At 33.1% G+C, this 57671-nt stretch carries 45 protein-coding genes (1 of these 45 running past the window's edge); 27 read left to right on the top strand and 18 right to left on the bottom strand.

Features of this window, described 5'->3' with window-relative positions:
• The 3 genes from AC2DZ0_RS10395 to AC2DZ0_RS10385 form a co-directional block, all read left to right on the top strand.
• Window positions 1–293, top strand: partial view of a T9SS type A sorting domain-containing protein gene (locus AC2DZ0_RS10395; protein WP_484641686.1) — the 3' end only. 1063 nt of this gene lie to the left of the window's left edge; the window shows 293 of its 1356 coding nt (coding positions 1064–1356); its start codon lies beyond the left edge, outside the window; it ends in the stop codon at window positions 291–293.
• 187 nt (window positions 294–480) lie between these two features.
• Entirely contained in the window at window positions 481–927 is a 447-nt protein-coding gene (locus AC2DZ0_RS10390; protein WP_484489990.1) for a DUF2846 domain-containing protein, read from the top strand.
• Between the two features lie 10 nt (window positions 928–937).
• Complete coding sequence (locus tag AC2DZ0_RS10385; RefSeq protein WP_484641685.1) at window positions 938–1447, top strand: hypothetical protein; 510 nt, start codon at window positions 938–940, stop codon at window positions 1445–1447.
• Between the two features lies 1 nt (window position 1448).
• Here the strand turns inward: AC2DZ0_RS10385 and AC2DZ0_RS10380 are convergent, their stop codons facing one another.
• The gene (locus AC2DZ0_RS10380) at window positions 1449–2081 is read right to left on the bottom strand and encodes a Crp/Fnr family transcriptional regulator (protein ID WP_484641684.1); all 633 of its coding nucleotides are present in this window, start codon (window positions 2079–2081) and stop codon (window positions 1449–1451) included.
• Window positions 2082–2188: 107 nt separating this feature from the next.
• On the opposite strand from AC2DZ0_RS10380, the gene AC2DZ0_RS10375 reads away from it, so the two are divergent.
• The 9 genes from AC2DZ0_RS10375 (at window position 2189) to AC2DZ0_RS10335 (ending at window position 11153) form a co-directional block, all read left to right on the top strand.
• A complete protein-coding gene (locus AC2DZ0_RS10375; protein ID WP_484489987.1) occupies window positions 2189–2647 on the top strand; it encodes an RrF2 family transcriptional regulator in 459 nt (152 codons plus the stop codon).
• Between the two features lie 144 nt (window positions 2648–2791).
• Window positions 2792–2968 carry a hypothetical protein gene (locus tag AC2DZ0_RS10370; protein WP_484489986.1) on the top strand — a complete coding sequence of 59 codons (177 nt, stop codon included), beginning with the start codon at window positions 2792–2794 and terminating at the stop codon, window positions 2966–2968.
• Between the two features lie 160 nt (window positions 2969–3128).
• Window positions 3129–3545, top strand: a complete 417-nt coding sequence (locus tag AC2DZ0_RS10365; protein ID WP_484641682.1) for a response regulator — start codon at window positions 3129–3131, stop codon at window positions 3543–3545.
• A gap of 1 nt (window position 3546) precedes the next feature.
• Window positions 3547–4086, top strand: coding sequence for a heme NO-binding domain-containing protein (locus AC2DZ0_RS10360; protein WP_484641681.1), 540 nt, complete (start codon window positions 3547–3549; stop codon window positions 4084–4086).
• A gap of 6 nt (window positions 4087–4092) precedes the next feature.
• A complete protein-coding gene (locus AC2DZ0_RS10355; protein WP_484641680.1) occupies window positions 4093–6081 on the top strand; it encodes a PAS domain-containing sensor histidine kinase in 1989 nt (662 codons plus the stop codon).
• Complete coding sequence (locus AC2DZ0_RS10350) at window positions 6078–7211, top strand: FIST signal transduction protein (protein WP_484641679.1); 1134 nt, start codon at window positions 6078–6080, stop codon at window positions 7209–7211. The genes AC2DZ0_RS10355 and AC2DZ0_RS10350 overlap by 4 nt, the downstream gene beginning before the upstream one ends.
• On the top strand, window positions 7211–8266 hold the full coding sequence (locus AC2DZ0_RS10345; protein ID WP_484641677.1) for a sensor histidine kinase: 1056 nt from the start codon (window positions 7211–7213) through the stop codon (window positions 8264–8266). The genes AC2DZ0_RS10350 and AC2DZ0_RS10345 overlap by 1 nt, the downstream gene beginning before the upstream one ends.
• A gap of 2 nt (window positions 8267–8268) precedes the next feature.
• Window positions 8269–8586 (top strand): Hpt domain-containing protein, encoded by a 318-nt coding sequence (locus AC2DZ0_RS10340; RefSeq protein WP_484641676.1) that lies wholly within the window; start codon window positions 8269–8271, stop codon window positions 8584–8586.
• A 125-nt stretch (window positions 8587–8711) separates the two neighbouring features.
• Window positions 8712–11153: a DUF4114 domain-containing protein gene (locus AC2DZ0_RS10335; RefSeq protein WP_484641675.1), complete on the top strand. Its 2442-nt coding sequence runs from the start codon at window positions 8712–8714 to the stop codon at window positions 11151–11153.
• 504 nt (window positions 11154–11657) lie between these two features.
• On the opposite strand, the gene AC2DZ0_RS10330 is transcribed toward AC2DZ0_RS10335, so the two are convergent.
• Complete coding sequence (locus AC2DZ0_RS10330; RefSeq protein ID WP_484641674.1) at window positions 11658–13721, bottom strand: tetratricopeptide repeat protein; 2064 nt, start codon at window positions 13719–13721, stop codon at window positions 11658–11660.
• A gap of 211 nt (window positions 13722–13932) precedes the next feature.
• On the opposite strand from AC2DZ0_RS10330, the gene AC2DZ0_RS10325 reads away from it, so the two are divergent.
• From AC2DZ0_RS10325 to AC2DZ0_RS10315, 3 genes are all read left to right on the top strand, one after another.
• Entirely contained in the window at window positions 13933–15069 is a 1137-nt protein-coding gene (locus AC2DZ0_RS10325; RefSeq protein ID WP_484641673.1) for a response regulator, read from the top strand.
• 36 nt (window positions 15070–15105) lie between these two features.
• Window positions 15106–16338, top strand: a complete 1233-nt coding sequence (locus AC2DZ0_RS10320) for an oligosaccharide flippase family protein (RefSeq protein ID WP_484641671.1) — start codon at window positions 15106–15108, stop codon at window positions 16336–16338.
• Between the two features lie 95 nt (window positions 16339–16433).
• Window positions 16434–17612: a glycosyltransferase gene (locus AC2DZ0_RS10315; RefSeq protein WP_484641670.1), complete on the top strand. Its 1179-nt coding sequence runs from the start codon at window positions 16434–16436 to the stop codon at window positions 17610–17612.
• 4 nt (window positions 17613–17616) lie between these two features.
• Here AC2DZ0_RS10315 and AC2DZ0_RS10310 read toward each other — a convergent pair whose 3' ends face one another.
• The 3 genes from AC2DZ0_RS10310 to AC2DZ0_RS10300 are packed head-to-tail and all read right to left on the bottom strand — an operon-like array spanning window position 17617 to window position 23431.
• Window positions 17617–19134 (bottom strand): glycoside hydrolase family 2 TIM barrel-domain containing protein, encoded by a 1518-nt coding sequence (locus AC2DZ0_RS10310; RefSeq protein ID WP_484641669.1) that lies wholly within the window; start codon window positions 19132–19134, stop codon window positions 17617–17619.
• Window positions 19128–20342: a hypothetical protein gene (locus tag AC2DZ0_RS10305; protein WP_484641668.1), complete on the bottom strand. Its 1215-nt coding sequence runs from the start codon at window positions 20340–20342 to the stop codon at window positions 19128–19130. The genes AC2DZ0_RS10310 and AC2DZ0_RS10305 overlap by 7 nt, the downstream gene beginning before the upstream one ends.
• Window positions 20342–23431: a hypothetical protein gene (locus AC2DZ0_RS10300; RefSeq protein ID WP_484641666.1), complete on the bottom strand. Its 3090-nt coding sequence runs from the start codon at window positions 23429–23431 to the stop codon at window positions 20342–20344. Before AC2DZ0_RS10300 ends, AC2DZ0_RS10305 begins: the two co-directional genes overlap by 1 nt.
• A 170-nt stretch (window positions 23432–23601) precedes the next feature.
• Here AC2DZ0_RS10300 and AC2DZ0_RS10295 point away from each other — a divergent pair, with 170 nt between their 5' ends.
• The gene (locus AC2DZ0_RS10295; protein ID WP_484641665.1) at window positions 23602–24003 is read left to right on the top strand and encodes a glycosyltransferase; all 402 of its coding nucleotides are present in this window, start codon (window positions 23602–23604) and stop codon (window positions 24001–24003) included.
• 74 nt (window positions 24004–24077) lie between these two features.
• Here AC2DZ0_RS10295 and AC2DZ0_RS10290 read toward each other — a convergent pair whose 3' ends face one another.
• On the bottom strand, window positions 24078–25385 hold the full coding sequence (locus AC2DZ0_RS10290) for a T9SS type A sorting domain-containing protein (RefSeq protein ID WP_484641664.1): 1308 nt from the start codon (window positions 25383–25385) through the stop codon (window positions 24078–24080).
• A gap of 208 nt (window positions 25386–25593) precedes the next feature.
• Here AC2DZ0_RS10290 and AC2DZ0_RS10285 point away from each other — a divergent pair, with 208 nt between their 5' ends.
• Window positions 25594–26298, top strand: coding sequence for a T9SS type A sorting domain-containing protein (locus AC2DZ0_RS10285; protein ID WP_484641662.1), 705 nt, complete (start codon window positions 25594–25596; stop codon window positions 26296–26298).
• Between the two features lie 184 nt (window positions 26299–26482).
• Entirely contained in the window at window positions 26483–27832 is a 1350-nt protein-coding gene (locus AC2DZ0_RS10280) for a T9SS type A sorting domain-containing protein (RefSeq protein ID WP_484641661.1), read from the top strand.
• A 64-nt stretch (window positions 27833–27896) separates the two neighbouring features.
• On the opposite strand, the gene nrdD is transcribed toward AC2DZ0_RS10280, so the two are convergent.
• Complete coding sequence (nrdD, locus tag AC2DZ0_RS10275) at window positions 27897–29687, bottom strand: anaerobic ribonucleoside-triphosphate reductase (protein ID WP_484641659.1); 1791 nt, start codon at window positions 29685–29687, stop codon at window positions 27897–27899.
• 3 nt (window positions 29688–29690) lie between these two features.
• Window positions 29691–30140: an anaerobic ribonucleoside-triphosphate reductase activating protein gene (nrdG, locus tag AC2DZ0_RS10270; protein ID WP_484641658.1), complete on the bottom strand. Its 450-nt coding sequence runs from the start codon at window positions 30138–30140 to the stop codon at window positions 29691–29693.
• A gap of 221 nt (window positions 30141–30361) precedes the next feature.
• On the opposite strand from nrdG, the gene AC2DZ0_RS10265 reads away from it, so the two are divergent.
• From AC2DZ0_RS10265 to AC2DZ0_RS10230, 8 genes are all read left to right on the top strand, one after another.
• A complete protein-coding gene (locus tag AC2DZ0_RS10265) occupies window positions 30362–30598 on the top strand; it encodes a hypothetical protein (RefSeq protein ID WP_484489965.1) in 237 nt (78 codons plus the stop codon).
• 6 nt (window positions 30599–30604) lie between these two features.
• Complete coding sequence (locus tag AC2DZ0_RS10260) at window positions 30605–32935, top strand: molybdopterin-dependent oxidoreductase (protein ID WP_484641657.1); 2331 nt, start codon at window positions 30605–30607, stop codon at window positions 32933–32935.
• 2 nt (window positions 32936–32937) lie between these two features.
• On the top strand, window positions 32938–33615 hold the full coding sequence (locus AC2DZ0_RS10255; protein WP_484641656.1) for a nitrate reductase cytochrome c-type subunit: 678 nt from the start codon (window positions 32938–32940) through the stop codon (window positions 33613–33615).
• A gap of 3 nt (window positions 33616–33618) precedes the next feature.
• Complete coding sequence (locus tag AC2DZ0_RS10250) at window positions 33619–34341, top strand: multiheme c-type cytochrome (RefSeq protein ID WP_484641655.1); 723 nt, start codon at window positions 33619–33621, stop codon at window positions 34339–34341.
• A gap of 33 nt (window positions 34342–34374) precedes the next feature.
• Window positions 34375–35457 carry a 4Fe-4S dicluster domain-containing protein gene (locus AC2DZ0_RS10245; protein ID WP_484641653.1) on the top strand — a complete coding sequence of 361 codons (1083 nt, stop codon included), beginning with the start codon at window positions 34375–34377 and terminating at the stop codon, window positions 35455–35457.
• 34 nt (window positions 35458–35491) lie between these two features.
• Window positions 35492–36712 (top strand): sulfate reduction electron transfer complex DsrMKJOP subunit DsrP, encoded by a 1221-nt coding sequence (gene dsrP, locus AC2DZ0_RS10240; RefSeq protein WP_484489960.1) that lies wholly within the window; start codon window positions 35492–35494, stop codon window positions 36710–36712.
• A 302-nt stretch (window positions 36713–37014) separates the two neighbouring features.
• On the top strand, window positions 37015–37296 hold the full coding sequence (gene ppnP, locus AC2DZ0_RS10235) for a pyrimidine/purine nucleoside phosphorylase (RefSeq protein WP_484489959.1): 282 nt from the start codon (window positions 37015–37017) through the stop codon (window positions 37294–37296).
• A 284-nt stretch (window positions 37297–37580) separates the two neighbouring features.
• Window positions 37581–38039 (top strand): Lrp/AsnC family transcriptional regulator, encoded by a 459-nt coding sequence (locus AC2DZ0_RS10230; RefSeq protein ID WP_484641651.1) that lies wholly within the window; start codon window positions 37581–37583, stop codon window positions 38037–38039.
• A 13-nt stretch (window positions 38040–38052) separates the two neighbouring features.
• Here AC2DZ0_RS10230 and AC2DZ0_RS10225 read toward each other — a convergent pair whose 3' ends face one another.
• The 7 genes from AC2DZ0_RS10225 to AC2DZ0_RS10195 form a co-directional block, all read right to left on the bottom strand.
• Window positions 38053–39630, bottom strand: a complete 1578-nt coding sequence (locus AC2DZ0_RS10225) for a sulfatase (RefSeq protein ID WP_484641650.1) — start codon at window positions 39628–39630, stop codon at window positions 38053–38055.
• A 92-nt stretch (window positions 39631–39722) separates the two neighbouring features.
• Window positions 39723–41849 (bottom strand): c-type cytochrome domain-containing protein, encoded by a 2127-nt coding sequence (locus tag AC2DZ0_RS10220; RefSeq protein ID WP_484641649.1) that lies wholly within the window; start codon window positions 41847–41849, stop codon window positions 39723–39725.
• A 23-nt stretch (window positions 41850–41872) separates the two neighbouring features.
• Window positions 41873–43327, bottom strand: coding sequence for a DUF1501 domain-containing protein (locus AC2DZ0_RS10215; RefSeq protein WP_484641648.1), 1455 nt, complete (start codon window positions 43325–43327; stop codon window positions 41873–41875).
• Window positions 43328–43332: 5 nt separating this feature from the next.
• A complete protein-coding gene (locus AC2DZ0_RS10210) occupies window positions 43333–45642 on the bottom strand; it encodes a PSD1 and planctomycete cytochrome C domain-containing protein (RefSeq protein WP_484641647.1) in 2310 nt (769 codons plus the stop codon).
• Entirely contained in the window at window positions 45642–46700 is a 1059-nt protein-coding gene (locus tag AC2DZ0_RS10205) for a twin-arginine translocation signal domain-containing protein (RefSeq protein ID WP_484641645.1), read from the bottom strand. The genes AC2DZ0_RS10210 and AC2DZ0_RS10205 overlap by 1 nt, the downstream gene beginning before the upstream one ends.
• A gap of 128 nt (window positions 46701–46828) precedes the next feature.
• Entirely contained in the window at window positions 46829–50752 is a 3924-nt protein-coding gene (locus AC2DZ0_RS10200) for a hybrid sensor histidine kinase/response regulator transcription factor (RefSeq protein WP_484641643.1), read from the bottom strand.
• Between the two features lie 76 nt (window positions 50753–50828).
• Window positions 50829–52943, bottom strand: a complete 2115-nt coding sequence (locus tag AC2DZ0_RS10195; RefSeq protein ID WP_484641641.1) for a Tex family protein — start codon at window positions 52941–52943, stop codon at window positions 50829–50831.
• A gap of 264 nt (window positions 52944–53207) precedes the next feature.
• Between AC2DZ0_RS10195 and AC2DZ0_RS10190 the strand changes: the two genes are divergently transcribed.
• Complete coding sequence (locus AC2DZ0_RS10190) at window positions 53208–54527, top strand: sugar MFS transporter (RefSeq protein WP_484641640.1); 1320 nt, start codon at window positions 53208–53210, stop codon at window positions 54525–54527.
• Window positions 54528–54584: 57 nt separating this feature from the next.
• Here the strand turns inward: AC2DZ0_RS10190 and AC2DZ0_RS10185 are convergent, their stop codons facing one another.
• The 3 genes from AC2DZ0_RS10185 to AC2DZ0_RS10175 all read right to left on the bottom strand — a co-directional run bounded on the left by AC2DZ0_RS10185 (window position 54585) and on the right by AC2DZ0_RS10175 (window position 57253).
• Window positions 54585–55676 carry an acyltransferase family protein gene (locus AC2DZ0_RS10185; RefSeq protein WP_484641638.1) on the bottom strand — a complete coding sequence of 364 codons (1092 nt, stop codon included), beginning with the start codon at window positions 55674–55676 and terminating at the stop codon, window positions 54585–54587.
• A 94-nt stretch (window positions 55677–55770) separates the two neighbouring features.
• Entirely contained in the window at window positions 55771–56484 is a 714-nt protein-coding gene (locus AC2DZ0_RS10180; protein WP_484489949.1) for a LytR/AlgR family response regulator transcription factor, read from the bottom strand.
• 13 nt (window positions 56485–56497) lie between these two features.
• Window positions 56498–57253 carry a sensor histidine kinase gene (locus tag AC2DZ0_RS10175; RefSeq protein ID WP_484489948.1) on the bottom strand — a complete coding sequence of 252 codons (756 nt, stop codon included), beginning with the start codon at window positions 57251–57253 and terminating at the stop codon, window positions 56498–56500.
• Between the last annotated feature and the right edge of the window lie 418 nt (window positions 57254–57671).

The following is a 57671-nucleotide window of genomic DNA, read 5'->3' as shown; positions in this document are numbered from 1 at the left end:
ATTCTTTAGAATTGGATTCACAGGGATATTTAGTTGTTGCTGCTACAGCTTCAAATTCTTCTGTTGAAAAGATAGATGTTAGATTGAAATCAAATGTGGTTAAAGAAGAATTAGAAATTATTGGTCAGGCTTTTATTGAACAAATGGAAGTATTTGATCTTTCAGGAAATCTTATACTTTCGAATTTAATCGGAGAAAAGAAACTTAACGTTTCGCAACTTTCCACAGGCATTTACATTGCGAGGATAAAAACGAATGATAAATACCTCTCGATGAAGTTTGTGAAAAGATAGCTTCAAAATTAATAATAAATGCCTCAATGTAAATTGGGGCATTTATTTGTTTATTCCTACCATTCACTAACAGAATTGGATGGTTGAATTTACAATTCTTTATATATTACGATAGTTAGAGTATTTTGATAAGAATAAGTTACACATGATTTGTTTTAGGTTTGTAAAAAATATTTAATTTTGTAATATGAAAAAAATAATGATACTATTTTCGGTACTATTCATGGTTTCATGTGCATCAACATCTAATGCTACAGACGAAGCTAGTATGAAAGCCAAAGAGTTTACAAAGGTATCCGACAAGGGTGTAGTATATATCTATCGTCCTAACAGAATGTTCGCAGCTGCCTTATCTACCAATATAAAAATAAATGGTTTAGATGCAGGAGGAACAGGTCCGGGTACTTTTTTTAGATGGGAGTTAAAACCTGGTGTGTATTCATTTGCAGCATTTTCTGCAGAAAGTTCTGCCGTAATAGAACTAGATGTTAAAGCCAATGAGCATTATTTTATTCGACAAGACGAACGTTTGGGCTTGAATGGTAATAGACCTACCTTGACTGAAATTAAGGAAGAGACAGCAAAGAAAGAAATGCAAAAGTTAAAGCTACTAATAAGTGCATACAGAAATTAAATAGACGACTATGAATAAAATTATTTTGGCGTTCTTTTTGGGGACAATTTTAAGTTTTGCTCAATACGATAATAGTGAGAAATTTACTTTATACGCAGGAGTTGTAACAAACGGCCCGGATGAATATGATTTTAGCAATGCTGTATACGGTTTTGGAGTGCATGGTGTGTATGATGCTTTAAAAATGCATGAAGGAGCGCTGGGAGTAAAAGCTTCAGCTGGTTTTGGTGATGGTTTTAATGCCTATTATTTAGGTCCAAATATCAGATTCGGGTCAAGATTTTTCTTAGATATGGATGTTTTGTTTGGGTATAAAGAAATTACAAATCCAAAATTATTGACAACATTTCCAGGAAGAAGTGAGTACAAAGGTACTGCAATATTATGGGACGTAGGTTTCGGATATAGATTTGCTGATGTTCCTTTGGTGTTGCGAGGTGTAATGGGAATTAGTTTTGCGACCGGTTATGACGGTGTTTCACCAGTTTTTGGATTACACGTTGGCTATAGATTTAAATAAACTAAAGGTCAATAACTGTTATTAAGTTTCTGTTCAGTTTTATTTTCCTTTCTTTTTCTAACTTTTTTAATAAACGAGATACTACCACTCGACTGGTATGTAGGTCAAAAGCTATATCCTGATGCGTTGCTTTAATGGCTTCATTACCATTTACCATGGCTTTATCTCGTAGATATTTTAATAGGCGTTCATCCATGTTTAAAAAAGCAATAGAGTCGATTGCCTCTAGCATTTCTTTCATTCTATTTTGATAGCTCTCTAAGATAAAGTTTTGCCAAGATTTAAATTTGCTCATCCAGTCCGCCATTTTTTGAACGGGAATCATAATTACACGTGTTTTGGTTTCGGTAACGGCTCTAATCTCACTAATTGCATTTCCAATACAACAGCTTAATGTCATGGCACAGGTATCTCCTCTTTCTAAAAAATAAAGCACCAATTCATCTCCTTGTTCGTCTTCCCTTAAAATTTTTATCGCACCCTCTAAAAGCAAGGGCATATAGGTGATTTTGGTACCTATATCCATAAGTTTCTCACCTTCTTTGAAACTTTTATAAGTTCCAATAGAATCGATTTCTTTTAAAAGAGTTTCTTCAAATATGTGTTGGTAGTGAAGTGTTAGCTGTTTGTCCATTTTCTATAAAGTTCACATGTAAATATACTTAAATGTTGGGCTAGTTTCTTGTCTAAAGAGAGATAAAAATATCTTTTTTTGTATCTTTGTTTCTTAAATTCTATCACATGTTATCAAACGCTTGTAAATACGCTATACGTTCTATTTTATATTTGTCTTTGTATTCTGATAAAACAAAAAAAATAGGCGTAAAAAAAATTGCTGATGAGTTGGAAACACCGCAGCCTTTTTTGGCAAAGTTATTACAGCAATTGACAAAAAGTAAATTGGTAACTTCAATTAAAGGACCAAACGGAGGATTTTATTTAAGCGAGGAAAATCAAAAAAATTCTATTTGGGATATCGTTGAAAATATTGATGGCCCTAATAAGTTCAATCAATGTTTTTTAGGGCTTTCTAAATGTGAAGATGAAAATCCATGTCCAGTGCATTATATTGCGGCGCCTTTTAAAAATAAGATTCTTGCAAATTTTAGAGATAAAACAATAGCGCAATTTTCTTCTGAAATAATAGATACGAATAAAGTCTTATCTCTAAAGGATTATGACGCTTTGAAACAAGAATAGAAATATTTTTTATCCTATTTTTATTTTGCTTTATCAGAGTTTATTTCCCTTTCGTCGATAGTAAAATACCCTTCAACGTTTTATCACAGTACACGTGATTGATAACTTATACTTTTGATATATAGAGTTTTAAATATGTGTATTATGAAAAATTATAGAAAATTTATTATTTTGATTGCCTGTTTTTCCAGTGCATCAATTTTCAGTCAAACGAACTTTATTTTTAAACCGATGGCATTGAAAGATGGAGTGTTACTTGTCGTTTTATGTGCCTTTATTGCTGTTTACAAAATAGTACAAAGCTTATTAACCAAAGAATAGGTTGATATTAGTTTCTTGTGATCCCCCATGCCGTTAATAGAAATATTAATTTAGTTTAACTGCAGATAATTACCATTCGTCGACACTTATTGTCGATTAATCTAAAAAACGAATATAATTATTGCATTATTATTTTATTTATACCTCAAATAGAAATACCATGGAAGAAAAGAAATTAAAAATTTTGCTTATAGAAGATGATGCGATTGAAGTGATGAAATTGAATCGTACTATTTCTTCAAAAGGACTAGATCACACAATTGTAGAAGCAAACAATGGTGAAGAAGCTCTAGAAATTTTACGTAAAAAAGACGCATTACCCGATATTATTTTATTAGATTTAAATATGCCAAAGATGAATGGTATAGAATTTTTATCGATTTTAAAAGAGGATGATGTATTAAAATACCTTCCAACTATTGTATTATCTACCTCTAGCAACGATAAAGATGTGATGGAATGTTATAAGATAGGAATTGCGGGATATGTAATAAAACCTTTGAAATACGAAACTTACGTTTCAAAAATAGTAAGACTATTGGCGTATTGGAGTATGAATGAGCTAATAAAAAAATAATATGAAAGGAATTGTTTTTACAGAATTTTTAGATTTAGTTGAGGAAAAATTTGGTTTGGAAATGGTAGATACCATTATTGAACAATCTAATTTAGATTCAGGAGGAGTGTATACTTCCATAGGAACTTATAGCTTTTCAGAAATGCTAAGCCTATTAAAAAATTTAAGTGCTAATACTTCCATTTCAATAGATAATTTATTGCTAGTGTATGCTGAGCATTTTTTTTCTGTGATAGAAAAAAATTACCCAGACATGCTTGCGATGTATAAAGATCCTATTGAGATGTTATCTTCCATAGAGCATCATATACACGTAGAAGTAAAAAAAATATATCATGATGCGGAATTGCCGACATTTGAAATTTTGGAAAAAGCAGAAAATAAATTAGTGATGATCTATAAGTCAAGTAGGGCTATGCATCATTTTGGATTAGGGTTAATGAATAAAACTTTCGAACACTTTAACGCTAAAGCAGAAATTAACCTTGAAAAAATTAACGAAGATGGTACTGAAGTGAAATTTACAATTCACAAAAACTAAATCTTCATGGAAGATAAAAAAATTGCAATACTTGAAAGAGCGCTTGCTCGAGAAAAGTCTGCAAGAAAGCAGGCAGAGAAAATTTTGGAAGAAAAATCTGCCAATCTTTATGAGTTAACGCAGAAGTTATCCAAAGCCAATACTGAATTGGAAGGGACAATCAGCGAAAAAAACTCTCAACTTAAAGGGATTTTTGAAAATATTGTTGATGCCTATGTTGTTATGGATTTGCAAGGCTTTGTTATCAAAATGAACAATGCTGCAGTAGACATGCTTGGGTATGATTTAACTAAAGATAAAATAAACTTATTTAATATAGTTCACCCAGATGATAGAGGAAAAACCACAGAGGGATTCATTCAATTATCTACCAAGGGAGTATTGACAAACTTTCAGATTAAAGTTGTTACCAAAAATGGTCAAAGTAAATTTGTCCAAATTAATTCTAGTATCGTTTTTGATAGTAAACAAAACCCAATTGCTGCCCAAGGAATTGTAAGAGACGTTACTAAAGAAAAAGAAGCTCAAGAATTATTAAAAGCCTCAGAAAATCGTTTATCAACCTTGATTCTAAATTTGGATACAGGAGTCTTATTGGTAGATGAAAAAGACCAAATTGTCATTTCGAATAATAAGCTAGGAGAATTCTTTTCTAGTAAAGAAGAACTTGAAAAAATGAAAGGGCAAAATCATGCAAAGTTTACAGATATTTTCCATGATTTATTTGAGGAATCTGAATATTTTGTTTCCAGGATTAATGAATTGGTTGCAAAGAAACAAGTGGTTTTAGGGGATGTTTTAAAAATGAAAAAAGGTAAAATCTTAGAAAGAGATTTTATACCAATTTTTGAAAATGAAATATATAAAGGACACTTGTGGAGCTATAGGGACGTAACATTAAAACAGCGATACAATCAGAATATTGAAGCGGAAAGATTAAAGTACAGTAGCATTATTGCTAATATGAATTTAGGGCTTTTGGAAGTAGATAGAGATGATAAAATTTTAATGGCAAATCAAAGTTTTATCAATATGTCTGGTTATGCTGAAAAGGAACTAGTTGGCAAGATTGCTAGTGATATATTTACAGAAGGAACCGCAAAAAAAGAAATTCTTAAAGAAACCAAAGATAGACTTGTAGGTAATTCAAATTCTTACGAATTGATAGTTAAGTTAAAAGATAATTCTTTTAGAAATTGGCTTGTTAGTGGAGCGCCTCATTATAACATAAATGGAGAAGTTGTGGGTTCCATAGGGATTCATTTAGATATTACAGAATTTAGAAGTTTAGAAAAACAAAAGGCTGACTTGTTAGAGAAATTGGAAAAAAGTAATACTGAATTAGAAGAGTATGCCCATATTGTTTCTCATGATTTAAAGTCTCCATTGCGTAGTCTTAATGCTTTATTTACTTGGTTAAAAGAGGATAATGAAGGGAAGTTTGATCCAACAAGTTTAAAGAATTTTGATCTTATAGAGAAGACTTTAGAAAAAATGGAAAAATTAATTTCCGATATATTAGAATATTCTAGTATCACTTCAGGGAATGAAAAAATGGAAGAAGTTGATCTTAATGAAGTTGTACTAGGGCTGCCTCATATTTTGTTTTTTCCTGAGCACATAGAGTTAAAAATAAAGAATAGTTTACCCACTATTAAAGGAGATGAAACGAAATTTCAGCAGTTGTTTTTGAACATAATTAGCAATGCTGTTCGTTATATTGATAAATCCAAAGGTCTTATTGAAGTGGATGTATTAGAATTTGCATCTTATTATCAATTTTCTATTAAAGATAATGGGATTGGAATTGCAAAAAAGGATTTTAATAAAATATTTAAAATCTTTCAGGCATTGACAGATAATAAAGAGTCCTCCGGAATTGGGCTGTCTATTGTAAAGAAAATAATTAATTTATATAAAGGAGAAATATGGTTAGAAAGTGAACTTGGTAAAGGAACCACTTTTTATTTTACAATTTTAAAACAAAAGCTATGAAAACTGTACAATTAAGAAAAAGACCAGAAAGAGATTGGGAATATATTACAGAAAAAAAGGATCTTATCAATCCTCTTGTTCTAGTATTTGGAAATAAATACTTGTTACAAGATCCTTCTATTTATGAAAATATGAAAGGATTATTTCCTGGTGGACATTTTGTTTTTGGTTCTTCTTCTGGAGATATTACAAAAGAATCTGTTGAAAATGAAGGTCTTGTTGTTACCGCTGTTGAGTTTGAAAAAACAAAATTTGAAATAAAAACAAGTAATGTTTTAAATACCGATTTGGATAGTTTCAAAACCGGAAAGGACTTATTAGATAGCTTTGATAAAACGGGGCTCAAGTATATGTTTGTTGTGTCTGAAGGTAGTTTTATCAATGGAAGTGATTTAACCAAAGGGATGAATTCTTCTATGGATGATAATATTTTAATAACAGGAGGTTTGTGCGGAGATGATGCTAGATTTGAGTCAACAGTTGCTTCGTATAATGAAAATCCAAAACAAGGAGAAATTGTTGCGGTTGGATTTTATGGTGAAGAGTTAGAGGTTACCTTTTCAATATATGGAGGATGGACGCCATTTGGTCCGGAAAGAACAGTTACTAAGAGTAAAGGAAATATATTGTACGAATTAGACAATATGCCAGCCTTAGATTTGTATAAGAAATATTTAGGAGAGAAGTCTAAAGATCTTCCAAGTGCTGCTTTGTTATATCCTTTGAATGTAAAATCAATTAATGAAAAGCAGTCAATTGTTAGAACTATTTTAAATATCAATGAAGAAGAAAATGCAATGATATTGGCAGGGAATATTGCTGAAAATGCGAAGGTTCAGTTAATGATGACAAACGTAGATAATATTGCAAATGCGTCAGAAAGAGCTGCAATTCAAGCGAAAGAATTAAGAGAAACAAAAGCCCAATTGGCAATTCTTGTTAGCTGTATTGGAAGAAAACTTGTTTTGGATCAAAGAGTAGAGGAGGAAGTAGAAGAAGTAGTTGAAGTAGTTGATGAGGATACTACAGTTTGTGGATTTTATTCTTATGGTGAAATTGCACCTTTTCATGGTGAAACCTCTTGTCAATTACACAACCAAACAATGACAATAACATTAATAAGTGAATAATGAATTCATTGCTAGCAAGACAAATTAGAAAAAATCTAAATGACGAAATACTGGCCATTCCAGAAGTGGCTCGTTTTTTAGAATCTGTTAATTTATCTTATAATAATTTTGATGACCAGCATTCTATGCTTCAAAGAGCGATGTCTATAAGTTCAGAGGAATTATTTGCTGCCAATCAAAAATTGATAGAAGAAACCAAATCCCAAAAACGTGTTATTGATAGATTGAATGAAATAAGTACTGCGTTACGTATTCATTCTTTGGATGATTCAGATAAAAATGATGAAGAAGCTTCTATAAAAGTAGGCGATAAATTATTTGATTATATAGAAAATCAAACCCAAGAAATTTTACAAATGAATTCTCAAAGAGATTTGTTACTGAGGGATTTGGAACATCAGAATAAAGAGCTGAGTGAGTATGCGCATATGGTTTCTCACGATTTAAAATCTCCATTGCGCAGCATTAGTACTTTAACCACTTGGTTATTTGAAGATTTTAAAGAAAAACTAGGACAAGAGGGCGAAAAAACAGTGAATCTTATTCTAGAGAATGTTGAAAAAATGGACTTTTTGATCAAAGGTATTTTAGAGTATTCTACCATTGGTAAGGTTGAATTAGAAAAATATGATGTTGATATAAAAAACACTTTGGAAACTATTATGAGAAGCGTTTATGTTCCTGATAATGTAGAAGTGCTATTTATGGAAAATTACCCTGTTGTTCAAGGGGATAAATTTAGAATACAACAGTTGTTTCAAAATCTTATTGAAAATGCTATCAAGTATAATGATAAAGAAAAGGCAAAGGTCGCTATTGATTTTGTCGAGAAGGAGGATTGTTGGGAGTTTCAGGTAAAAGATAATGGAAAAGGAATTGAGGAAAAATATTTTGAAAAAATTTTTCAAACATTTCAAAAGTTAGAAAATACACATAACTCTTCGGGAATAGGACTTTCTATCGTTAAAAAAATTATAGAATTATATGAAGGTCGCATTTGGCTTGAATCAAAAATAGGGGAAGGAACTACGTTTTATTTCACCATCAAAAAATAATTATGGAACAACCAAATTTAAATTATATAACAACGCTTTCAGGCGGTGATCTTGATTTTGAAAAAAAAATAATAGAGATTTTAAAACAAGAATTTCCTGAGGAGAAAAATGTATATGATACTTGTATTGCTCAAGAAAATTTTAAGGAAACAGCCGAAATAGTTCATAAAATAAAACATAAAATGAGTATCATAGGATTAGAGCAAGGTTATGAATTGGCTGTGAACTATGAGAAGTTTCTCTTGGATAATTCAACAGAATTAAGACAAGAATTTGAGTCAATATTAAAAATTATGCAGGATTTTATTGAAAAATTATAAAAATTTCATTGAAACCAATTAACCTCTAAAACCATCCATTCACCGATGGTTTTTTTTATGGTATCGAAAACTAAATAAAACAGCAGTATTTGAGAGTAAATTTGACATATATAAAACTATGTCTTATGAAAAAATCATTACTTCAATTAATCTTATTGTTCGCTGTAACAATTATTAATGCACAAGATTACAAATTTTTAGGTGAATACACTTCAAATGGAACCCCCCTATATTTAGAAGAAGTAAGAGATGATGTTTCTGTGGAAACTCAAGAAATGATAAGCGATGCTTTGCCTGAGAGCTTTCCAGTGCCTGACTACAACCCACATTATATATCATCTGGGTACGATACAGATATAAATTTAAATGCGACAGCTGATATCTTTGTAACATTTGTTGATGAAGGAGCTGGATATAGAAATGTTTTAGGATTTTATACTTACCCTGTTGGAAATCCTCCAGCAGCAAGACCTTCTAAGGATGAGATAACAATCATCTTTCCAAATGTATCTGCTTTAGGAAGTGGAGGAGGATTGATTATGGGTGATAAAGTTAAATTAGGAACTTTTGAAGAAGGAACTGCTATTGGGTGGGTTCTTTTAGCAAATGCATGGAGAAATGGTGCGGTAGGAAATGCCTATTGGGATGTATTTTCTAACCCTATTTACAATCCAGAGCCAAAAGAAGAATTAAGACATCATAATGTATTGTTGAAAGATCCAGATCACGAAAGAATTATTTTAGGGTTTGAAGATATTAGAAGAGATTACGGATCATGTGATAACGATTTTAACGATGCAATTTTTTATGTAACTGCATCTCCATATGAAGCTATTGTAACAACAAATTATGTAGATGTTAGTGAGGCAACACCTAATGTATCCTCTTCAAATAATGGAGGTTTAGAAAGTAATGGAAAATTGGCAAATTTGATTGCCAAAAGAAATTTTACTCGTGAAAAAACAAACTCAAAAGCAGATCAAAAATCACAGCAACAAATTTTTAATAAAAAACAAAGAAAAGCTAGTAAAGAAGAAACTACTCAGTTAGAGAAGTTTTTACCAGAAACTGGAATGTTTCAAACAGAGGTGGCTCAAATCTCAAGTCCTGAGGATTTAATTGGGGTAACCAATGCCACTGAGATTTTTGCCATAGATATGTATGAAGGAGAAAATAGAGTTTCTGCAGCTTTGGCAACAGCAACTAAAGGATCTGTGTATGATCATTCAAAAGCAATCTGTGATCGTTTAAATCAATCCTCATTAGAGGACGTACGACCTGTAACGGTAAGAGGACATAGAGTTATCAGTTCTAAGATTATTAGAAATCATGGAGAAATAGAATATACTTTAACGTTTTCAGTGAAATTAGGAGAAGTATCTAACGAAGTGTTTAGTTTTTGGAACATAGATCAGTATCCAGCTGGAGATTATTATAACTTCCAAATTTGGGGTACAACTTTCTCTCAAGTGTTTTCTATTGCAAATCATATTTTTGATTCATTAGAAGCAGAAAAAGAATTAACCAGTACAGATATAGCAGATAGAACGCCATTGGTTTTTGTGAAATCAGGATCTTACAAAAATGGTAAAGTTGAATTAGAAGTTGTGAATAAAGCAAGGGTTAAAGAAATGACTTTTTCGGCAAATATCTCAGCAACAGAAGTTTCTGATACCTCAGCAATGCAAAAAACAGTTGCTTTAACTGGGGCTTGGAATCAAACAGTAGTAATAGAAACAGGAAATTTATTTGACTTGGGAATGTCAATTGAAACGGCAGCTTCTTCTCAAAAAGATGCGTTGTATTTAGCAGATGGACCATGGGGAGCAGATTTTAATACAGAAATTGATGCCGTTTCATCTTTTGATGTTTCGATTTCAGAAGCTACTCAGGAAGCAGGAGAGCATTTGGTAGAGAGAAATATCAATGTAGAAGGAGAATTAAAAGGAACGATCAATATGTTCCGTCACTTAAGACCTGGAGATCAAGTATTAGATATAAATGAATTTGATGCGATTGAGTTTGAAGTTGAAAGTTCTCATGCTATAGAGGTAATTTTAATGACAGATGATATTACGGATTGGAGCAAAAGATTACGTAAAACAATTACACCTTCTTATGAAACAGAAAAAGTAATGATCTCATTTAATGATTTTGTAGATGATGAAGGAAATACAATTGACTTAAAAACAATTAGAACTTTAGTGTTTTCTGTACAAGGAGACTATGTAAATAAAGTAGACTTTTCAGTAAAAGTTGAAAATGTAAAATTTGTTGAGCCTAAAGTAGCAAGTGTTACAGATACAGAGGGTGAGGGAACAGATATTTCTAGAAATTATCCGAATCCATTTATAGGAAAAACAATTATTGAAATTCCTAGAGATTCTAGAACAGCAACAATTAAAGTATTTGATATGATGGGAAGATTAGTAGATGCGAAAGCATTACCAATGAAAACAGCAAATGAATTTCACTACCAGTCTAAATCGAATATGAAAGGAGTATACAGTTACCAGGTGATTGATGATGCAAACCAAGTACATAAAGGAAGCTTTATGATTAGATAAACAATATTTAAGTACCCCCTTTCCAAGGCCTTCTGTTTCAAACAGAGGGTCTTTTTTTATTTAAGTGAGAAATGTAAGATTTGAACATGATTTGTAGGACTCATCATTTTATGTTCTTGTTGCTATTTCTAAGATATAAAAATGTTTTCAGGGTACTTATTTGTGTTTGTAAAAATACGTTGGCTCAAGGTGTTTGTTTTTACTAGGATATCTAAAGTGTTAGCGTACATGAGAGACAAGTTCTTTATCTGAGATCTCTATTTTATTCTATTGGTGAGCCCTGGTAATTTAAGGTATGAATTGTCTTAGTTTCTTATCTAGCAGAATAATTTTTAGTGCTGTTTTGAATTGTATCCTTTATTTTTTTGATAAAATGGCTGCCTCTTGCTTGTTGTAGTTTTGTAGAAGAGGTGCGAAAGTTATTTAATGTCTTAATCAGATTTTGAAGTGTCTGTTAGGTAAAAAAAACCTTCTTTTAAGAAGGTTTTTTTAAGGATCCGATTACTATCTTTTTGAAAAGGCAGGCTTGTCCATAAAATGCCATTTTACTCTTACTCCAATTTCAGTATAAGTAAAACCAGCGACCGTTGCAGAGGCAATATTACTGCGTACTCCGTAGAAGTTAGCAATAAGTCTGCTGTTAAAACGATACCCTAATTTTGCTTGAATTCTATAGGTTCCTTGTTTTGGGTCGTTTTCAATAAATTGATACCCGATAGCTGCATTTAAATTGTAATAGATACTTCTACTTTTTGTACCATATTCATCTTTTAAAATGTCAACAAAGATTTCATAAGCTCTAAATTTTGACGGACTAAAGTATATCTGTGGTACTTGATCTTTAAACGAAATGGCTTGAAAGTTTACTCCAGTTTTTATGAATGGCTTGTTGTAAAGATTGTAATATAACGATGTAAATAATAAATTTCTTGCGTTTCCATCGGTTTGAACCGTATAATAGTATTGAGTAAACCAACCTACATTGTAATTCGTTCCAAAATTATAATTTCCATAAAAATTATTCTTCACAATTTCTTGTTCTAATAAATCCGCATTAAAAGTTTCCATTTCTCTTATATATCCAACTTCAAGAGTATGTAGTTTAAACGGTTTAAGATTTACAGAAACATCGGCTAATAATTGTCCGTAATCATTAGATTTTGTGTTGGTTGTAGTAAAACCTATCATAGCATTTAAGGCTACATTTGGCATCAGTTGTTGAGTAGCCCCTGCTAGAAAAGTATTGGCGTTGGCACTGTTTTTTGTGATGCTGTTTTTTGTAGTTCTAAAGTTGTAACTAGCTCTCAATGTAGTAGCGGTAGAAATAGGATATGTGGCTTCTAGTTGGGTAAACAAAGCATTGTTATATCCGTTATCGTAGCTGTAAGCGGTTTTCATTTCTGCATAGGGGGTAAATGACTTATCTAAGGCTTTGATAAAGTTTAATACATCTTTTTGGTTGTCATAATATTTTAAAGTTTGATTTGCCGCAGCGTAGGCCGCATTGTATTTACCAGATGCTTTTAAAGCATTTGCTTTTCCTAGGTTTCCATCAAAGGAACTTTCTTCTGTCGCTAAAATCTTATCATAATCCTCAATGGTATTTTTAAAATCTCCTTTATATACATTAAGTGTTGCTCTAAGAGATATAGGCCATGTTTCCTTAGGGTTCTGTTTGATCAATTCATCAATGTTGTTTTCTGCTTTTTTATATTTCTTGTTCCAAATTAAGGCTTGTACATTTCTAGATTCTGTTTGTATGCTTAATTCTTTATCATCAATCATAGGCAGCATCGATAGGGCTTGGTCACTAATTTTTAATGCGGTTTTGTTTTTGTTTTCAAAGTGGGCAATTAAAGAAAGTCCGTTTAATGAAAAGATACTGTCTTTCTTTGAGGTTGCAATATCATAATAAACTTGTTTTGCATTCTCATATTGCTTTGCAATCAAGTAGGTGTTCACAAGGTTTTTTTGTGTATCCGGATCATCCTTAAATAACTTTAAGTTGTCTTTTAATAGCGCTATTGCTTCAGGATATTTTTGTTGTTTGGTTAAACTATCAGCATAACCTAATTGAATATATTTTTTAGAAACCATTGCATTCGGGTTACCAGGAAGTACCTTTAAAGCTTTGTTCACAAATTTTAATGCTTCAGGATATTTTTTAAGATTTGACAAAGTATTTGCATATCCTAATAAAGCCGGGAAACTAGTTCCATTTTCATTTGCTAATTTTTCGTAATAATTCTCCGCATCTTCAAATTGTTTATTCCAAAGCATGGACTCTGCATAATTTAATTTGATTTCAAAATCTCCTGGATAATCTTTCAACATTTCTGTAAATATACCCACAGCCTTTGGAGCGTCTCCATTTAAACCCACAGCTCTACCATAACAAAGTTTAGCTGTTTTGTTATCGGGATATTTTTTTAAAATCTTTTCAAAAAAAGATACAGCTTCTGGATACTTTCCTGTTTCTAGGTAGGTAAACCCCTTTTTCATGTTTTGAGAAGAGGCGGTTGTTAAAGTTAACATCAACAGAATAACATAGAGTATTCGTTTTTTCATAGCGACAATTTTTTCAAATTTGTTATACTGCAAGTTAAGCAATACGGTAGGCATTTTCATCGACACATTCATGTCATTCATCGAAATGAATTGATCTTTCACTTCTGTTTCTAATAGTTTTGAACCTAAACTAAAATTAGAAAAAATTCACTAACTTTAGTTGATACGTTTAAAATGATTGACCGAACCTTTTAAATATAAAAAAAAATATATGAAAATAGTAGCTATTGATGATCAACAATTGGTTCTTTTATCCTTAGAGAAGCATTTGTCCAGTTTAGGGTACGAGATAAAAACAGCACAGAATGGTAAAGATGGATTGAAATTGATAGATAATTTTAATCCCGACTTATTGATTGTGGATATTAATATGGATGGAATGTCTGGGTTGGATATTGTAAAGCAATTGCGATCCGAAGGCAAAAAATTATCAATTATGATAATGTCAGGAAATACTGATGAGGATACTATAGTAGATGGTTTTGATTTAGGGATTGATGACTATATGAAAAAACCTGTTCAACTTAGTGAAATATCCGTAAGGGTTAGAAGGTTGATAGGGGTTCCAGAAAACTTTGATAGCAAACGTGTTTCTAATAACGCACAAATTTCTAAGAGCTGTGTAGGGGTTGTTATCCCTTGTTATAACGAAGAAACCAGATTGTTAAGTAAAGAATTTACTGATTTTCTAGATAGTAATTTAGGATATCATTTATGTTTTGTAAATGATGGAAGTAAAGATAATACTTTGAAGGTGTTAAAAGACTTGGCAAAAGGTAGAGAAGATTTTATTTCTGTTTATGATTGTGAGAAAAACGGGGGGAAAGGAGAAGCTGTCCGACAAGGAATGTTGCATTTGGTAAAAGATCCTCAGTTGGATTATTTAGGGTATTTAGATGCCGATTTATCTACAGATTTTAAAGATTTTGACGATTTGGTAAATACCATTGAAAATTCAGATTTTCAGATTGTAAGTGGTTCTCGTATTGCTAGGATGGGGGCAGATATAAATAAAGAGTCTGCACGTGAAATTATTAGTTTGACAATTAATTTTATCATCAGAAAAATTTTAGGAATGAATTTTAAAGACACGCAATGTGGTGCAAAAATCATAAGGAGAGATTTAGTGAAAGTAGTCTTTAAAGATAAATTTTTAACGAGATGGTTATTTGACGTTGAAATATTTAAAAGAATGGGTAATATTTATGGTAAGGAAAAGGCGGTTTCAATGATTTGTGAGCAACCCTTGAAAAGATGGATTCATGCAGATGGATCTAAACTTTCCATGAAAGATTCTTTAAAAATTGTGGGGCAATTAGGAGAGATTGCTGTGAAATATAGAAATTAAAATTAGTCTATTTTTGCTATGGATATGCTAAATGTAATGAAAGGGAAAAAAATATCTCCTGAACAAATATTTATGTTAAGTGGTTTACTCGTTAATGGAGGAAACTACTTATATAATTTAATTTTGGGTAGGGTTTTAGGACCTGAAAAGTTTGCAGATGCAGCCGTTTTGATCACGTTTTTGTTAGTTGTATCCTTTGTTGCAATGTCTTTTCAGCTTGTTACCGCAAAATTTTCTTATTCATGGTCTGAAGAAGAATATTTAATTTTTACTAAGAAAATATTCGGAATTGCAATTTTGGTTGGACTTTTTTTTGGTGGAATTATTGTAGCTTTTTCTAAAACATTACAAAGTTTTTTAAACACAACTTCCTCTCAAATGTTTGTGTATTTTGGTATAGGAGTCCCGTTTTATTTTTTAATGAGCGTTAATCGAGGTGTTTTTCAAGGAAAAAAACAATTTGTCTTTTTATCTATTACCTACCAGGCCGAAATGATTAGCAGAGTATTGTTTACTTTTCTTTTTCTATATTTTTTAGATTTAGATACGTCTGTTTTAATTTCTTTCGGTATTGTTTTGTCTTTTGTTTTTGGAGTTTTTCCTTTGAAAAATGTAAAAATAATTTTTTTTCAGAAAGGATCTCTTAGTCAAGTTCAGAAGAAACAAATAACTACATTTTTCGCATTGACAGCACTCTATGAAATGACTCAGATTGTAATAAATAATAGTGATATACTTTTAGTGAAGCATTATTTTGATAGTTATGAAGCAGGATTGTATGCCTCTCTTGCGCTTATTGGAAGAATGGTATATTTTATAGCATGGATGTATGTAATGATTTTGTTGCCTACAGTTGTAAAACTTAAAAAAGAAGGTAAAAATACGTCCAAAGTCCTCTATAAATATGTTGGCTATATTGCTGCGATTTCTTTTTCAATTGTACTGGTTTGTTTTGTTTTTCCAAAGTACATAATATTATTATTGTTTGGTGAACAGTATATAGGAGTGGGAGGTTTGTTGTGGAAATACGCTTTAGCAACCTCTTTATTCGCGGTGTCTAATATTTTCGCTTATTATTATTTGTCTCTAGATCGGTATTTTCCCGTTCTTTTTTTAGCAATACTAGGAGTTTCTCAAGTGTTGTTAATCGTAGTATTTCATGAAAGTTTAGAACAAGTTGTTCAGGTGCAGATTATTGCTATGTTCGTCTTGTTGGTAGCACAGTTTTTATATTACCTTAAGGATCAAAGAAAGAGTATAACCACATAAAAGTTCAATTCACCGTAGTTTAAGTGTTATTGAGCGACTGTTACTATAGAAATATTTAAAAAATTGCATTTTTAATAAAAATTAAAATTACTCATATGAAATTAGCCATTGTAACTGCCTACCCACCTAGTAAAATTACCTTAACGGAATATGCTTATTACCTAGTAAAATCATTTAGGTTACATAAAGATGTTGAGGAGTTAATTTTATTGACAGATTATACTCCAGAGCAAAAGGATCTTGCGTTTGAAAAAGAAGGATGTAAGATAACGGTTAAAGAGTGTTGGAAATTTAATAGTTATTCCAATTTGTTTTCTGTGATGAATGCCATCTCAGAAACAAAACCTGATGGGGTTTTATTCAATCTTCAGTTTATGAAATTTGGAGATAAAAAGGTCGCTGCTGCAATGAGTTTATTGTTGCCCTATAGATGTAAATTAAAAAAGATTCCGACCATCGTATTGTTGCATAATATAATGGAAAAAGTAGATCTTGATAGCGCTGGGTTTACCAAAAATAAAACGCTTCAAAAAGTGTACGGTTTTATTGGTACAACGCTTACAAAATTTATTTTGCAAGCTGATAAAGTTGCGGTAACTATGGAGAAATATGTAGAGACTCTCCAAGATAAATACAAAACCAATAATATTATTCATATCCCTCATGGAACTTTTGAAATCCCTGAAGAACCTAATTATCAGCTCCCTGAAGGTCCTTTAAAAATTATGACCTTTGGGAAATTTGGTACTTATAAAAAGGTTGAGATTGTAATAGAAGCTGTTGAAGAATTAAGAAAAAGATCTGATTTAGATATGGAAATAGTGATTGCAGGTACAGACAACCCAAATGTTCCAGGTTACCTTGAAAGTGTAAAAGAAAAATACAAAGATGTAAAACAGCTTGTGTTTACAGGCTATGTGGAAGAGGTTGAGGTGGCTCCGTTGTTCAACGAAAGTGCCATGGTGCTATTTCCTTATACTTCTACAACGGGTAGCTCTGGGGTTTTACATCAGGCAGGAAGTTATGGAAAGGCGGTAGTTATGACTAATTTAGGAGACTTAGCAAGTTTGGTTGAGCAGGAAGGGTATCGTGGAGAATTTTTCTTGCCAGAAAACACTACAGATTTGGCAAATGCAATTGAAAAGATTGCTGTAGATGAGAAGTATAGAACTGAATTAGGGAAGGCAAATTACAAAGCTGCTACCGCCCTTCCGATGGAAGTAATTACCAGAAAATATCTAACCGAATTTGAAAAGATATCGAAAACAAAATAATTTACTAATTTGAGATATAAGTAAAAGATTTTTTAGGTTTCCCTTTAGAGTTGATAAAACCGAATTTTTTCTGTGCATTTTTTCTCCATGGTAATTTTCCTACAACGGCCGTAGGAATGTGGTCAAAATCATACAAAGTCCAAGATAAAAATTGGATGTTGTTTTCTTTGAAAACAGATTGCATTGTTTTATGAAATTTTTCTTGGGCACGTTCAGATGTTCCATAAGGTTTCCAAATTCCACGATAAGAAGAAATTCCAAATTCTCCTAATGCTATGGGTTTGTTTGGAATATTCTTTTTAAGGTTTAAATAAGCATCCTTAAATAGGGAAATATCTTCATAATAATGAAATGTAATCAATGTGAGTCTGTCTTTTAATAGGGTTGCGTTTTCAATCTTTGCCCACCCCACAGTAACCGCATGTTTTTGATCGATTCTTTTTATTGTGGATATCGTTTGATGTAACCATGATAATACTTTCTTTTTCCCTCTTGACTCAAAATCTAAATCAGGTTCATTTTTCACATCCCAAGCCAATATGGCTTCATGTTCTTTGAATTGTTGCACAATGATTTCAGCATGTCTAATAGTCAATGTCCAATCCAAAACAGAATAGTCGCCATAAAAGTCAAAAAGGGTAACAATTACTTTTAGATTTTTTTGTTCAGCTACGTCCAATAATGCTTTTAATTTATTTAGTTTTTCAGGGATAACTTCTGCTTTTCCAAAATCTTCGTATTGAATAAAAATTCGAATAGTATTGAGTCCTGCCTCTCTAATTATTTCAAAATCTTTTGCCAATACTTTAGGGTCAAAGTTTTCCCCAAAAGTGTCCCACGCACTATTTTTTGGATAGTAATTAATGCCTTTTATTTTAAAGTCAGGATAAGGCTCCATCTGAGGAGTCGCTTTAATTTTTTTAACAGAAGGCTCTTTAACTAGGTGACGAATTCTCCAAAAGCCATCTTCTAACAATAAAATAGCTTTATAATCGAAAACATCCTGGTTTTCAAGCAATAAAGAATCATTCTTATAAATACGTTGGTATTCTTTGACACCATAATCCGTTAATGAAATAAGTTGTCCATCTTCACTGAAAAAATTGATGTTTGGATTGTGTTCTAAAGTAGTTGCTTCTATATGTATATTCTCTTCTTTGTTAAAATCAATAAATTCAAACAAGTTTTTTTCTGCACTGTCCGTATAATAATCTTCAATTCCTTTAATTGAGTTTATTTGATAAGCAACATTTTTTATATACCAGGCATCTAAATAGTTTTTTTCAACATTCATTAGTGTCTGTTTATCCATTCTTCTTCCAATATTTCGAATGGGAGCCCATTTTAAGTTAGGGATATATTGTTGGGTTTTATAAACTTCACCACGTAACATTTTGGACCTGTCTGCTCCGGTATTTAGAAAAGTAAAAAGAGAAGAAATTCCATAAACAAATAAGCCAGTTATAGACATAAATATTAGGATTAATAGAATACGAATCGTTAATTTATTTAAACTTACCATACTCTTTTGTTTTTAAATATTTTTGAGATCCCTGCCGCTTTAATTTTAAAGTTATAGGTCTCGTTTTTATAATTTTCAGGATCTAAATAAAAAGTAGCATATCCATCTTTAGAGGTATGAACCATGTATTTATGAGAACGATCTTGGTTTGTGATATCCAGTTCTATTCTTAATCCATCAGGAATCATTTGATGCATAAAACTTTTTAAAGGCCCAATGGTAATTTCTCTATTATGTTCAGAAAAAACAACCTCAAAGTCTTTGATGGCCTGTTTAAAATTTAAGGTAATAGTTTTACTTTCTGCCATACCATATACATAAGCTTTTACGTTCCAAGTCTGGGCATGATCAGGGTGTACTAATTTTGCAATCGCCACTCCATTAATGGTGTTTCCGTTTGCAGAAAGAATATTTCCTTGTTTGTCTTTTATCACTAATTCTACAGCAGTACCGTCACTCACAAGGTTTCCGTAGGCATCTGTAATTATAGAAGAGGTTATGGTGCATATTTGATTACCATCAGCATACATGTGATTGCTGTGAGAAGAAATTGTGAAATCTGTTGGTAATGATGCCCAAACATTAAGGGTGTGTTCTGTTGATTGTTTGTTGTAACAAGCAGATGAGATTAAAAATCTACCTGTTTTTGTTGGAGAATAAATTTTTCTGTAGCAAAATAAATCACGAACAGCTAGTGCAGTGGAGTCTTCTCGGGTTAAGAATTGTTTTTTGAAAATAACTTTAGAATTATCCATAACAGGGTTGTCTAAAGTATCGGTAGGAATCATAACAGACATAGAAAAATCTCTACCCCCTGCTTCAATACTTGGAGGGCCAACGTAGGTTTCTATTTTAGAAACAATGGTGTCACTAATAATAGTAATTTCCCCGGATAGCAGTTGTTTTTTGTTGTGTGTTAGTACCCAGTTGACAACACCTCTTTTATTAGAAATGTTATTCGGGATTTTATAAAAAAGAAACTTTTGAATCCTATTAGGTTTTATAACTGTAGTTCCATAACTATTGTTTAAATATAACAATGGAGTAAAATTATAAGTTGTCGAAAAGTCTAAACTGTGGAAGGTTCCAGCAACAAAAGTAGTGTCATTTGTGTGAAGTTTAATTTTCGGTAAATCCGTGTTGTTTTGGCCTGTTATTAAAAAACAGGAAATAAAAAATAAGATGAGTATGTAAGATCTTGTTTTCATTATTTCGGGTTTCCGATAAAATTATTTAATTCAATTTTTATATAACAAGCCAAATTATTTTCAATGCTTTGTAGTCTCTGAACAGGATGTTTGTGAATTCGATTGGGTACAACTGCATTTGAAATATCTTCATTAGGAAAACCATTTACAAAGCAATTTTCCATCGAACTATTGATAATGTTAAGACTACCAAACTCTTTTAAATTATATTTGAAATAACGTTTTCTTTCTTGCCTAACTCCTTCTTCTATGAACAAATGTTCTACCCAAATTAGTTCTTTATTTTCGTTGTAATAAGAAATTAAAAGTTGAGGAATTGTAATTTCTTGAATTCCATTATTGAATAAAAATCCACTTATATGATCTTCTTTTACCTTGATTCTATTTAATACATTGTTCTTATACATTTTTGTAGTTGTCACACTTCCTATTGCTTGAAGGTTAAATTTTGTAGGCTGATGACTTAATTCTACAGGGGTGAATTCATCTGGATTAAAGGTGCTCGGAATAGAATCCTTGGTTTTTGACCAAGCAATCCCTTCAAAGTTAATTTTAAAGCTAGTAATTTCTTTGGGCATTAATTTATGCTTTGCAGTGTGTTTGCAGTTGTATGTTGCAATTTCAATATTCTCATCGTTGTATAAGGTTCCTTTTAGAACTACATCGGCAGGTACGTTATCAATATTTTGTATTTCACCAATTAGTGCATAGCTTTTGTCTACTTTAACTAGTTTTGAACTTAAAATTTCTAATACAGGACGTTTTAATACATCCTCATGAAATGTTTGTTCCGTGGTCGTTTTTCTTCTTCCGTGATTGAAATATTGCGTCCCATTATCAACATATAATTGGTTTGGAGGAAGGTCGTAATCTAATTTTTTTAATTTAATAAACCACTCCCCATCATGTGATACCATGTCATGTTCGGATTTTCTGCTAATTTTTTCAAGAGGAGTAATCCACTCGGCATAAACCCATGCATGAGCAGTACTATCATTTTTATAAGTAATAGAAACTGCCATTGAATCTAATTTAGCATAAGAACCTAAAACACCATCTCTTACAGATTGTTCTAGCATAAATTGAGCAATTTTTACTTTTTTATTAGGATCGAGAAGGGCATGAGCAGCTTCATATTCTTTAAAATCTAGTGCGTTGTAATAAGCTTTTACAACATTTTCTGGACTATAATGAGAAATGTTTTTGATGTAAAATTCATAAACTCCATAACCGATACAGAGCATAAGAAATACAATCCAAACATGTAAGAATTTTACTAGTTTAAAAGGAAATTTTTCATGATTTAAAACGTATTTCTTGTAAGGAGCCGTTTTGTTTTTCTCTGTTTTAAGGGTCCTTCTAATAATCATTCTAAGATTAACAAATATTGCTATAACTACTGTGCTTACAGGAATTAGTCCCCACATTACTTTTTGAAAAGTGGCAATTTCATCTTGTTCTAGTATTGTGGCTATGGGGGGGACATTTAGTTTTTCCCATACCATAATACCATTTTCTAATTGCTGTAATCTTTGCCAACCGCAGAAATATAAAATTGGATCGTAAAATTTATCGTTTGAGAAGATGTATTTCAAACTATATTTTTCAGGAACTGTTAAAAATTGCTGCAAGGATCCAATACCTTCAATTCCTTTAAATTTTGAATTTTCTAAGCGCTCTATGGCTCTTGTTGTAAGTTCAGGAAGTCTTCTAGCAGAATGATAATTACCATCAACACTTAATGCTTTTGTGTTTGCCCCGAGCCATGCCATTTGATCACCAAAACCAAGAGTCAGATATCTCCATTTATCATGTTGATCTTGGTTTAAAAAGTTTGTAATCGGTAGTGTTTTTATTTTTTGCGGCTGGGAAGGACGGAAATAACCAAGGTTTAGCGTAAAAATAGCCATAAAGATGTAAAAGAACATCAACAAGGCTCCAAAAAGCCTATGATATACGGCGCCATATTTTTCTTGAATCAACTCCTTTAAATCTCCCTCTGTCATTCTGTAACTGAATTCTCCAAAAATTGGCATCGACATCAAAGAGGCCCAAAGTGTAAATCTGTCTAGGGTTAAGATATTAAAAGCTGTTTCACCTAAAAACATTCTTGGAATAGGGGTTGTACCTCCTGTTCCTAAAATAGTTAATACTGTAATAGAAATACCAAAACAGATGTATCTTTTACTGTAGTATCTGTAAAATACATAAGGTAAAATTGCCAATAAAATTCCCCAAGGAATTAAAAAGAATACTAATCCTGATGAGGTAACCTCTAAGAAATTATCTCGAGACCCATGTGGAATTGGGATTTGAGTTATGGGGTTATTTTTTGTGTTGATCCAATAAGGAAGAATACAAACAACAATTAAAAACAACGAGACAAGTCCAAAGCTGATAATCCTTTTAAAAAGTTTTGCAAAGGTTTGAAGGAAAAGCCTGAAACTAACTTTCTGGAAGCTTCCTACTTTATCACTTGCAGTATCTAGAATTACTTGGCCTATTAATGGAAAAATAAAGAAAACCATTCCGAATATTGGAGTAACATGATGTGAACACACCATGACTGCCATTAAAGAAAGGGAATTTCCTAAATATTTATATTTACCGGTTTTTAACCAATTGTAAATTTCAGGCAGGGAGTGCATCAAGATAGAAGCACCAATAATACTCGGTAGTTGACCGAATAAGTGCAGTGTTTCAATAAATGTTGAAGAGAATACCGCTAACACTGCGGCATATCCCGCAGACTTCCTAGAGCCCGTGATCAACAAAGAAAATCTATAACTACCAGTGATAAATAAAATAATGGCTATAAAGGCTACCGTAAAAAGACCAAATTTTAATCCGCCTATAAAGGAAAGTAAACCAATAAATTGGTGTACTAATGGAGGGTAACTCATCACTGTGAATCCTGTGTACCACTTGTAATTCCAAGGTTCAAACCATGAAGTTGAGTAGTGCTCAGCAAAAAACAAATGGATCAACGCATCATAGGTTTTTTCAAGTGTGAAAAAGATTGCGGTGCCATGAAATAAGATACCAAATAGCAACGCTACTATCAGATATTTATTGGTTTGTTTCTTCATGTAAGAAGCAGTTTTTACGGCATAATTTAGTTAAAATAAAATTAATAGTTTCTAATTATTTATAATCTTAATTTAAAGGATATTCAACGAAGGAAAACCGCTACTCATCGAAGTTCTTACTTTTTTTAGTCTTTCAAGGGTTAAATTAGTCGAAAATCTAAACAGGACTTATGAATATTGGAGTTATACTACCTTGTCGGAATATTGAAGAAGGCTTAAATCTATCAAATATATTAGGGTTGATAGAGCTTTACCCTCATTTACATTTTTGCTTTGTTAATAATGGAAGCACGGACAATACGCTGAATATTTTGAAATATTTTAAAAAGGAGTCAAATACAGGGGTCAGTGTTTTAGATGTCAAAAAAAATAAAAATCAGGGTAATGTTGTAAAGGCGGGGACTAGATTTTTAAATTCCAATGAAGATATCGATTATGTACAGTATATAGAAATTGATTTTAGAATGAGCTTCGAAGAACTAAAAAAAACTATCGATACTGCAATTGTTGTAAATGAACATGAATTTTATGAAAAAGTAGTACATAATGTTCGTCAATCTAACAGAAAATAACCTTACCAAGAATAAAAATTGAATAAAAAAAGGAGCTAATTTTAGCTCCTTTTTTTATTCAATTTTTAGTTATGTTATTTAATAACTACCTTGATGTTTGCTGTTTTACCATTGTTTGCAACTTGGGCTATATACAAACCAGGTTTTATGTTTGCAACAGAAATATTCTGATTGGCAGTGATTGAACCAGATGCGACCAAAGTACCAGTTAGGTCGTATAATTTATAGGAACTATTGTCAGGAGCAATAATTTTTAATTGATCACTCGCTGGGTTAGGATAGATACTCACTCCTTGCAATGTGTTTTTTTCTACAGATGCTTCAGGTGGAGTAATTGTTGTGGTCATATCATCCACATAGATTATTGAGCCAGCTGCAAAGGCATTTGTTGGAGGGAAACTTATTCTTGTTTTTGCTTCACTAAAGGATTTGTCAGCACCCAGTGTAAAAGTGTAGGTTACTTCTTGCCAATCTACACTTGTGTTGGAAATAGCATTCTCCGTCTTACTTACTATTGTTGTATTGGTAGCGTCCATTATAGCAAGGAAAAGATTTACATCTCCTACAAGATTTGATTTTATCCAAAGTGTTGTTTCTATAACAGTTCCTTCAGCATAAGTTTGTCCAAGGTCTACGACATCGTTGTTGGTAGTTGCCCACCAGTTTGTTTGCAAATCTGTTAATTCAAATTTTATGCAATTAGATCCAGATCCATGATTTTCTGTAGTAATAATCTCTGCGGTCCCATAAGGTTTGGTGTCAGGAGTCCAAGCATGAATGTATTCAGCATCTTCAAAGCTAGGGTTTGATGTGAAAGATGAAAAAGTTGTGGTAGGTGCAGCCTGAAATTCTATTTCATCAAAAATACATAAGGTATTTACGCCATCATTAGCTCCATTTTCTCTAACTAAAATATCTAATCGTGTTACCTCATCATTTTCTGGAATGCTAGAAACATCTATAAAAATAGTTTCAAAGTCCGACATTTCTGCTGAAATAGTATAAGAAATGTTGCTAAATGCCACCCCTTCCCCAGTGGTTCCATCAGCCCTCGATAACCCTTGAATTCTAAGTTGTGTTGCTGCAGTTTCATTTTTCAAGCGAATCTTGATGATGCTAACAGAAGCTCTGTCTAAAACAACAAAAGTGTCGTCTCCACCTTGGCCTCTTCTTATGTTGGCATTACCATTTGATTCTCTAGCTAAAGTTAAGGCTCCGTCCATAGAAACTCCGCCTGTAGGATCGTGATCTACAGTACCGTCCCCATATCCTTTTACCCAACTTTGCGCACTTCCATTGAAATCATAGGTTTGCGAAAATCCGATATAAGGTATGGTGATTAAAAAAAATAGCCATGTGGTTTTAAGTAGTTGTGTTTTCATAAATAAGGTTTTAGTATTTGTGATACTCCGAAATTAAAAACATTAACAGATAGTTGTTTCTTTTATTTTACCTTGAACTAGTTCATTTTTATCATGTTTACAAGTTGTTTTTTTCGGGGGTAAAATAGTGAGGCTTTTGGATAATCGTGATTCAATTGCATGAGAATAAGGAGTTTAAATTTGTGGTCTAACTTTAAATTTATTTATGATGAAAAAAAATTACATTAAATTATTTCAATTTGTTATTGGTTTATTCTCAGTATTTATGATTGGGCAAAATAGTTCAAATATTATTATAAATGGTACCTCAGGTACTGGGGTGTTAGGAGACGAATTTGCAACTCCTGTTCAAGTAGAAAGAGGTTCCGATATGATGGTAACCTTTACATTAACCCATGGTACAAATACTATTGAAAGAGCTTTTATGGTTGTAAAAGTAGGTTCTCCTGCAACGGGAACGAATATAGGAAACCCTTACAACAATATTTTTGCATATCCAGGAGAAGATTCACCATATACAGAAGTAGATGGTGCATATAATATTCCTATTGGTACTGCATTAGGGAATCATACTTTACGATTAAATGGTAAAAATTATTCGGCAGAAGATGTTTCAGGTTGGGGTACTGCAAAGGATATTGTTATAGAAGTTGTAGAGGCAGGTTCACTATCAACTTCTATCGCCAACGCATTTGACTTTGGTATCTATCCAAATCCAGTACAGAATGAATTATCTATTTCAACAGAGGAATCTATAATTTCAGCACAAATATTAGATTTATTAGGAAACACGGTTTTATCTGCCGTTTCTGTTGAAGGAAGCATAGATGTTTCTAATTTAACTAGTGGAGTTTATGTGATTAGGTTGACTTCTGAGGGTGGCGTGGCAACTTCAAAGTTTGTGAAGCAATAATTAAATTTTTATATTTTTTTAGGGATACCTCTAATCGTAATGGTTAGAGGTGTTTTTGTTTTAGTAGTTTCAACGTTAGTTTTTTAAGTGTTTTTTTTTTCTTTTTTTATTATTTAAAAAAGATTATTTTAGTCAGAGAATCTGATGATTCTGCAGAAATTTTGTTGAATTTTAAAATATTATTATGAAAAAAAGTTACTTTTTAGTTTTATTATTTACTTTGACGAATAGCATAATATTTGGGCAAGCTAAAGTTTTTGATAACAGTGGTTCAGGGGATGGATCATGGAATGAAGATGCTAACTGGGCAGATGGAACAAAACCCATTTCAGTATCGTCAGATATAGTTGAGACGGCTATTTCTGTAAGTCAATTGGATTATGATTTAGAAATTAAATCTTTAGATCTCACCTCTGGAGATGTTCAAATTAATGGCCCAAATACCTTAACTATTGATGTAAATACAGCTGGAACTAGTTCTACTAATAATGAGACTTCAGCTATAATATACAGTGCAAATGCTGCTGGGAACAACTTTAAGATGAATACACCTGTTATTATCGAAAATAGTCTCAGTGGTCGTTCATATTTTAAAAATCAAAATTCGCAAAACACATTTACCCTAAGTTCCAGTATTGATTTGAAAACACCGCTGCGTATAGATAATGCAGGAGTTGTGAATATGTCTGGTACCATAACTCAATCAGCTGGGGATACTGAATTATTTTTTGAAGGAGCTGGGACGTATAACCTTAATGCGGGTTTTGATGCCAACGCAGTGAGAAATCTAAGGATAGGAGGTTCAGGGATAACGCTAAACGTGAATGACCAAGGAGATGCTCTTCCTGTTTACGATGATTTTATAACGTCACAAAATGGTTCAGATGGTAGCCCTAAAACATATACCGCGGTAATAAATAGTGAAAATGCTTTTCAGTTGAAGAGGTGGCAGTTTTTCAATTACACAATTACTAATATTACAATTAATGAAAATCAAAATGATTTTGGAGAGTTGAGATTATTTCTAGAATCCGATGTGAATTTAACGATAGCAGCTGGAAAGAGTGTGAATTTTGATGGTAATGCAGCTCAGTTATGGGGTATAGACTCGGAGTTGTATATAACAGGATATGATTTTGATGGTGCAAATCCTAGTAATATTCGTTTCGGTAGTTCAAGTACATCATTAGATGCAACTCAAATTGCTAAAATAGTACTAGTAGGTGGCGCTAATCCGGGTGAGGCGGTTACTTTAGATATGGACGGATATTTGATTTTGGCTGCAACTGCTAGTGCTTCATCTCAAAATTCTTTTGACTTTAAAATTCATCCAAATCCAGTACAGAATGAATTATCTATTTCAACAGAGGAATCTATAATTTCAGCACAAATATTAGACTTGTTAGGAAATACGGTTTTATCTGCTGTTTCTATTGAAGGAAGCCTAGATGTTTCTAATTTAACTAGTGGAGTTTATGTGATTAGGTTGACTTCTGAGAGTGGCGTGGCAACTTCAAAGTTTGTGAAGGAGTAACAGGTTTCTAGAAATTCAAAATATAAATAAAACCTCATATCTACAGATATGAGGTTTTTTGTATTTAAACCATTTCCACGGTTTCGGTATGATAGTGCCTTAAATTATGTTCTTTTTGTCGGTCGGAACTAAAACTAGCCACTTTTTTCAAATAGCCAATAACTCTGGTGGCATGGTCTATGTTTTTCGAGTCGCATTTTTCGCAATGGTATTTAGTTTGTTTATCTATATGATTACAATCTCTACAAACGGTTATTTTAATATTGAAACAGAAGTAGTTGCACCCAGCCTTTGCAGTGGCATGAATTAATTTTACAAATCCCTCTTTGTTTGGCGCTTCTTCAAGGTTTAAATGCAAAGCAGAACCACCATCTAAATATTTGATGATTTCGTTTCCGTGTAGAATAATTTTATCTAAGGTGTTGATATCATTGTCTTCTACTGCATAAAAGTAAGAGTTGTAGCAATCTCTTGAAGCCAAAAGTCCTTCTTGTTTATCCCATTTTGCGTTTTTGACACCTAAATTTTCGGCTGGTACAAATTCAGTATTGAACATATAACCATATTTTTCCTTGGCTTTTTTGTTCTCATCAAAAATTTGTTTCAGGTAGTGATTTACAAAGCTTTTATAATCAGAGTTGTTACTAGCAATAAACCCTTGGCTTTCTGCGGCTTCTACCATTCCATTGATTCCAATGGTTAAGAATTGTTTGTCTAAGGAGATGTAACCAGCTTGGTAAACAGGCAAAAGTCCAGCATCCATATATTCTTGAATAAGTGTTCTATATGCGACTTGATATTTGTGGATTTTTTGAACTTCTTCGATGATATTGGCATTCTTCTGAATAAGCCTATTCATGTTTAGAGTAATAACATTGATGGAGCCCGTGGCAACTCCTCCTGCACCTAATGAATAACTAAAGGTATTGTCACTAATTTCATTTCTTAACCTACAACAAGAGGCCAGGCTATCTGCATTTTCTGATTGGTAGATAAAAAAGGAATTTCCTTCGCTTAATTCTTGAGCACACATTTCAGTAAAGCTTGTATCTACTGGTTTGCCATCTTTTGTGAGCATTGCCGCGGTTACAACTGGAAAAGTTAAAATAGCTTTAGTTCTTTCTTTATTGAACCATTTCATAAAAAAATCTTGAAGTTTCTTTAGACTTTCCCATTTTGGTTTTTTCATGTCTGGAAAAACAAAATCGCCAAACATACTATTAAAGTAAGCTTGGTCATACAAGGAGATATTCCAAAAAACGGATTGGTATCCTCTTGCGGCTGCGGGTTGATTGACGGCATAAACAACATGTTGTAGATGATTTTCAATGATGTCGGTATTAGTTTTTAGATAATCTTTACCATAATCTCTAGCGGCAAAATGATCAAAATACATTAAAAATTCTACGGTAGCCAAGGCGCCTGCAAACTGTGAGCTAATCGCAAATACTAAATTTACAAATTCGCCGCAAAAACTTTCTAGATGTTGTGGTGCCTGACTTTCTCCACCAAGTTTGGTCAATCCGTCAAATAAAAAAGGATACATACTTATAGAAACACAATAGGGTTTTAACGATGTTTCATCGTGTACATATATTTCATGAGCCTCTATTTGACGCAGGTATTCCTGAGCCATTTTTTCTCCAAAGAGCTCTTTTATTTTTCGTGTAACCAGCGCTCTGTTGACCTGGATATTAATGTCTTTATTGAGTTCGGCTTCCATCGTAGCGATGTTTTTTGAGGTCACATTTGCATTGGCATCTACTTTTGAGCCGTCTGCTGCGTTTGAAGAGTTGATGTAGCGGTCGATGAAATTAATTTTTTTGTCTACTTGTTCATTTGTAAGTCGTATCATATTTTAATTTTTTGAAAATAAGTAATTGAGGTTTTTGTTAAGTCGAACGTCTGTAAATTTTTGATTGGTGGTTGGTTTGTCTAAACCGCCTAGTTCGGGGTTCCATTTGCCTGTTTTTAGAAAGTTTAACTGTTCTAATAAATTATCAGAAATGGAATCTTCTCCTGTGTATAGACAAGTCTTATATTTTTTATGCCGTGCTATTTGAAAAAATTCAATCAACTCATTTTCATGCCATTCTCCCCCCATAAATAATACACAGGTTGCATAATTTTTGTATTCGTTTAAAATTTCTAGATACTTATTTACGAGTAGCATTTTCCCATTCGATTCCCCCCATAAGTGTGTGGAGTGACATCCTTTACATTTTAATTGACAACCACAGATGGAAAAGCAGATACTTATTTCGCCGGGTACCTCCTGTAATACCACTTGAAAATCATAATAATACATTGATGTTATTTTTTGTTTGATAAAAGACAAAATAGTCTTCTATAAAAGTATTTAATTATTTAGATGGAAAATAAATTAGTAGTTAAGAGTTATCAAGAAGGTTATAAACAAATGAGTTTTTGTAAATTGAAGAGCATTCTTTTTTTGCGTTATGACAATTGTCATGTTATAAACTGCATTTTAGCAGGTTCTTTATACTGTAATTATTTTAAAACTAAATTATGCCTATAAAAAGTTACTTAGCTCACCCTCATCAAGGTAAAAAAAACGAATTAATGCAAACCTTAGCCTCATTAAATCATTGTGAAGTGATTCCTGCGGAAAATAAAGAATTGTTGATTCTTATTACTGATACAGAGTCAAACTCTCAAGAAGATGATTTACAAGAGCAATTGAATACTATAAGTAGTATCAAATTATTGGCATTGGTTTCTGGTTTTAACGCATCAAAAAATTAAATTTCTATGTATACAACTACTTTAACGAACAGAAGAGACTTTATTAAAAAAATGGCTGTTTTGTCTGCGATGACGGCAGCTGCAACAATGTTTCCTGGGATTTTATTTGCAGAGGAACAAGAAAGAGGTTTGCCAAAAGGTGCAAATTTAGATTGGAAAAAAGCACCTTGTCGATTTTGTGGTGTAGGATGTGGTGTATTGGTTGGTGTAGAGAACGGGAAAGCAGTTGCAGTAAAAGGTGATCCGAAATCGTCTGTAAACAAAGGACTTTGCTGTGTTAAAGGATATCATTCTGTCATGGCAATGTATGGGAAAGATAGACTTACACATCCTTTAGTAAAGAAAAATGGAAAGTATGTAAAAACCAGTATGAAAGAAGCCTTAGATCTGATTGCAGAAAAAATGCAATCTACCATCAAGGACTTTGGTAAAGATGCTGTATCAATTTATGGATCTGGGCAGTGGACGATTCCTGATGGTTATGTTGCCTCAAAATTATTCAAAGGCTGTATAGGTACCAATAACGTAGAAGCTAATGCCCGTTTGTGTATGGCAAGTGCTGTAACAGGATTTATGACTTCCTTTGGAATTGATGAGCCGATGGGGTGTTATGAGGATATAGATCATGCCGATGTATTTGTATTATGGGGAAATAATATGGCTGAGATGCACCCGGTCTTGTTTTCTAGGTTATTAGATCAAAGACTCAAACGCAAAGTAAAGATTATTGATTTTGCTACCCGAACTACTAGAACTAGTATCGCCGCAGATAAGTCTATTATTTTCAATCCGCAATCTGATTTGGCTGTTGCAAATTCCATTTGTTACGAGATTATTAAAAATGGATGGGTAAATAAATCATTTGTAGAAAACCATTGTAACTTTAGCAAAGGGCTAACGGATATGGGCTATGGTTTGGAAGATAAATATAGTTTTAATGACAAGCCAGAAAAGATAGATTTTGAAGCTTATAAAGAATTTTTAGAAGATTATGCTCCAGAAAAAGTAGAAAAAATTTCTGGTGTTTCGGCGAAGGATATCAAATATATGGCTGCTTATTATGGAGATCCTAATACAAAAGTAATGTCGTTGTGGTGTATGGGAATGAACCAACATACACGTGGAACATGGATCAATAATTTAGTATATAACATTCATTTATTAACAGGTAAAATTTCTACTCCAGGAAATAGTCCATTTTCATTAACAGGGCAACCTAGTGCTTGTGGAACTGTGAGAGAAGTGGGAACCCTGACTCACAAACTACCGCATGGTGTGGTTATGAATAAGGCACATAGAGAACATGCAGCAGAAATATGGGATGTTCCTGTAGAGAACATCGATCCAAAGCCGAGTTTACATACGGTGGAAATGTTTAGAGCCTTGGATAGAGGAGATCTTAAGTTTATGTGGATTCAGGTTACCAACCCTATGGTTACTATGCCTAAACTAAAGCGCTATAGAGATGCCTGTAAAAAGGAAGGTAGATTTATCGTAGTATCCGATATTTATCCAACTCCGACTACCGATATCGCAGATGTAATTTTGCCTTCTGCAATGTGGGTTGAGAGAGAAGGAATGTATGGTAACTCTGAACGAAGAACGCAGTACTTTGAGCAAATGATACAGCCCCCTGGTGAGGCTATGAGTGATACTTGGCAGATAGTTGAAGTTGCAAAAAGAATGGGCTTCGAGAAACAGTTTTACTATAAAGAAGAAACTCATATCGAGGAAATATACAACGAATATAGAAGGCATCATGAAGGTAAGAAACATGCCATGGCTCCTTTAGAAGTTTTAAAAACGCAACCCGGAGCCATGTGGCCTTATGTAGAAGGAAAGTCAACCCGATGGCGTTTTAATTCTAAATATGACCCTGCTTGTGCGTCAGATAAGGATTTTGATTTTTATGGAAAACCTGATGGTAAAGCAGTTATTTGGCAGAGACCATATGAACCTGCTCCAGAGGTTCCAGATAATGAATTTGATTTTTGGTTGTGTACAGGGCGTGTTGTAGAGCATTGGCACTCTGGGTCTATGACCAGAAGAGTCCCTGTGTTGCATAAAGCAATGCCACATGGATATGTAGAGCTGCATCCTGATGATGCTAAAAAAATGCAAATAAGAACTGGTGATGCAGTGAAACTTACTACAAGAAGAGGTTCCATGAAATTACCTGCTTCTGTGAAGGAAAGAGGAGTTCCAGAGAAAGGTCAAGTTTTTGTTCCATTTTTTGATGAAAACATGTTGATCAATGATTTGACATTGGATGCATTTTGTCCAATTTCGAAACAACCGGATTATAAGAAATGTGCCGTTAAAGTTGAAAAAGCATAACTATGAAAAGAATTGGTATCCTATCATTATTTGCCATTCTTCTAATTTCATTTCTAACCCTATGGAATAGAAGTTATGAGTTGGGCTTGGAACAAGCATATATCCCTCTTGAGGAAAGAGAACCGATGCGTATTATTCCTTCAGAGGAAGGAGTGTTTAAGAGATCTGAATTTGCATTGGATTATGCAAAAATGCCAATTGATGAAACACATCAAAGAAGTTTAAAAACCTACTATAACAATAGAGCGTATCATGGTGCACCTCCGAGTATTCCGCATCAAGTGGAAAGTGAGCAAAGTATGGGAGGAAATGCTTGTTTAAAATGTCATGAAAATGGTGGTTTTGTTAAAAAATGGGATGCCTATGCTCCTGTTACTCCGCATCCTGATTATGAAAATTGTAGGCAATGTCATGTTCCAACTAAATCAAATTCGTTATTCAAGCCAACGAATTTTGAAAAAGTCCCAGCACCGAAAGTAGGAATTAATAATGCGTTGCCAGGTAGTCCTCCAGTGATTCCACATCAAATACAGTTAAGAGAGAATTGTTTGGCGTGTCACGCAGGTCCGAGTGCCCCAAAAGAAATACGTGTTACACATCCTGAGAGAGTGAATTGTAGGCAATGCCATGTTCTAAATAATAAAGAAGTTACTGATATCGGAATTTTTATAAGAGAATAAACTATGGGAATACAAACAACAAATATTTCGATACTCTTAGGTAAAATAAAGGAGCTAAGAAGAAGGAAATCGATTATGAGAACAAGAAAATCTTTACACAAGAATTATATAAAATCAATGACAAAATCGCTGTCTGTTTTTCTTGTATTGATTTCAATAATTTCTTGTAAACACCATAATGAGGAGTATCATAAGGTAACGGATAAAATAAAAGCGGAAAGCAAACACTATAAAGGAACTAGTATTTCGTCTGATAAATATCTAGCGGAAATGAATTTGATCGAGATTACAGAAGGAACTCATATCTTTTTGATACCAGAAAGAAAAAGTCAGATCAAGTCTTATGCTTGTTCTGAGTGTCATACAGATGATTTAAATAAAATAAAAGGGAAGGACGCTAAAAAAGGACATTGGAACATCAGTTTAAAACATGCAAATTCGGATGTTATGAATTGTGCAACTTGCCATGATACCAAAAACCTAGATGAATTAAAGACCTTGACTGGGAATTCAGTTGACTTTAATATGAGTTATAAAGTATGTGGTCAATGCCATTCCAAACAATTTGAAGATTGGAAGGGAGGTGCTCATGGTAAGAAAATTGAAAGCTGGGCGCCACCCAGAGCTTCTATGACTTGTACAAATTGTCATAATCCCCATAGTCCAAGTTTTGAGCCCCGTTGGCCAGCTAAATACAATACCCAAAAGAAACAAGAAAGAAAATAACCAAACACCAAGTGTTTTTATAGCCAAAAAGATATGAGCGAGAAGAAAAATAAATGGTTTTCATTAAGACTTTCCAATAAGAAAAAATCTGAGCCTAAATCAGGTGGCTGCGGATGTGGTAAAACATCAGGTGGTTGCGGTTCGCATCAAACCAACGAATTAGCGAAACCAGTTGATGGTTTTGACCAAGTAATGGGAGCAACAATGGATAGGAGGAATGCTTTTAAACAGTTGACAGCAAGCTTACTGGTTGGAGCGGGTGCAATATCTACTTCTTGTAGTGTTACCACTGGAGATGATGCAAAGGAAAAAGCTCAAATAGACTGGGAGGAACAGTTTAAAGGGAATTATAAATTGATGAGCGAAGAAGAGAAAAAAGCAACGGTTGACAGGTTGGTGCGTTCTCATCAATTGAACACCAAGGATACATTGGATATGTCTTCAAAAACAGCCGAAGAAGGAGTGTTATTTGGTTATGCATTTAATATTTCTAAATGCCAAGGGTACATGGATTGTGTAAGCGCTTGTGTTACTGAGAATAATCAGGATAGAAATTCTCAGATGGAGTATATCCGAATTCATGAAATGAAGGAAGGTATGGCTTTGAATTTTAATGAAGCTGATGATAATTATTATCATGAAGTACCTGCGGAAGGACATTTTTACATGGGAACTCAGTGTTTTCATTGTGATAATCCTCCTTGTGTTGAGGTTTGCCCTGTTCAGGCAACTTGGAAAGAACCAGATGGAATTGTGGTAGTTGATTATGATTGGTGTGTGGGCTGTAGATATTGTATGGCGGCTTGTCCATATGATGGTAGACGATTTAACTGGAGTAAACCAGAAGTACCCAAAGAAGAAATTAATAAAAATCAACATTATTTAGGAAACAGGCTGAGAAAGAAAGGTGTTATGGAGAAATGTACTTTCTGTATCCAGCGTTCTAGGGAAGGACAGAATCCTGCCTGTGTTGAGGCTTGTCCAACCGGAGCAAGGGTTTTTGGTAACTTGTTAGATCCTAATAGTACCATTCGTTGGGTTTTGGAAAATAAAAAAGTGTTCAGGTTAAAAGAAGATTTAGGTACTGAACCTAAGTTTTGGTATTACATGGATTAAAAAAGTAAAAAATATCATTTATAAATTGATTTAAATGGGAAATTTAAAAGTATTTAAAAGTTTGGTTATTGATAGTTTGGATATCATAACCCATGGTACAAAAAAGTATCATTTGTGGATGGCTTTTTTAACAGCAGTAATGTTGGCTGGTATGTATTGTTACTCTATACAATTAGAGGAAGGATTGCAGGTTACAGGAATGACAAATAGAGTTAGTTGGGGGCTTTATATCTCTAATTTTACATTTTTAGTTGGAGTAGCAGCGGCTGCCGTAATGCTTGTGATGCCAACTTATGTATTGCATGATGTAGATTTTAAAAGAGCGGTTCTGATTGGTGAAGGCCTAGCTGTAGCCGCATTGATTATGTGTTTGGCTTTTGTGGTGGCGGATATGGGTGGACCATCAGTTTTGTGGCATATGATTCCTGGAATAGGAGTTTTTAATTTCCCGAATTCAATGCTTACATGGGATGTATTGGTTTTAAATGGTTATCTATTTATCAATGTTACCATTCCTTTTTATATTTTGTTTCGTCATTATCAAGGCAAAGAAGCTTTGTCTAAAGTATATGTTCCCGGAGCCATTCTTTCTGTGTTTTGGGCAGTTGGAATTCATTTGGTAACCGCATTTTTGTATCAAGGATTGCAAGCACGTCCTTTTTGGAATAACGCATTGTTAGGACCTCGATTTTTAGCTTCGGCTTTTGCAGCAGGACCGGCATTGATTATTTTAGTACTAGCCATGATTCGTTCGCATACAGAATTTAAAATTGAAGATAAAACAATAAAAAAAATAGCGTTGGTAGTGGTTGTTGCTGCTCAAATCAATTTAATTATGTTGGTATCTGAGCTATTCAAAGAATTTTATGCTCCTACACATCATAGTGAAAGTGCCTATTATTTATTTTTTGGTTTGCATGGGAAAAATGCACTGCTTCCTTGGATATGGACAGCCATCCCGTTGAATATTCTTGCAACGATAACCTTAACTTTTCACAAGTTTAGAAATAATTTGACCATTCTTTATATTTGTTGTTTCATGCTGTTTGTCGCAATTTGGATCGAAAAGGGTTTCGGTTTGATTGTGCCTGGTTTTATTCCTGGTCCGTATGGTAAAATTGCAGAGTACACACCAACTGGAATTGAAATTGGTGTTACCCTTGGGATTTGGGCATTAGGAGCTTTTGTGTTTACTATATTGGCAAGAACTGCTGTGCAAATTGAAACGGGAAAACTTCGTTACAAGAAGAAATAATGGCTCTAATCCCAAAATATAGGTTTAGAAAATCATAAATATTCTGGTTTCTACTACTAAATTACCCTTTCATTTAAGATGTAAATAACTTTTGGTTTACAGATTAATATTTTTTGTTAAAGTGTTTATTTTAATGTTATCCTAGTGTTAATAGGGGATTGGGAGGTTAATTTTATAAAAATAATTATGGAGAAAATAGCTGTCATTAAGAAGTTCATTTTCTTAACATTAGGTTAATATTGAATCTGTTTGCATAAATGAGAACTTAAACTATATTTGCAGTCGAATGTAAAAAAAAGTTTATGATATCATCAAATGAATATTTCGACTCAAAAGTAAAGTCTTTAGGATATAAATCTGCAACGGGTAATTCTACTGTAGGGGTTATGGAGCCTGGAGATTATGAGTTTGGAACTTCTTCTCATGAAACTATGATTGTTGTTGAAGGAGAGTTGGTTGCTTTACTTCCAGGAGAGACTGAATGGAAATCTTTTAAAACTGGCACGTCTTTTGAAGTAGAAGCAAATAGTTCATTTAAAGTAAAATCAATAGGACAAACTTCTTATTTGTGTCAATATAAATAAGACGAAAAATATAGTAATTAGATCTTAGGGGTAGGATTTATTTATATATAGGGCTTTCATTAATTTGAAAGCCCTATTTTTTTGATTTTATTTAGTTGTTATTTGATGGATAGCTATCGTTTATGTTCTTCTATTTTTTTAAATTACTTTGCAAGGATGTTTTTGTTGGATATAACGTTATAGATATTGATAAAATTTGGATTTTATGTCTATTTTTGATTTGTCTTCTAGATTAAAAATCTAAAAGAAGTGAAACCATTTGTTATTAAAGAACTTTAGACTTCATGAAATTAGATGCCATAGATCTTAGGATTTTAAAAATCCTTCAAAATAAGTCAGACTTGACAACAAAAGAGTTAGCCTCTAAGGTTAATTTATCAGCAACTCCTGTTTTTGAGAGAGTAAAAAGATTGGAAAAACATGGTTATATAAAAAAATATGTTGCCGTTTTAGATGCTGAAAAATTGGATAAAAATTTAATAGTTTTTTGCAATGTAACGTTAAAAGAACATACAAGAGAGATAGGGAATCAATTTGTAAAAGATATTATGACGCTAGAAGAAGTTACCGAGTGTTATAATATCTCCGGAGATTACGATTTTTTATTGAAAGTTTTGGTTAAGGATATGAAAGACTATCAAAACTTTGTGCTAAATCACTTAGGTTCTGTTCAAAATATTGGTAGTGCACATAGTACATTTGTTATGGGTGAGATAAAAAACACTTATGCAATCCCTGTATGATAGACTCCTTAACCTATAGCGAAGGAACGCTGTTCTGAAGTTCTTTTCGGAGTTCTTTTTTTATCTTTTTATAGGCTTTTTTATAAGCCAAGTTGGTCCATTCATAAGGGTCCTTGTTATGGTCGTATAATTCTTCTTTTCCGTTTACGTAAAGGATATATCTAAAGTTTTTAGATCGTACTGAATAACTTTGATCTTGTGGTTGGTTACTTTTAAAATCCCCTCTTACAACGGATAACGCAACATTAGGTCCTTCCCAATTTTCTTCGATGGGATTTACAAGAAATGGAACTAAACTATGACCACTTAAAGCGGCACCACCTTCTGCTTTAATATTGTTTTCTTGTAGGTTACAAATATCCACAATTGTAGGGAAAATATCTACGAGTGACACAGGATGTTGGATTCTTTTTCCATGACTTTTTGTAAGGCTAGGAGCTCTAATGATCATAGGGATTTGTGTTCCTTTTTCCCATAGATTATTTTTATAAAGAAAATCTTTTTCCCCATGGTTGTAGCCATGATCACTTACTAATATTACAATTGTATTTTCTTTAAACTTACTATTGTTTAAGGTGTTCATTACCTTTCCAACTTGGGTGTCTGCAAAACTTACACAAGCCAAATATGCCTGAATATATGTTTTCAGTCCAACATCAATATCGTGATAAGCTGCTTTTAGGTGCTCAAAATGTTGAGCCCATGGTGGTGTGTATTTTGTGAAAGTAGAACGATAGAAGCAGTCATCCTTATCATTTTTTTTGATTTTAGGCAATTGTAACGTCTTCAAGGGATACATGTCAAAGTATTTTTGAGGTGCCACTAAAGGGGTATGGGGTTTTACAAATCCTACAGCCATAAAAAAGGGCTTGTCCGACTGTTCTTTTTCAAGAGAATTGATTTTGTTAATGGCCCAGTTGGCGCTCAATTCATCATTCATTAAATCTCTATCATCATCATTTACATAATGAAAGGCCTTTCTCTTTACCGGATCATACCAACCAGAATAACCCGGTACATTTTTACTTTTTTTGAAATGAGGAATATCCGCCAAAGAAGCGAATAAACCATCGTTTTTGTTATTGGCGTATTCTTTGGGAACGGATGGGTGATAGGCAACTTTTTTTCCATCAAAGGCATAAGGACCAAAATTATTTTTTATACCATATTCTGTCCAATCTTTGAGGCGTCTATGATGCATGATTTTTCCGGTTGCATAAGTGTGATAGCCATTATCTTGCATGAATTCTCCAAGAGATTTGTTTTTCATTAAAACTTTATTTTTTTGCCAATCTTGAAACCAAAAGTTTTTAGAAATATGCGGAAGAACACCCGTTAACATACTCGCTCGTGATGGCGCACAGATTGGTGCGTTGGAATAGGCTTGTTCGAAAATAGTTCCACTTTTTGCCAGTTTGTCAAGGTTTGGAGTTTGAACTTGAGGATGCCCTCCCATAAAACCAGTGTAATTATTTAAATCATCCAACATAATTAGTAATACATTAGGCTTTTTATGTTGAGGGAAAACAACCTCTGTGGGAATTAACAAAAAACTTATGATAGCGACAATTAATCCATAATTGGTGTTCATGATAATGAATTTAGAACACTAAATATACTTAACTAAAAAATTAGGATTTGTAATTCTATTACCGGTTTTTAAATCAATTTTACCTTTTACAATTAGTAAAAAAATACTTGATTTACATAAAAGGTCAATTTTTCTTCAGGACGTGCGATAATTTTAAAATAGCGATGGTCTTGATTGTTAACCTTGATGCTTATTGTTTTTTTATTTACAAATTTGAATTTTGGAAAGGTGGTTTTGCTATCTAATTGCCAGTTTTTGTTGTCAGTTGAACTCCAAATTTCCACTATCTTTAGGGGAGATTTCTTAGGGTTTAATTTTTTGTTCCAACGGGATCTAAAACCGCAGCTCAATACAATTTCTTGAATGTCTTGCTTGCTGTTTTCAAAACTAGCAATTGCGATTAATGGCTCTTTGTTAAATCCTGTCCAATATTTAGAAGAGATAATTTTTTGTGAATTTAACACGTAATTATCTATCAGAATTTCAGCTGCCTTACCCGTGTATTCTCCGTAAAAACCTTCATAAGTAACTTTAAAACTGTCTGGGTATATTCCCTTGCTATAAAATGTAAAAGATTTTACCTTACTGTCTTTCCATCCAGCTTTTGAGGCAATTGTTTTAAGTGTTTTTTTTCGTGTCCCTTCTAAAGATATAGAAATATATTCTGGCAGAATATCAGAATTCTGGTTAGGAGTTGAGTTGTCTAATGTATATCTAATGATTGCTCCATTTAGTTTGTGCCCAATTTGAATTGTATCTTTACCGTTGATAATATTTCCTTTACTTAATAGGCTGGGAGGAGCTAATTCATATTCAGATTTTTTTTGTTCTTGGTAGCCTTCAATAAAGTTTATTTCTCGGAATTTAGTTTTTAGTGAGTTCGTTTCTTCAGAAGAAATGTTTGTATTCCAGATAAAAAGCTCCGTTAGGTTTTTGAAGTTTTCCAATGAAGTTTCAATTGAATAATTTACCCCTGTATTAGCAACTGAAAGGGATTGTAATTTTTTACAATTGCTTAAAGATTCTAAAGGGTTGTCTTTGATGTTGGTAGTGTTTAAAATTAGTTTTTCGAGATTAGAAAACTTGTTTATTATAGCAAGATCTTTTTGTTCTATGGGTAAATTAGAAAGATTCAAATATGTGATTTGATTCTTGATTTTTTCCAATTCAGAAAGTCGTTCTATTTTAAATTTTGATCTTCCAAAAATAGTAACATCAATAGCTGGACTTTTTGGTGATTTTTGAACAGCTGTTCGGTATGGGTCATTTAGACTTTCTATTATTTTTGAGTCTGCAAATGAAAACGTATACGCATGTTTTTTTGTTTTTCCTTTTTGAATCCAGTTTTCTGAAATATGTTTTTCCAATGCTGAGTTTTTTGCAAGATTGGCATAAGAGATATTAGGGTCAGCTCCTTCTGCAATCCAAAGTTTTATCAGATCTATCTCTTTTTTTGACAGTTGAGGTTTCCCTTCCGGAGGCATGTGTTTTTTGTTTTCTTTCGGAAGGGCTACTCTTTTTAAAAAGGCACTTTCTTCAGGGGAATGAGCTTCCCATAATTTCCCGTTTTTTCCACCAGTTTTTATGCCCTCAAGAGTACTTAAGTTCAAACCGCCTTTTTGTTTTTGTGAATTGTGACAACTTGCGCATTTGTCAAGTATAACAGGCTGTATAAAGTTTTGATAAACCGTATGGTTGGTTTCTTTCGGGGTTAGTTCAGAGACTATAGGCTCACTGATGAAATTTGTTCCATGAGTTAGACTCGCACCATAATGTCCAGCAAAAATGATTGAGATAAAACTTAGATATATAAGACTTGAAAAAACGTATTTATTTTCTTTAACTAATACTGCAATAAATAACATAAAACTAATGCCTACACCTATCCATTTGTGTAGAGTTAGTAATTCTGAAGAGTTACTTTCTATGGATAATATTAGTCCCATTAAAGTGGCAATGGCTGTAGATACAGAAGTTAACCACAATAAATAGATATTAATTTTATGATACGAATCTAAGTCTAATTGCTTTTTGAATAGATTTAGCAATACCAAAAGAGACACAAAAGCAACCGGAAAATGTAGTATAAGTGGATGCATTCTCCCTAAAGGTTGAACCCAAAAAGGAATCTGTATTCGCGCTTCAAAAAATAATAAAAAGGCCAATAAAAAGTGTAAAAATAGTAACGTATTTACAACAATGGAACTGTGTTTTTTCATCAATATAAATTTTAAGAAACCGGTTAGGCAATAATGTCATTTACTACATGACCGTGAACATCTGTCAACCTAAATCTTCTACCTAAGTGTTTGTGGGTAAGTTTTTCATGATCGAGTCCCATGAGATGCATTATGGTTGCATGTAAATCATGTATATGAACAGGGTTTTCTATGATGTTATATCCAAGTTCATCGGTTTTACCATATGATGTTCCGGCTTTTACACCACCACCGGCCATAAACATGCTATAAGCCCTTGGGTGATGATCTCTTCCATAACTGTCTTTGGTTAATTTTCCTTGACAAAAGTTTGTTCGTCCGAATTCACCTCCCCAAATGACAAGAGTTTCATCTAGTAAACCTCTTTGTTTTAAATCAGTTATTAAAGCAGCAGAAGCCTGATCTACATCTTTAGCCTGTCCGACCATTTCATTTCCTAAATTATTGTGTTGATCCCAACCTTGATGGTAAAGCTGTACAAAACGTACTCCAGATTCTGATAATTTTCTCGCTAATAAACAATTCGCAGCATAGGTTCCTGGAATCATTGAATCTGCTCCGTATAGTTTTTTAATATGATCTGGCTCAGAAGATACATCTGTGATTTCTGGCACTGCTGTTTGCATTCTAAATGCCATTTCATACTGTTTTATTTTTGCTTTTATTTCAGGGTCTCCAAACTCATCATATCCCATTTCATTCAGGGTTCCTAGATGGTTTAACATTTTTCTGCGAGATTCTGAATCCATTCCTTTGGGGTTGTTTAAATAAAGAATTGGATCTTCGCTCGAACTCAATTGTACTCCTTGATGTGTACTATCTAAAAAGCCATTTCCCCAAAGTTTAGAGTATACTCCTTGTCCGTTTCCTTTTCCTTTGGATAATAAAACGCAGAAGGCCGGCAGGTTTTGATTTTCACTTCCCAATCCATAGCTTAACCAAGATCCCATGCTAGGTCTGTTACCAACTTGAGCCCCTGTTTGTAAAAACGTTAAAGCCGGATCGTGATTAATGGCATCAGTATGCATACTTTTTATGATGCATAAATCATCTGTGATTTTTGCAATATTTGGAAATAAATCACTTACCCAAGCGCCTGAATTTCCGTGTTGTTTGAAATCAAATTTAGATCCCACCAATGGGAGAGAGGTTTGTTTGGATGTCATTCCAGTTAAACGTTGACCGCCTCTTACGGAATCTGGTAATTCTTGACCAAACATATCTCTAAGTTTTGGTTTGTAATCAAAAGATTCTAGTTGTGATGGAGCTCCGTTTTGGGTAAGCATGATAATACGTTTTGCTTTAGAGGCAAAATGTTTCAAACCTAGAATAGGTTGTTCTGTGGTTGATTTGGCACCACTAAATAAATCTGGAACCAAAAGGGAGCCAAGTGCAACGCCACCAAAGCCCATCGCTGCTTTTTTGAAAAAATGACGACGATTGATGTTTATTTGATGTTCAAAAACTTCTTTTTTCATGAGAATTAGGTTTTGATAATAGTTTCTTCCATGTTGTACATGGTATGAATTACTTGCATTAAGGCTGCTACCTTGATCGTATTTCTGTTTTTTGTTATAGGATATTCTCCTACATCAATAAAGGCTTTTGCTTTTTGAGGCTGTTCCTTAAATTGAGCTTCTTGTTGTTTATAATATTCTAAAAAAAGTTGTTTTTCTGTAGGCTTAATATTTCTACAAACAATGGTTCTAAAAGCAGTTTCTATATGGTTAGAGATGGAATTATTTGCTGCGTTCAACTTTTCTGAATAGACTCTAGCAGCTTCTAATACGGTAGGGTCGTTTAGCATAATTAATGCTTGTAGAGGAGTCATAGTATTGCTTCTTGAAACCTCACATTGGTCCCTTGTATTTGCATCAAAAAACATAGGTACGGGCGGTAATGAGGTTCTTTTGAAGAACATGTAAATCCCTCTTCTGTATAGGTCTTCGTTATGATCTTGCGTATAAGTTGCTAGCAGTCCTCTACCTGAGGAAGTTGCTTTCCACATTCCTTCAGGCTGATAAGTTTTGACACTGCGTCCTCCAACTTCTTTGTTCAGCAATCCGCTACTCGCCAATACATGATCTCTTATCATCTCAAAACTATAGCGAGATCTTGGCATTCTTGATAAATATTTGTTTTCGGGATCAATGGCTAGTTTTTCCTCGGTTACAACAGTAGATTGCATATAGGTTGCTGAGGTCACCATCATTTTAACCAATCTCTTGATATCCCATTGGTGTTCTTGAAAGTCTTTAGACAACCAGTTGAGTAAATCAACATGACTTGGTAAGTCACCTTGCATTCCAAAATCTCCAGAGGTTTTGACTATTCCAACTCCAAAAAACTCTTGCCACAAACGGTTTACATAAACTCTACTGGTCAAGGGGTTTTTGGGGTTGAACAACCATTGACTTAGCCCGTACCTATTTTGAGGTAGTTTTTCTGTATCAAAAGGTAAAATAGATTTCGGTAGGTTTGGCGTTACAATTTCACCCTTTGCATCATAAACACCTCTATTTAAAATATGGGTATTTCGGTCTTCTATTCTTTCCTCCATGACCATTACCTTTACTGGGTTGTATTCTTTTTTATTTAAAAAAGGTAAACTATCCTTTGCCAGTTCGTTTGATATTGTAAGAAAAGGAGGTTCGGCAACCGTAGCATTTACACCACCAGCATGTTTTCTATAAGGGGTTTTTTCAAAAAAGGAAAAAGTGCTATAATAATCTTTTTGAGAAATAGGGTCATATTTGTGGTCATGACATTTCGCACATTCAAAGGTTAAGCCTAAAAAGGCTTTTCCAAAAGTATTTGTCCTGTCTGTTAGGGTTTCTATTCTATATTCTTCAACTATAATCCCTCCTTCTTGACTAATTTTATGATTTCTGTTAAAGCCTGTGGCTAGAGTAGATTCTATATTGCTGTTCGGTATCATGTCTCCAGCGAGTTGCCATGTAACAAATTTATCATAACCATAATTTTCATTAAATGCATGGATTACCCAGTCTCTCCAAGGCCACATAGTTCTTAAGTCATCATCTTGATAGCCATGTGAGTCTGCAAAGCGTGCAACATCCAACCAAGAACTTGTCATTTTTTCTCCATAGTGCTTACTTGCGAGCAATTGATCAACTACTTTTTCATAGGCATTTTCAGAATTGTCTTGTAAAAATTTTTCTTGAAGGGCAACGCTTGGTGGTAATCCAGTAAGGTCAAAAGAAACTCTTTTTAATAAGCGCTCTTTGTCTGCTTTTTTATTTGGAGTAAGGCTATGAGGTTCCATTTTTTTTGCAATAAAAAAATCTATCTCATTATTGGGCCAATCTTCTTTTTTAATGGAAGGAATGTTTGGTTTTGAAATAGGTAAGAAAGCCCAATGACGTTTGTATTTAGCTCCTTGCTTTATCCATTTTTTTAGAATGATTTTTTCATTTTTAGTCAATGTCAGATTGGATTCTAAAGGAGGCATAACACTTTTCGGATCTTCTGAGGTAATTCTTTTATATACCTCCGAGTCATTTGGGTTACCAGGTATAATGGCGTGTGCATTTTTGTTTTCTTTCAGTGCACTATAGGCACCTTCTTCCGTATCTAATCTCAAATTGGCAAACCGTTTCTTTGCATCAGGGCCATGACAATTGAAACATTTATCAGATAATATGGGTCTAACATCAAAATTATAATCTACAATTTTAGGTACGGAAACATCCGTTAATTTTGAGTAATTATCGGATTTGGTTCCACATGAGTTTAGAATAATTAGGACTGAAAGTATGGCAAAGATTCTCATTATATGCGTTCTAATTTTGTTGGGTAGGCTCTGTTCGCATTCCATTGACAGATGTATAAATTTTTATCATTGTCAACACATACATCATGACAATGATTAAAAATAGGTTGGTCTTGGACCATCATTTGAAGTTCCCCTCTCTTGTATTTTGGAGCGGTTCCTCCAGGGTTTGAAACTACTTTGTTGTTTTTGTCTAGTATGGTTACGAATCCTGAATTTGGGGTCCTTTCAATGTATTTCAACCTAGACCAACAAACCCCAGCATAAATGTTTTCTCCGTCAATAACAGGTCTGCAAACATAAGCCCCTGGTAAAAAAATGGTAGAAAGGTATTTGCCATCTAGGGTATATCTTTTAAAAGAATTATGCATTCTAGAGGTACAAATCAAGGTAATGTTATTTGGGTCTCGATCATCTATGGCAACTCCATGGGCATTGCTTAATTGATCGTCATTGAAACCTTTTCCTCCAAATTTTCTAATAAATTCTCCCTCTTGGTTGAATTGAAGTATCCAGTCAGAACCATAGCCATCAGCTACATAGATATCTCCATTAGCGGCAATAGCAGTTTCTGTTGGTTTGTAGCGCATTTTTTGAGTGTAAACACCAATATCAATCGGGTTCGGTAATTCCATTAATAGTTTACCATCTATTGTGGTTTTTACTACCCTTCCACTATTTGGGTCGGTAATAAAAAGAACATCCTCTGTTCCTTCTTGAAAAAGAGTTAGCCCATGTCCACTTTTATATTCATGGCCCCAAGTAGATATTACTTTTCCAGATTTATCATAGATGATAATATTATTTTTGGTTTCATCGGTTATAAAAATCAACCTACCTTTTGAATCCATCACCATTTCATGGCAGTTTTTTATAGGAGTACTATTTGGATTCAGGTTTCCCCATTCTTTATGAACACGATATTTAAAATCACCATGTCCAATAATTTCATCTTTTAATTCTGGTTTTTTTAAAATTGTAAAACCATAAGATGGGACGGACAACGCTGCAGTGGCAAGGGCTGTTTTCTTGATAAAATTTCTTCGAGTAGTTTCCATAGGTTAGATTTGACTTTTGATAAGCTTCGTTAGAATAGTTGAAGCGTATTTGCAGTTCAAAAATACCATGTAACTCGAGAAAGTTATGTGGAGTTTTTGTTCAAAAAGGTGGATTTATTCAATGAAAATCATGTGTTTCCTTTTTTCGGACGGAAGTGAGATGGTGGATTTCCATATTCTTTTTTGAAGATTCTACTAAAGTATCGACTGTCGTTATACCCCACTTTATAAGCTATTTCTTTCATGGTAAACGTTCCTTTTTTGATCAAATTCATGGCTAAAGATAATCGGTAGGAGTTGGTGTATTCAATAATTGATTTACCAGTTAAACCTTGTGTTTTTCTATATAATTGAGATCTGCTAATACCAAGTTCTGAACAAATAAGATCCACAGAAAATTCAGGGTTTTCTATCTGACTTTCTATAGCGTTATTTAATTTCTGGATGTAGTTATTATCAAGTGTTTTTTCTAATAATTCAGCAGGAGATTTCCTATGTTTTTCTATCAAGAGCTTTCTTGACTCTAGTAAGTTTCTGATTTTTAATTTTAATTCGGCCAGATTAAATGGCTTTTGAATATAATCTTCTGCCCCACTTTGTAAACCAGTTATTTTATTTTCATCGCCTGATTTTGCCGTTAAAAATAGGAGTGGAATGTGAGCTGTAAGTTCATTGCTTTTCAGTTGATTTGCCATTTGAATACCATCAGTGTCAGGCATCATTATATCACTGATGATAAGGTTAGGAATTGTTTTGATGGCGGTCTTGAGTCCTTGATTACCATTTTCAGCTTCTAGAATATGGTACTTTTCTGAGAGTTCCTCTTTGATATAAGAACGAATATCAAGATTATCTTCAACTAGTAAAATAACATTTTTATCGGTTTGAAATTCATCTTGTTGCGGAACTTTGTCGTTATGTTTGGTCGTCAGGTTATGCTCTTTTAAGCCAATAGGTAAGATTACCTTAAAGTGTGAACCTTTTTGTTTTTCGCTGTGAAGTGTTATATTTCCTTTATGTTGTTGTACTAATTCTGATGTTAAAGAAAGTCCGATTCCACTGCTATATCCAAATTCTGGATTTTCATCAAGTTGGTAAAAACGTTCAAAAACTTTTTGTTGTAGTTCTTTAGGTATTCCTATACCATTGTCAATTACATTAATTTCTAGGTAGCCTTGAATTACCTCATTTTTTTCGTTGAGGTGTATATTAGTGAAGGAAACAGTAAGTTTTATAATACCTCCTTTTGAAGTATATTTAAAGGCGTTTGAGACTAGGTTGGTTGCAATTTTTTCAACGACATCACTATCAAAAAAGAAGGTGTAATTTTCTTTAGGAATTTCATAGGAGTATTGGATGTTTTTTTCTTTGTTCCAATACTCGGCAGCGGCATTTATAGTGTCAAAAACGGATAGGTTTGTTTGAGGACTAATCTGTAATTTTTGTGTGGTTTCCAGTTTTCTAAAATCTAGAATTTGATTGATTAACACCAAAAGTCTAGAACTATTTCGGTACATCATCTCTAAAATTTTGTCCGAAGGTTTTGTGTTTTCTTTAGCAAATTTTTCTAAAGGAGAGGTGATTAATGTTAAGGGAGTTCTGAGTTCATGTGAGATGTTGGTGAAAAATTTTAATTTCATTTTTGCAACTTCCTCAAATTGTAAAACTCTTTCTTTTTCAATTTCAAATTTTAATTTGTTACGTTCCTTTCGAACTGTCCATCCATAAATTAAAAACAGAAATCCAATGCATATAATGCCAATCAAAATTTTGACCCAAAGTAATTCCCAAAATGGAGGTTGAATTTGAATTTGAAGAGCTGTAGGTTCTTCGTTCCATATACCAGATTCATTAGACGCTTTTACGAGAAAAGTATACGCTCCGGAGGGGATATTTGTGTAGGTTGCTTTTTGTGAGTTGTGTGCCTCAATCCAAGATTTATCGTAGCCTTTTAATTTGTATTTATATTTACTACGCTGGTTGTTATTAAAATTAATTACTTGAAATTCTAATTCGAATTTTTTGTCAGAATAATCAAGAGTTACCGTTTTTTCTACTTCAATATTTTTTAAGATATAGCTGCTATTTGGAGCAACCAACTCATTGTTTACCCAGAGTTTAGAGATATACAATTGTGGTTTTTTATTGTTTGGTTTAATGTCTTTTGGATCAAACAACATCGGACCTTTGGCAGTTGAAAAAAGTAGTTTGTTAGAACTTAGTTTGATACTTGCATTTGTGAATTTGTTTGAAATAAGTCCGTCTTGCTCGTATAAAATTCTGGCTGTGTTTTTTGTTGGATTGAATTGAATCAATCCATTTGGGGTTCCAATCCACAAGTTACCTTCATTATCTTCTAATATAGATTTAATAACATTGTCTTGTAAAATGGGATTGTTTAGTTGTGTAAAGCTATTTGAAGCTGGGTCTAGTTTACAAAGTCCGGCTTTGGTTCCGATCCAAAGGTTGTAATTTTGATCTTCATAAATGTCATTGATAAAGTTGTTGGATATACTAGTATTGTCATCAAGATGATGTCTGTAGTTTATAAATCGATCAAGGTTAGGGTCATATTTTTTTAATCCATCGCCAAAAGTTCCGAACCATAAATTCCCTAGATGATCTTCAAAAACTTTTCTTGCACTATGAAAGTAGCCAATTCCATTAGGGTTTTCAGCTTCACATTCATAATGAGTAAAATCGCCTGTTTTGGGGTAAAAGGCAGAGATTCCTAAAACTTCTCCAATCCAAAGTTCATTTTTTTTAGTGTGTAATAAGGAAAATGGAAACAAGTCTTTTTTTTCCGTTTGTAGAAGTTTTCCTGTTTCAGAATAGTTAAAAATATAATGTCTGTTTACTACCCAGATAGTATTATCTATTGCGTTGTTGAAATTTATTGTGGTACCAGGTATAGGGAATGTTTTAAATAACTTTTGAGTTGTTTTTGAAAATAAATGCATCACATTACCTTCAAGAACCCAATAGTAATTCAGAGTTTCTTTAACAGTGGTATTTGGTTTGGTTCCTAAGAAATTTTTGAAATTTGTAGCTTTCCTTTCAAACAAGAAAAAGCTTCCATATCTATCAAGTATCCATGTGTTTTTGCTTTTTTGATCATGAAATATTGTGTTTGCTTGGAAGGAAGTTTCGTTGTGAAATAAAGAATTTAAATCAATGCGATGTTTTAGGTGAAAACTAGAATCACAAATAGAGACATATTTTCCGGCCGTAAACCAACAATTATTGTCATTTTCTTTTTTTAGAAAAGTAAAACCACCCATGTCACTTTCAAAGGTTGCTAATTTGTTGGTATTTGTAAGTTGTGAATGATTTTTAGAGGAAGATAGGAGCTTTTTGTTGAAAATTTCTATGCTACCATGACTTTGAGATTGTTCTAGTGGTTCATGAAAGATTCTAGTAAATTTTTCAGTTTTCGGATTGAAAATATTCAACCCAATCCAAGTTCCAACAAATAGATTCCCATTTGGCTTTTCTCGGATTGAGAGTACGTTATTATGGCTAATGCTTGTACCGTCTGTTTTTGAAAAAGTATATCTTTTAAATGTATTTGTTTTTCTGTCAAGCAAGTTTAATCCACCTCCATCGGTACCAATATAAAGTTGATGGTCTGTTGTTTCATAGATGGTTCTAACTTCGTTAAAAGAGAGGCTTTTAGGGTTTTTTGGGTCATGGGTAAAACGCTCAAAACTATCAAAATCTCTATCGTATTTTAATAATCCACCTCCATAGGTTCCAACCCATAAAGTTCCCTCGTAATCTTCATAAATACAAGAGATATGATTGTCGGTAATCCCTGTTTTGTTTTGTGGATTTTTAATGTAGTTTTTAAAGTTACCACCATTGTATCTCCAAAGTCCGTTTAAAGTGGCAATCCAAACAAATCCGAATGAATCTTGAGCAATATCATAGGTGTTGGTTTCAATTGGCAATTGAAAGTGACTTACTTTATAGCCTTCAATAAATTTCTGTGACCAGTTGAATTGACTGATACAGCATAACAATACAATTAGAAATAATCTTCTTAGAATCACGGTTTTTTTACTTAAAACGCTGTTTATGTGGGGTAAAAGATAGTTTAAAAATTTTGAAAAAAAGGGAAGTGTTGTTTTAATCAAAATTCATAGACAATTGAATACGTTTTCTAACGGTGTCTACTTCTTCAACACGTACTTTTACATGTTGATTTAAGTGAACTTCATCACTCACATTTCCTACATAACCTTTTTTAAGTTTTGAAATATGAACCAAACCACTTTCTTTGATCCCGATATTTACAAAGCATCCAAAATTGGTCACATTATTTACAATCCCAGGGAGAATTTGTCCTGTTTTTAAATCATCTATGGTTTTGATAGTCGCGTTGAATTCAAAGACCTTTACTTTTTTTCTTGGATCTAATCCTGGTTTTTCAAGTTCAGAGATTATATCTTTTAAAGTTGGAATTCCAACAGCATCAGTACAGTAGTTGTTCAAGTCGAGGGTTTTTAAGATCTCCCTGTTTCCAATAAAATTATCTAATGCCGTTTTGGTGTCTTTGGCCATTTTTTTTACGATAGCATAGCTTTCAGGATGTACGGCTGAATTATCTAAGGGGTTTTTGGCGTCTTTAATTCTTAAAAAGGCAACAGATTGTTGGTAGGCTTTTGCACCCAATCGAGGAACTTTTTTTATTTGATCTCTACTTACAAAAGCGCCATTTTCTTTTCGGTAAGTAACAATATTTTCCGCTAGCTTTGGACCAATTCCTGAAACATAGCTTAATAAAGAGTTACTCGCAGTATTGATATTGACACCTACTTTATTTACACAGAATTCTACAACTCTGTCTAACTCTTCCTTTAGTTTAGTTTGATCTACATCATGTTGATATTGTCCTACTCCGATAGATTTTGCATCAATTTTCACCAATTCTGCAAGAGGATCAGCAAGTCTTCTTCCTATCGAAACCGAACCTCTAACGGTGACGTCATAATTTGGGAATTCATCTCTAGCTATTTTGGAGGCCGAATAAATTGAGGCACCTGCTTCGTTGACAATAAAAACTTGAATGTCTTTTTCAAACCTAATTTTTTTGATCAAGCTTTCCGTCTCACGAGAGGCAGTACCATTTCCAATGGCAATTGCATCAATTTTGTACGCATTTACAGCTGTTGTAATTTTACCAATAGCCTCTCTGTCTTTATGTAAATAAATGGTGTCGTTGTGTTTCAAATTCCCATAAGCATCCAAACATACCATTTTACAACCTGTTCTAAAACCCGGATCTAAAGCAAGAATGTTTTTTTCTCCTAAAGGTGCTTGTAACAGTAGTTGCTTTAAGTTTTTTGCAAAAACTTGAATGGCATTGGTGTCCGCTTTTTCTTTGGCACTAGAAAGTACTTCGTTTGAAAGTGCTGGAGCTAATAACCTTTTGTATGCATCTTTAATAGCGAGTTCTATTTGTTCTGAACATTCGTTTTGTGATCGAATCATTTTAGAAGCAATTCTTGCAAGTGCTTGTTCTTTATCAATGTCAATTTTGATTCTAACAAAACCTTCTTTTTCTGCTCTTAATAAAGCCATTAATCGATGAGAAGGACATCTGAAAAGAGATTCTGACCAATCAAAATAATCTTTGTACTTCTGGGCTTTTTCGTCGTTAACTTTTGATTTTACTACCTTAGAAGTAATGGTAGCTCTTCTTTTAAATTCATTTCTTAATGAAGTTCTGATATCAATTCTTTCGTTGATCCAATCAGCAATAATATGTCTTGCACCCTCTAAAGCTTCTTCAGAAGATTGAATCTCTCCTTTTATAAATTTATGACTTGTGTACTCTAAATCATTGGAGTTTTGGGCCATGATTATTTTTGCCAATCCTTCCAAGCCATGTTCTCTTGCTTTGTCTGCCTTTGTTTTACGAGATTTTTTATAGGGTAGATATAAATCTTCTAACTCAGTATTAGAAAAAGTATTATTGATTTTATGTTCTAATACGCTGTCTAAAGAACCTTGCTCTTCTATAGATTTTAAAATTGTTTTTTTTCTTTTTTCTAACTCATCATATACCTTTTTATGACTTAAGATGTCGCTAATTTGAACCTCATCTAAATTATTAGTCATTTCTTTTCTATATCGTGCAATAAAAGGAACTGTACAATCTTCAGAAATTAATTTTAAGGTATTAATAATACTGATATCTCTAAGGTCAGTATTGGATTTTATATAGTCAAGGATTTCCATAATTTGTATATGCTGTACGTATAGTGAAGAAACAAAAATAGATTAATACTTTAAAAAAAGATACTTTTATAATTGCTTTCATTCAAAACTATCTAGATTTTATGTTTATAGTTTGGTTTTTTGTGCGATAAATAGTGTCTTTTGTCGAAATATTTTTTTGAACAATGAATGTTGAGCGATATTGTTCGGTGAAGGTTCATTTTTGTATTTTCACCTTTTTGAATTTTCGAATCAAAATAAATAACCAATAACTTAATTTGTATTATGGAGTCAGCTACAGTAAACACCAAAAAATCAAGTATCATTCCTATTAGTATTATTGCTGGAGTGTTTTTTATTTTTGGATTTGTAACATGGATCAACGGAGCGTTGATTCCGTTTATGAAAACGATCAATGAATTGACTGAGGCTCAGTCTTATTTGGTTGCATCTGCTTCCTATATTTCGTTTGTTTTAATGGCTTTACCCGCTTCTTCTATTTTGAATAAAATAGGTTACAGAAAAGGGATGTCATTGGGGCTTTTTGTAATGGCGATTGGGGCGCTGGTATTTATTCCTGCTGCCGAGGCAAGAACGTATTGGGTTTTCTTAACCGGAATTTTTATCCAAGGAATAGGGATGACTTTATTGCAAACAGCTGCGAATCCTTATATTACTATTTTGGGGCCAATTGAAAGCGCTGCCAAGAGAATATCAATTATGGGGATTGCCAATAAAGTGGCAGGGGCTTTAGGTTCTATCATTTTTGGTTCTTTGTTGTTGTCAGGTATTGGCGAAGTGAATAAGAAATTAGAGTCTGTGTCTGAACAAGAAAAAGAAATACTGTTGGATAGCATGGCAGACAGTGTTTTTATGCCCTATGTTATTATGGCAATTGTGTTAGGTGTTTTGGGAATTTTAATTAGAAAAGCTCCTTTGCCACACGTAGAACCTGCTGAGGAAACTTCGGAAGAGGGAGCGACAGAGAAAACTAGTATTTTTGAATTTCCACATTTGTGGTTCGGAGTATTGGCGCTGTTTTTTTATGTTGGAGCAGAGGTTATTGCTGGAGATACCATTATTTCATACGGTATTTCATTAGGCTTCGAGGAAGCCGATGCTAAATTTTTTACCACCTTTACACTCATGGCCATGGTGGTTACCTATTTGCTTGGTGCGGTATTGATACCAAAATATATCAGTCAGAAAAAAGCATTGATTGTAAGTGCGATATTAGGAATTATTTTTAGTGTTGGAATATTAAGTACCACTGGTTTTGTTTCAATATTATTTGTTGCGGCTTTAGGAATAGCCAATGCTTTGGTGTGGCCGGCAGTATGGCCCTTGACTTTAGATGGATTAGGAAAGTTTACCAAAACGGCCTCCGCATTGTTGATTATGGCAATTTCAGGAGGAGCCATTATACCTCCCTTATATGGTAGATTGGTAGATGCGAGTAAGCATGAGATGATAGCCGAAGGGGTAGATGCGTTAGATGCTACTACAGTTTCCGCAACGAGTAGTTATTGGATATTAATTCCGTGCTATTTGTTTATTTTGTTTTTTGCTTTAAAAGGGCATAAAATTCATAGTTGGAAAAAATAGCTCATAAATATAGTTTATAAAAAAAGTTCACTTAACAAAAGTGGACTTTTTTGTTTGTTAGACTTTTATGATCCATTTTTTACGAAACATGATATAGGCTAATCCTAAATAAAAAAGAGTTACCGAAAAGGCGTATAACAATGAAGCTAGTTTTAAATCTCCTATGAGTGAGACAAAATAATTTTGGAATAGAAAAGAGTGAATGCTTTCTGTTTCGTTTAATTTTATCAAATAAAAACATTTTGAAAGTAGGCTGGAAAGAAAATAAATAGATATGGCATTGGTACCTGCATATTTAAAGATATTTCCAAAGTTCAGTTGCACTTCATCAGAAAAATAATAGATAATTGTTAAGAAAAGGGTTCCATAACCAGCTGTAACCAGTACAAAAGAGCCTGTCCAAAGCGCCTTGTTCAGAGGGTACCAAATGCTCCAAATATATCCAGAAAGAAGCAATGTAAATCCAGTTAATGCTAATAGATTTATTTTGTTATCGGCATGTACCTGTAATATTTTCCCAAGCAATATCCCTATAATGCAGGTGATAACGGAAGGGATGGTACCCAGAATTCCCTCAGGATCATAATCAATTTGCCAAGTATGATTTTTTAATAATTGTAGGTCTATATAATTTGCCCAATTATTTGGACCACGTTCTAGTGAAGGTATGCTTCCATTAGGTAAGGGGACAAAATTGGTAAATATCCAATATATTGCCAGGGTTCCTATAGAGATAGAAAGCAGTGTTTTCCAATTGTATTTTAAAAATAAAAGCGAACTAATAAAAAATACGATTCCTATACGTTGTAAGACTCCCGGAATTCTTAGGTTATTAACGTCTGAGAAAAATGGAAAAGAAGGAACAAAAATATTTAAAAACAATCCAAGTCCTATTAATTTTAAACTTCGAATCAGGATTTTTTTATAAGTTTTTGAATTGTTTTCTGCGTTTTTATAGGCATATGAAATTGAGATCCCTACAATAAACAAGAAAAAGGGGAAAATTAAATCAGTGGGGGTAAGTCCATGCCAGTTAGCGTGTAAAAGAGGAGCGTACACGTGATTCCAATCACCTGGCGTGTTCACTAAAATCATTGCAGCAATCGTAAAGCCACGTAAAATATCCACAGATTGTATTCGATTTCTCATAAGATCGTTATTTATCAAATGAAATGTAAAAAAACACTTATTAAGATATAAAAAACTTCTTTAGAAAACAGAATCTAGGCGATAAACAACTGTTCTATTCTTGGTTAAGAATAGTTTTTTTGGTGGTTGCTACATATTTTCTTCCTATCGGTACTCGTTTGGTCGCAATTTCTATCAGGTTTCCTTCAATACTGTTTACTTTATCTATGGCAATGGTAAAAGATCTATGGATTCTTAAAAATTTTTCTTTTGGAAGTTCTTCTGTTATACTCGTAAGAGATTTGTGCACCAAATAATCACCTGTATTTGTAAATACCTTTATATAATCTTTCAAACTCTCAATATATAAAATGGTGTCGTATTTTATTTTTACAAGTTTTTTTTCAACTTTCAAAAATATAAAACCTTCATTATTAGTTTCTTCTTCCGTTTTGGTTGCTCCTCGTTGTAATTGTACTTTTTGAGTAATTTTATTAATAGCTTTTAAAAACCTTGTAAAAGGAATTGGTTTGACCAAATAGTCTAGCACATCAAGGTCAAAACTTTCAAGGGCGTATTCTCTATAAGCGGTAGTGATTACAACATTTGGTTGCACATCAACGGTTTTTAGGAACTCTAGACCATTCATTTTCGACATATTGATATCTAAGAAAATAACATCAATTTTTTCTTGTTTCAAAGTCTCAAGAGCAGCAATAGGATTATTAAAAGTGGCTATGATTTCAAAATTATTGAATTCTTGTAAATGAGTTTCAATCACTTTTATAGCTAAAGGCTCGTCGTCAATTATGATCGCTTTTATGTTCACAGTATGTTTAGGTTTATTGCTTCTGGTTTAAGGGTATCGTCATTTTTACTTTGTAGATATTTTTATCAGCTTTCGACTTTAACTTATATGAATTTTGATAAAGTAACTGAAGTCGTCTTGCAACGTTGGGGTTGCCAATCCCATGTTTTTCGGTTTTAGTAACCTTTACAAAGTTGTTCTCTGTGGTAAATATAAGTTTTTTATTTTCTATTATTTTGAATCCTATTTTAACTTTTAGTTTGTCATTTCCGTTTTTTCCATGTTTAAAAGCGTTTTCTATAAAAGGTAAAAATAATAGAGGAGGTAACATAATATCCGAAATATTTCCTTTGATGGATAGCTTTACTTTGATGCTTTCTCCATGTCTCATTTCTTCTAAATCTATATAGTTTTGAATGTATTTTATTTCTGTAGAGAGGGCAATAGATGGTTCTTTTACATCATATAAAACATATTGCATGATATCTGATAATTTCAAGACAACACTCGGAGCGATATCTGATTTTTCTAGGGTTAGAGCGTATAAATTATTTAAAGTGTTGAAAAAAAAATGCGGTTGAATTTGAGATTTTAAAAAATTTAATTCCGTTCTAAGTTGTAATTTTTTTAAGTTTTCGGCTTTTTGTTTTTGATAAATCCATTCCACTGTAAGTTTGATTGCTGCGGCAAAAGCCACTACATAAATTTCACCAAGGGTTACTGCAACAATATGGTTGAATTGAAAAGCATTTTGAACACCTTCTGCTTCTGGCCAAATATTTTTACTCACTAGAAAATAATTAAAGCCTGTTCGGGTAATGTATAAAATTGCTAAAGAGGTTGTGAAAAAAATAAAAAACAAAGCATATTTTTTATTCAGAATAAATCTTGGTATTAAAAAATAGATGGTGAAATACACCAAAATAATATGCAGAGGAAATTCGACCAAGTTTGACTTTAATGAATACCAATAGTCATCAAAGTAGCTTCCCCAACGAATAAAATTCAGAGTAAAATAACTCGCCCAAAAAATCAGATGATATTTTAAAGGGATTCTAAAGTTGGCTTTTTTTAAGATGTTAACTATCGGCAAAGTCCTGTTTTTATTGGTAAATATTTGTTTTTTAATGTGTTGTATTTTATCAAATGTAATATTTTTTATGATTAAATTATGATTAAAAATTTTTGAAATATACTTTGTATCTTAA

The sequence above is a fragment of the Flavicella sp. IMCC45668 genome (assembly GCF_057219105.1).
The sequence above is the reverse complement of the archived record's forward strand: the minus strand, read 5'-3'. Positions and strand labels throughout refer to the sequence as shown.

Coding starts and splice junctions, on each gene's coding strand:
- AC2DZ0_RS10340 (WP_484641676.1), top strand. CDS start 8,269: ATGGAACAACCAAATTTAAATTATATAACAACGCTTTCAGGCGGTGAT.
- AC2DZ0_RS10300 (WP_484641666.1), bottom strand. CDS start 23,431: ATGAAGAAACAAACCAATAAATATCTGATAGTAGCGTTGCTATTTGGT.
- AC2DZ0_RS10305 (WP_484641668.1), bottom strand. CDS start 20,342: ATGAAAACAAGATCTTACATACTCATCTTATTTTTTATTTCCTGTTTT.
- AC2DZ0_RS10390 (WP_484489990.1), top strand. CDS start 481: ATGAAAAAAATAATGATACTATTTTCGGTACTATTCATGGTTTCATGT.
- AC2DZ0_RS10385 (WP_484641685.1), top strand. CDS start 938: ATGAATAAAATTATTTTGGCGTTCTTTTTGGGGACAATTTTAAGTTTT.
- AC2DZ0_RS10220 (WP_484641649.1), bottom strand. CDS start 41,849: ATGAAAAAACACAGTTCCATTGTTGTAAATACGTTACTATTTTTACAC.
- AC2DZ0_RS10245 (WP_484641653.1), top strand. CDS start 34,375: ATGAGCGAGAAGAAAAATAAATGGTTTTCATTAAGACTTTCCAATAAG.
- AC2DZ0_RS10215 (WP_484641648.1), bottom strand. CDS start 43,327: ATGAAAAAAGAAGTTTTTGAACATCAAATAAACATCAATCGTCGTCAT.
- dsrP (WP_484489960.1), top strand. CDS start 35,492: ATGGGAAATTTAAAAGTATTTAAAAGTTTGGTTATTGATAGTTTGGAT.
- AC2DZ0_RS10345 (WP_484641677.1), top strand. CDS start 7,211: ATGAATTCATTGCTAGCAAGACAAATTAGAAAAAATCTAAATGACGAA.
- AC2DZ0_RS10360 (WP_484641681.1), top strand. CDS start 3,547: ATGAAAGGAATTGTTTTTACAGAATTTTTAGATTTAGTTGAGGAAAAA.
- AC2DZ0_RS10230 (WP_484641651.1), top strand. CDS start 37,581: ATGAAATTAGATGCCATAGATCTTAGGATTTTAAAAATCCTTCAAAAT.
- AC2DZ0_RS10185 (WP_484641638.1), bottom strand. CDS start 55,676: ATGAGAAATCGAATACAATCTGTGGATATTTTACGTGGCTTTACGATT.
- AC2DZ0_RS10290 (WP_484641664.1), bottom strand. CDS start 25,385: ATGAAAACACAACTACTTAAAACCACATGGCTATTTTTTTTAATCACC.
- AC2DZ0_RS10250 (WP_484641655.1), top strand. CDS start 33,619: ATGGGAATACAAACAACAAATATTTCGATACTCTTAGGTAAAATAAAG.
- AC2DZ0_RS10355 (WP_484641680.1), top strand. CDS start 4,093: ATGGAAGATAAAAAAATTGCAATACTTGAAAGAGCGCTTGCTCGAGAA.
- AC2DZ0_RS10190 (WP_484641640.1), top strand. CDS start 53,208: ATGGAGTCAGCTACAGTAAACACCAAAAAATCAAGTATCATTCCTATT.
- AC2DZ0_RS10370 (WP_484489986.1), top strand. CDS start 2,792: ATGAAAAATTATAGAAAATTTATTATTTTGATTGCCTGTTTTTCCAGT.
- AC2DZ0_RS10325 (WP_484641673.1), top strand. CDS start 13,933: ATGAAAATAGTAGCTATTGATGATCAACAATTGGTTCTTTTATCCTTA.
- AC2DZ0_RS10255 (WP_484641656.1), top strand. CDS start 32,938: ATGAAAAGAATTGGTATCCTATCATTATTTGCCATTCTTCTAATTTCA.
- nrdD (WP_484641659.1), bottom strand. CDS start 29,687: ATGATACGACTTACAAATGAACAAGTAGACAAAAAAATTAATTTCATC.
- AC2DZ0_RS10320 (WP_484641671.1), top strand. CDS start 15,106: ATGAAAGGGAAAAAAATATCTCCTGAACAAATATTTATGTTAAGTGGT.
- AC2DZ0_RS10335 (WP_484641675.1), top strand. CDS start 8,712: ATGAAAAAATCATTACTTCAATTAATCTTATTGTTCGCTGTAACAATT.
- AC2DZ0_RS10210 (WP_484641647.1), bottom strand. CDS start 45,642: ATGAGAATCTTTGCCATACTTTCAGTCCTAATTATTCTAAACTCATGT.
- AC2DZ0_RS10375 (WP_484489987.1), top strand. CDS start 2,189: ATGTTATCAAACGCTTGTAAATACGCTATACGTTCTATTTTATATTTG.
- AC2DZ0_RS10265 (WP_484489965.1), top strand. CDS start 30,362: ATGCCTATAAAAAGTTACTTAGCTCACCCTCATCAAGGTAAAAAAAAC.
- AC2DZ0_RS10315 (WP_484641670.1), top strand. CDS start 16,434: ATGAAATTAGCCATTGTAACTGCCTACCCACCTAGTAAAATTACCTTA.
- AC2DZ0_RS10350 (WP_484641679.1), top strand. CDS start 6,078: ATGAAAACTGTACAATTAAGAAAAAGACCAGAAAGAGATTGGGAATAT.
- AC2DZ0_RS10195 (WP_484641641.1), bottom strand. CDS start 52,943: ATGGAAATCCTTGACTATATAAAATCCAATACTGACCTTAGAGATATC.
- AC2DZ0_RS10365 (WP_484641682.1), top strand. CDS start 3,129: ATGGAAGAAAAGAAATTAAAAATTTTGCTTATAGAAGATGATGCGATT.
- AC2DZ0_RS10330 (WP_484641674.1), bottom strand. CDS start 13,721: ATGAAAAAACGAATACTCTATGTTATTCTGTTGATGTTAACTTTAACA.
- AC2DZ0_RS10295 (WP_484641665.1), top strand. CDS start 23,602: ATGAATATTGGAGTTATACTACCTTGTCGGAATATTGAAGAAGGCTTA.
- AC2DZ0_RS10310 (WP_484641669.1), bottom strand. CDS start 19,134: ATGGTAAGTTTAAATAAATTAACGATTCGTATTCTATTAATCCTAATA.
- AC2DZ0_RS10225 (WP_484641650.1), bottom strand. CDS start 39,630: ATGAACACCAATTATGGATTAATTGTCGCTATCATAAGTTTTTTGTTA.
- AC2DZ0_RS10380 (WP_484641684.1), bottom strand. CDS start 2,081: ATGGACAAACAGCTAACACTTCACTACCAACACATATTTGAAGAAACT.
- nrdG (WP_484641658.1), bottom strand. CDS start 30,140: ATGTATTATTATGATTTTCAAGTGGTATTACAGGAGGTACCCGGCGAA.
- ppnP (WP_484489959.1), top strand. CDS start 37,015: ATGATATCATCAAATGAATATTTCGACTCAAAAGTAAAGTCTTTAGGA.
- AC2DZ0_RS10205 (WP_484641645.1), bottom strand. CDS start 46,700: ATGGAAACTACTCGAAGAAATTTTATCAAGAAAACAGCCCTTGCCACT.
- AC2DZ0_RS10260 (WP_484641657.1), top strand. CDS start 30,605: ATGTATACAACTACTTTAACGAACAGAAGAGACTTTATTAAAAAAATG.
- AC2DZ0_RS10285 (WP_484641662.1), top strand. CDS start 25,594: ATGAAAAAAAATTACATTAAATTATTTCAATTTGTTATTGGTTTATTC.
- AC2DZ0_RS10280 (WP_484641661.1), top strand. CDS start 26,483: ATGAAAAAAAGTTACTTTTTAGTTTTATTATTTACTTTGACGAATAGC.